General features: G+C 69.0%; 55 protein-coding genes. 43 read left to right on the forward strand and 12 right to left on the reverse strand.

What is annotated here, in order from left to right; genetic code table 11:
- The 3 genes from NAM01S_RS30825 to NAM01S_RS30835 all read left to right on the forward strand — a co-directional run.
- On the forward strand, positions 1-431 hold a 431-nt coding region (locus NAM01S_RS30825), incomplete at its 5' end, for a winged helix-turn-helix transcriptional regulator (protein ID WP_255284345.1).
- 148 nt (positions 432-579) lie between these two features.
- A complete protein-coding gene (locus NAM01S_RS30830; RefSeq protein ID WP_067792071.1) occupies positions 580-1,815 on the forward strand; it encodes a sensor histidine kinase in 1,236 nt (411 codons plus the stop codon).
- Complete coding sequence (locus NAM01S_RS30835) at positions 1,812-2,501, forward strand: winged helix-turn-helix domain-containing protein (RefSeq protein WP_067792074.1); 690 nt, start codon at positions 1,812-1,814, stop codon at positions 2,499-2,501. The genes NAM01S_RS30830 and NAM01S_RS30835 overlap by 4 nt, the downstream gene beginning before the upstream one ends.
- A 104-nt stretch (positions 2,502-2,605) precedes the next feature.
- Here NAM01S_RS30835 and NAM01S_RS30840 read toward each other — a convergent pair whose 3' ends face one another.
- The 4 genes from NAM01S_RS30840 to NAM01S_RS30855 all read right to left on the reverse strand — a co-directional run bounded on the left by NAM01S_RS30840 (position 2,606) and on the right by NAM01S_RS30855 (position 5,220).
- The gene (locus NAM01S_RS30840; RefSeq protein ID WP_067792076.1) at positions 2,606-2,938 is read right to left on the reverse strand and encodes a hypothetical protein; all 333 of its coding nucleotides are present in this window, start codon (positions 2,936-2,938) and stop codon (positions 2,606-2,608) included.
- A gap of 129 nt (positions 2,939-3,067) precedes the next feature.
- Positions 3,068-3,532 (reverse strand): hypothetical protein, encoded by a 465-nt coding sequence (locus NAM01S_RS30845; RefSeq protein ID WP_067792079.1) that lies wholly within the window; start codon positions 3,530-3,532, stop codon positions 3,068-3,070.
- Between the two features lie 145 nt (positions 3,533-3,677).
- Positions 3,678-4,169, reverse strand: coding sequence for a hypothetical protein (locus NAM01S_RS30850; RefSeq protein ID WP_067792082.1), 492 nt, complete (start codon positions 4,167-4,169; stop codon positions 3,678-3,680).
- Between the two features lie 172 nt (positions 4,170-4,341).
- On the reverse strand, positions 4,342-5,220 hold the full coding sequence (locus tag NAM01S_RS30855; protein WP_067792085.1) for a DUF3109 family protein: 879 nt from the start codon (positions 5,218-5,220) through the stop codon (positions 4,342-4,344).
- A gap of 65 nt (positions 5,221-5,285) precedes the next feature.
- Here NAM01S_RS30855 and NAM01S_RS30860 point away from each other — a divergent pair, with 65 nt between their 5' ends.
- The 9 genes from NAM01S_RS30860 (at position 5,286) to NAM01S_RS30895 (ending at position 14,002) form a co-directional block, all read left to right on the forward strand.
- Entirely contained in the window at positions 5,286-6,332 is a 1,047-nt protein-coding gene (locus tag NAM01S_RS30860) for a Ppx/GppA family phosphatase (RefSeq protein ID WP_067792087.1), read from the forward strand.
- Positions 6,329-7,939, forward strand: coding sequence for an Rv0497 family membrane protein (locus NAM01S_RS36005; protein WP_067792091.1), 1,611 nt, complete (start codon positions 6,329-6,331; stop codon positions 7,937-7,939). The genes NAM01S_RS30860 and NAM01S_RS36005 overlap by 4 nt, the downstream gene beginning before the upstream one ends.
- Before the next feature lie 139 nt (positions 7,940-8,078).
- Positions 8,079-8,954 (forward strand): sugar phosphate isomerase/epimerase family protein, encoded by an 876-nt coding sequence (locus NAM01S_RS30870; RefSeq protein ID WP_067792191.1) that lies wholly within the window; start codon positions 8,079-8,081, stop codon positions 8,952-8,954.
- 170 nt (positions 8,955-9,124) lie between these two features.
- Positions 9,125-10,012: a thioesterase family protein gene (locus NAM01S_RS30875; RefSeq protein ID WP_084483454.1), complete on the forward strand. Its 888-nt coding sequence runs from the start codon at positions 9,125-9,127 to the stop codon at positions 10,010-10,012.
- A gap of 23 nt (positions 10,013-10,035) precedes the next feature.
- Complete coding sequence (gene proC, locus NAM01S_RS30880) at positions 10,036-10,857, forward strand: pyrroline-5-carboxylate reductase (protein WP_067792095.1); 822 nt, start codon at positions 10,036-10,038, stop codon at positions 10,855-10,857.
- A 295-nt stretch (positions 10,858-11,152) separates the two neighbouring features.
- A complete protein-coding gene (locus NAM01S_RS30885) occupies positions 11,153-11,341 on the forward strand; it encodes a helix-turn-helix domain-containing protein (RefSeq protein ID WP_040696222.1) in 189 nt (62 codons plus the stop codon).
- Between the two features lie 244 nt (positions 11,342-11,585).
- The gene (locus NAM01S_RS34485) at positions 11,586-11,687 is read left to right on the forward strand and encodes a 30S ribosomal protein bS22 (RefSeq protein WP_003402602.1); all 102 of its coding nucleotides are present in this window, start codon (positions 11,586-11,588) and stop codon (positions 11,685-11,687) included.
- Positions 11,688-11,945: 258 nt separating this feature from the next.
- Positions 11,946-12,977, forward strand: coding sequence for an NAD-dependent epimerase/dehydratase family protein (locus NAM01S_RS30890; protein WP_174554887.1), 1,032 nt, complete (start codon positions 11,946-11,948; stop codon positions 12,975-12,977).
- A complete protein-coding gene (locus tag NAM01S_RS30895; RefSeq protein WP_067792100.1) occupies positions 12,974-14,002 on the forward strand; it encodes a lysophospholipid acyltransferase family protein in 1,029 nt (342 codons plus the stop codon). Before NAM01S_RS30890 ends, NAM01S_RS30895 begins: the two co-directional genes overlap by 4 nt.
- 375 nt (positions 14,003-14,377) lie before the next feature.
- On the opposite strand, the gene NAM01S_RS30900 is transcribed toward NAM01S_RS30895, so the two are convergent.
- Positions 14,378-15,403 (reverse strand): HAD family hydrolase, encoded by a 1,026-nt coding sequence (locus tag NAM01S_RS30900; protein WP_372511733.1) that lies wholly within the window; start codon positions 15,401-15,403, stop codon positions 14,378-14,380.
- 109 nt (positions 15,404-15,512) lie between these two features.
- Between NAM01S_RS30900 and NAM01S_RS30905 the strand changes: the two genes are divergently transcribed.
- The 5 genes from NAM01S_RS30905 (at position 15,513) to NAM01S_RS30925 (ending at position 20,922) form a co-directional block, all read left to right on the forward strand.
- Positions 15,513-15,797 carry a glutaredoxin family protein gene (locus NAM01S_RS30905; protein WP_067792103.1) on the forward strand — a complete coding sequence of 95 codons (285 nt, stop codon included), beginning with the start codon at positions 15,513-15,515 and terminating at the stop codon, positions 15,795-15,797.
- A gap of 235 nt (positions 15,798-16,032) precedes the next feature.
- A complete protein-coding gene (locus tag NAM01S_RS30910) occupies positions 16,033-16,863 on the forward strand; it encodes a redox-sensing transcriptional repressor Rex (protein WP_067792106.1) in 831 nt (276 codons plus the stop codon).
- Positions 16,860-18,272: a glutamyl-tRNA reductase gene (locus tag NAM01S_RS30915; protein ID WP_067792109.1), complete on the forward strand. Its 1,413-nt coding sequence runs from the start codon at positions 16,860-16,862 to the stop codon at positions 18,270-18,272. The genes NAM01S_RS30910 and NAM01S_RS30915 overlap by 4 nt, the downstream gene beginning before the upstream one ends.
- On the forward strand, positions 18,269-19,363 hold the full coding sequence (hemC, locus tag NAM01S_RS30920; RefSeq protein ID WP_084483448.1) for a hydroxymethylbilane synthase: 1,095 nt from the start codon (positions 18,269-18,271) through the stop codon (positions 19,361-19,363). The genes NAM01S_RS30915 and hemC overlap by 4 nt, the downstream gene beginning before the upstream one ends.
- Positions 19,360-20,922, forward strand: a complete 1,563-nt coding sequence (locus NAM01S_RS30925) for a bifunctional uroporphyrinogen-III C-methyltransferase/uroporphyrinogen-III synthase (protein WP_067792112.1) — start codon at positions 19,360-19,362, stop codon at positions 20,920-20,922. The genes hemC and NAM01S_RS30925 overlap by 4 nt, the downstream gene beginning before the upstream one ends.
- Positions 20,923-21,278: 356 nt before the next feature.
- Here NAM01S_RS30925 and NAM01S_RS30930 read toward each other — a convergent pair whose 3' ends face one another.
- The 3 genes from NAM01S_RS30930 to NAM01S_RS30940 all read right to left on the reverse strand — a co-directional run bounded on the left by NAM01S_RS30930 (position 21,279) and on the right by NAM01S_RS30940 (position 23,074).
- Positions 21,279-21,560 (reverse strand): hypothetical protein, encoded by a 282-nt coding sequence (locus tag NAM01S_RS30930; RefSeq protein ID WP_067792203.1) that lies wholly within the window; start codon positions 21,558-21,560, stop codon positions 21,279-21,281.
- Positions 21,561-21,668: 108 nt separating this feature from the next.
- Complete coding sequence (locus NAM01S_RS30935) at positions 21,669-22,052, reverse strand: DUF4189 domain-containing protein (RefSeq protein ID WP_067792115.1); 384 nt, start codon at positions 22,050-22,052, stop codon at positions 21,669-21,671.
- 221 nt (positions 22,053-22,273) lie between these two features.
- A complete protein-coding gene (locus tag NAM01S_RS30940; protein ID WP_084483449.1) occupies positions 22,274-23,074 on the reverse strand; it encodes a tetratricopeptide repeat protein in 801 nt (266 codons plus the stop codon).
- Positions 23,075-23,208: 134 nt separating this feature from the next.
- On the opposite strand from NAM01S_RS30940, the gene hemB reads away from it, so the two are divergent.
- The 6 genes from hemB (at position 23,209) to NAM01S_RS30970 (ending at position 26,634) form a co-directional block, all read left to right on the forward strand.
- Complete coding sequence (gene hemB / locus NAM01S_RS30945) at positions 23,209-24,186, forward strand: porphobilinogen synthase (protein WP_067792206.1); 978 nt, start codon at positions 23,209-23,211, stop codon at positions 24,184-24,186.
- Positions 24,183-24,713, forward strand: coding sequence for a hypothetical protein (locus tag NAM01S_RS30950; protein WP_067792122.1), 531 nt, complete (start codon positions 24,183-24,185; stop codon positions 24,711-24,713). Before hemB ends, NAM01S_RS30950 begins: the two co-directional genes overlap by 4 nt.
- Before the next feature lie 329 nt (positions 24,714-25,042).
- On the forward strand, positions 25,043-25,765 hold the full coding sequence (gene mce1N / locus NAM01S_RS37110) for a transport-regulating membrane protein Mce1N (protein ID WP_307188709.1): 723 nt from the start codon (positions 25,043-25,045) through the stop codon (positions 25,763-25,765).
- A complete protein-coding gene (locus tag NAM01S_RS30960) occupies positions 25,762-26,010 on the forward strand; it encodes a hypothetical protein (protein WP_143861424.1) in 249 nt (82 codons plus the stop codon). The genes mce1N and NAM01S_RS30960 overlap by 4 nt, the downstream gene beginning before the upstream one ends.
- A 71-nt stretch (positions 26,011-26,081) precedes the next feature.
- Complete coding sequence (locus NAM01S_RS30965) at positions 26,082-26,321, forward strand: hypothetical protein (RefSeq protein ID WP_067792128.1); 240 nt, start codon at positions 26,082-26,084, stop codon at positions 26,319-26,321.
- 94 nt (positions 26,322-26,415) lie between these two features.
- Positions 26,416-26,634 carry a hypothetical protein gene (locus NAM01S_RS30970; protein ID WP_143861423.1) on the forward strand — a complete coding sequence of 73 codons (219 nt, stop codon included), beginning with the start codon at positions 26,416-26,418 and terminating at the stop codon, positions 26,632-26,634.
- An 80-nt stretch (positions 26,635-26,714) separates the two neighbouring features.
- On the opposite strand, the gene NAM01S_RS30975 is transcribed toward NAM01S_RS30970, so the two are convergent.
- Positions 26,715-27,101: a hypothetical protein gene (locus tag NAM01S_RS30975; protein WP_067792133.1), complete on the reverse strand. Its 387-nt coding sequence runs from the start codon at positions 27,099-27,101 to the stop codon at positions 26,715-26,717.
- Between the two features lie 167 nt (positions 27,102-27,268).
- On the opposite strand from NAM01S_RS30975, the gene hemL reads away from it, so the two are divergent.
- The 13 genes from hemL to NAM01S_RS31040 all read left to right on the forward strand — a co-directional run bounded on the left by hemL (position 27,269) and on the right by NAM01S_RS31040 (position 39,765).
- Entirely contained in the window at positions 27,269-28,606 is a 1,338-nt protein-coding gene (hemL, locus tag NAM01S_RS30980; RefSeq protein WP_067792209.1) for a glutamate-1-semialdehyde 2,1-aminomutase, read from the forward strand.
- Positions 28,607-29,154: 548 nt separating this feature from the next.
- Positions 29,155-29,904: a histidine phosphatase family protein gene (locus tag NAM01S_RS30985; protein WP_084483456.1), complete on the forward strand. Its 750-nt coding sequence runs from the start codon at positions 29,155-29,157 to the stop codon at positions 29,902-29,904.
- The gene (locus NAM01S_RS30990) at positions 29,901-30,557 is read left to right on the forward strand and encodes a TlpA disulfide reductase family protein (protein ID WP_084483450.1); all 657 of its coding nucleotides are present in this window, start codon (positions 29,901-29,903) and stop codon (positions 30,555-30,557) included. The genes NAM01S_RS30985 and NAM01S_RS30990 overlap by 4 nt, the downstream gene beginning before the upstream one ends.
- A 19-nt stretch (positions 30,558-30,576) precedes the next feature.
- Complete coding sequence (locus NAM01S_RS30995) at positions 30,577-31,398, forward strand: cytochrome c biogenesis CcdA family protein (RefSeq protein WP_067792218.1); 822 nt, start codon at positions 30,577-30,579, stop codon at positions 31,396-31,398.
- Positions 31,395-33,065 carry a cytochrome c biogenesis protein ResB gene (gene resB, locus NAM01S_RS31000; RefSeq protein ID WP_067792136.1) on the forward strand — a complete coding sequence of 557 codons (1,671 nt, stop codon included), beginning with the start codon at positions 31,395-31,397 and terminating at the stop codon, positions 33,063-33,065. The genes NAM01S_RS30995 and resB overlap by 4 nt, the downstream gene beginning before the upstream one ends.
- A gap of 2 nt (positions 33,066-33,067) precedes the next feature.
- Positions 33,068-34,033 (forward strand): c-type cytochrome biogenesis protein CcsB, encoded by a 966-nt coding sequence (gene ccsB, locus NAM01S_RS31005; protein ID WP_067792139.1) that lies wholly within the window; start codon positions 33,068-33,070, stop codon positions 34,031-34,033.
- An 85-nt stretch (positions 34,034-34,118) separates the two neighbouring features.
- Positions 34,119-34,328 carry a hypothetical protein gene (locus NAM01S_RS31010; protein ID WP_067792141.1) on the forward strand — a complete coding sequence of 70 codons (210 nt, stop codon included), beginning with the start codon at positions 34,119-34,121 and terminating at the stop codon, positions 34,326-34,328.
- Positions 34,325-34,732 (forward strand): type II toxin-antitoxin system VapC family toxin, encoded by a 408-nt coding sequence (locus NAM01S_RS31015; protein WP_067792144.1) that lies wholly within the window; start codon positions 34,325-34,327, stop codon positions 34,730-34,732. The genes NAM01S_RS31010 and NAM01S_RS31015 overlap by 4 nt, the downstream gene beginning before the upstream one ends.
- A 488-nt stretch (positions 34,733-35,220) precedes the next feature.
- Positions 35,221-35,889, forward strand: a complete 669-nt coding sequence (locus NAM01S_RS31020) for a DUF8020 domain-containing protein (protein WP_157107989.1) — start codon at positions 35,221-35,223, stop codon at positions 35,887-35,889.
- A 166-nt stretch (positions 35,890-36,055) separates the two neighbouring features.
- Entirely contained in the window at positions 36,056-36,646 is a 591-nt protein-coding gene (locus NAM01S_RS31025; protein WP_067792150.1) for a Uma2 family endonuclease, read from the forward strand.
- A 72-nt stretch (positions 36,647-36,718) separates the two neighbouring features.
- Positions 36,719-38,128, forward strand: a complete 1,410-nt coding sequence (locus tag NAM01S_RS31030) for a hypothetical protein (RefSeq protein WP_157107990.1) — start codon at positions 36,719-36,721, stop codon at positions 38,126-38,128.
- 265 nt (positions 38,129-38,393) lie between these two features.
- The gene (gene purN, locus NAM01S_RS31035; protein ID WP_067792156.1) at positions 38,394-39,002 is read left to right on the forward strand and encodes a phosphoribosylglycinamide formyltransferase; all 609 of its coding nucleotides are present in this window, start codon (positions 38,394-38,396) and stop codon (positions 39,000-39,002) included.
- Positions 39,003-39,051: 49 nt separating this feature from the next.
- On the forward strand, positions 39,052-39,765 hold the full coding sequence (locus NAM01S_RS31040; RefSeq protein ID WP_067792159.1) for a hypothetical protein: 714 nt from the start codon (positions 39,052-39,054) through the stop codon (positions 39,763-39,765).
- A 168-nt stretch (positions 39,766-39,933) separates the two neighbouring features.
- Here NAM01S_RS31040 and NAM01S_RS31045 read toward each other — a convergent pair whose 3' ends face one another.
- Together NAM01S_RS31045 and NAM01S_RS31050 are read right to left on the reverse strand one after the other, a co-directional pair.
- A complete protein-coding gene (locus tag NAM01S_RS31045; protein ID WP_067792162.1) occupies positions 39,934-40,134 on the reverse strand; it encodes a hypothetical protein in 201 nt (66 codons plus the stop codon).
- 117 nt (positions 40,135-40,251) lie between these two features.
- The gene (locus NAM01S_RS31050) at positions 40,252-40,464 is read right to left on the reverse strand and encodes a BldC family transcriptional regulator (RefSeq protein WP_067792165.1); all 213 of its coding nucleotides are present in this window, start codon (positions 40,462-40,464) and stop codon (positions 40,252-40,254) included.
- Positions 40,465-40,648: 184 nt separating this feature from the next.
- Between NAM01S_RS31050 and NAM01S_RS31055 the strand changes: the two genes are divergently transcribed.
- From NAM01S_RS31055 to NAM01S_RS31085, 7 genes are all read left to right on the forward strand, one after another.
- Positions 40,649-40,996 carry a DUF4229 domain-containing protein gene (locus NAM01S_RS31055; protein ID WP_067792167.1) on the forward strand — a complete coding sequence of 116 codons (348 nt, stop codon included), beginning with the start codon at positions 40,649-40,651 and terminating at the stop codon, positions 40,994-40,996.
- Positions 40,993-42,078, forward strand: a complete 1,086-nt coding sequence (gene cds1, locus NAM01S_RS31060; RefSeq protein ID WP_067792170.1) for an L-cysteine desulfhydrase Cds1 — start codon at positions 40,993-40,995, stop codon at positions 42,076-42,078. Before NAM01S_RS31055 ends, cds1 begins: the two co-directional genes overlap by 4 nt.
- Positions 42,079-42,199: 121 nt before the next feature.
- Positions 42,200-42,418 (forward strand): hypothetical protein, encoded by a 219-nt coding sequence (locus tag NAM01S_RS31065; RefSeq protein WP_067792172.1) that lies wholly within the window; start codon positions 42,200-42,202, stop codon positions 42,416-42,418.
- Complete coding sequence (locus NAM01S_RS31070; RefSeq protein WP_067792174.1) at positions 42,418-42,996, forward strand: Clp protease N-terminal domain-containing protein; 579 nt, start codon at positions 42,418-42,420, stop codon at positions 42,994-42,996. Before NAM01S_RS31065 ends, NAM01S_RS31070 begins: the two co-directional genes overlap by 1 nt.
- A gap of 59 nt (positions 42,997-43,055) precedes the next feature.
- Positions 43,056-43,448 carry a phage holin family protein gene (locus NAM01S_RS31075; protein WP_067792177.1) on the forward strand — a complete coding sequence of 131 codons (393 nt, stop codon included), beginning with the start codon at positions 43,056-43,058 and terminating at the stop codon, positions 43,446-43,448.
- Positions 43,449-43,716: 268 nt separating this feature from the next.
- Positions 43,717-44,697 (forward strand): ATP-binding cassette domain-containing protein, encoded by a 981-nt coding sequence (locus NAM01S_RS31080; protein ID WP_067792179.1) that lies wholly within the window; start codon positions 43,717-43,719, stop codon positions 44,695-44,697.
- Positions 44,694-45,530, forward strand: a complete 837-nt coding sequence (locus tag NAM01S_RS31085; protein WP_067792182.1) for an ABC transporter permease — start codon at positions 44,694-44,696, stop codon at positions 45,528-45,530. The genes NAM01S_RS31080 and NAM01S_RS31085 overlap by 4 nt, the downstream gene beginning before the upstream one ends.
- A 68-nt stretch (positions 45,531-45,598) precedes the next feature.
- On the opposite strand, the gene NAM01S_RS31090 is transcribed toward NAM01S_RS31085, so the two are convergent.
- Positions 45,599-48,076, reverse strand: a complete 2,478-nt coding sequence (locus tag NAM01S_RS31090; RefSeq protein WP_067792185.1) for an ATP-binding protein — start codon at positions 48,074-48,076, stop codon at positions 45,599-45,601.
- Positions 48,077-48,899 lie beyond the last annotated feature (823 nt).

Genomic DNA, 48,899 nt, shown 5'->3' on the forward strand with positions numbered 1-48,899 from the left:
CCCAGCGCGACCCAGACGCGCCCGCGCCGACTCGCCGGCCTCACGAATCGGCGCGACAGAATCCCGATCTCGTCACCTACCCGCCCTACGGCGACTACGAGTCCGACTGCCCCGCGCGCATGGGCGTCGACCTGTTCGGAAACTCCTGGCTGCCGGTGATCGTGTACATGCTTCGGGACGGGCCGATGCGCCCGGGCGAGCTGCGGACCGCGATCGGTGGGATCAGTCAGAAGATGCTGACCCAAACGCTGCGCCGCATGGAGCAGCTCACCCTCGTGCACCGCCGCCGCTACGCCGAGGCGCCGCCGCGCGTCGAGTACGAGCTCACCGAGGCCGGTCACGATCTGCTCGGTCCGATCTATGCCTTGGGGGAGTGGGTCGACAAACACGGCCGGGCGGTGAACGCGGCGCTCGCGGGCGAGCAGGATTGACGATCTTCGTCGCGGCGACACCCGGCGGCACCGCCGAGTCCGAACAACGCGTAAACACACGGCTAACGGCCCTGGAAGGCCCCATGACCTGCGTGAAACTTCGTGTACCCGGCGTTGGTCAGTCGGTCGGCGACCGTACGATTCAAGTGTGAGTGTTCCGCAGGCCGTGTTGTTGGCAGTCCTCGCGGCTGTCGTCGGCCTGGCAGTCGGTGGCCTGCTCATTCCGTACGTGAACGCCCGCCAGGCCGCCCGAAGGCAGGCCGATTCCGGGCTGACCATGTCGCAGGTGCTCGACCTGATCGTGCTCGCTTCCGAAAGCGGCATCGCGGTGGTCGACCAGTACCGCGACGTGGTGCTGGTGAACCCGCGCGCCGAGGAACTGGGCCTGGTCCGCAACCGCCTGCTCGACGAACGCGCATGGGCCGCCGTGGAGAAGGTGCTCGGTACCGGCGAGTCCGCGGAATTCGATCTGACCGCGAAGAACCCCATCCCCGGCCGCAGCAGGATCGCGGTGCGCGGCGTCGCGCGTCCGCTCTCGCCGGAGGAAACCGGCTTCACTGTGCTGTTCGCCGACGACGATTCCGAGCAGGCCCGCATGGAGGCCACCCGCCGCGATTTCGTCGCCAACGTCAGCCACGAGCTCAAGACCCCCGTCGGCGCGATGAGCCTGCTCGCCGAGGCGCTGCTGGAATCCGCCGACGACCCCGAGGCGGTGCGCCACTTCGGCGAGCGCGTCCTCGGCGAATCCCGCCGCCTCGGCAAGATGGTGACCGAGTTGATCGCGCTCTCGCGCTTGCAGGGCGCGGAGAAGCTGCCCGAACTCGAGGTCGTCGACGTCGACACGGTCGTCATGCAGGCGGTGGACCGCTCCCGCACCGCGGCCGAGGCGGCGGGCATCACCGTCAGCACCGACCGGCCGAGCGGGCTCGAGGTCCTCGGCGACGAGACACTGCTCGTCACCGCACTGTCCAACCTGGTGGAGAACGCGATCGCCTACTCGCCGACCGGCTCGCACGTCTCGGTGAGCCGGTCGCTGCGCGGCGACCACGTCGCCATGGCGGTCACCGACCGCGGCATCGGAATCCCGAAAGAAGACCAGGAGCGGGTGTTCGAACGGTTCTTCCGCTCCGACAAGGCGCGTTCGCGCGCCACCGGTGGTACCGGGCTCGGGCTCGCTATCGTCAAGCACGTGGCGGCCAACCACAACGGTGAGATCACTTTGTGGAGCAAACTGGGCACCGGATCGACGTTCACCTTGCGAATACCCGCCCACCTCGAGACCGACGGCGACGAGGAAGTCGACAGTCCCGCGGTGAGCACGAAGGAAACCGGCCCGCGTCCCCAGGGACCGGGCAGACCCAATGGTGTGGAGGCACGCAGATGACGAGTGTTCTGATCGTCGAGGATGAGGAGTCGCTGGCCGATCCGCTCGCGTTCCTGCTGCGCAAGGAGGGCTTCGAGGTCACCGTGGTGGGCGACGGACCTTCCGCGCTCGCCGAATTCGACCGCTCCGGTGCCGACATCGTCCTGCTGGACCTGATGCTGCCCGGCATGAGCGGCACCGATGTGTGCAAGCAGCTGCGCACCCGCAGCGGCGTGCCGGTCATCATGGTGACCGCGCGGGACAGCGAGATCGACAAGGTGGTCGGCCTGGAGCTGGGCGCCGACGACTACGTCACCAAGCCGTACTCGTCACGCGAGCTCATCGCGCGCATCCGGGCGGTCCTGCGCCGCGGCGCGGGCGACGAGATCGAGGGTGGCAGCGAGAACGGTGTGCTGGAGGCCGGTCCGGTCCGGATGGACGTCGACCGCCACACCGTGATGGTGAACGGCAAGCCGGTGACGTTGCCGCTCAAGGAATTCGATCTGCTCGAGTACCTGCTGCGCAACTCCGGCCGGGTGCTTACCCGCGGCCAGCTGATCGACCGGGTATGGGGCGCCGACTACGTCGGCGACACCAAGACCCTCGACGTGCACGTCAAGCGGCTGCGCTCCAAGATCGAGGCCGATCCGGCCAAGCCCGAGCACCTGGTGACCGTGCGCGGTCTCGGGTACAAGCTCGAGGCATAGCCAACCGGACAGACAACGGGCCCCGGTTCCGCCTCCTCACCCCGAGGGCGGAACCCGGGCCCGTTTCGTCGTAGGTACGTGAGCGGCCCCCAGCGGACTCCCGGTTAGGGGAGGTAGACCCAGGTCGGGCCGATGGCGGGAACTTCGGTCTTGCGCAACGTGATCCAGCCGAGGTCGTCTTCCTGCATGCAGTCGTAGAGCGGCACGGTGGTGCCGTTGCCGCGGCAGGCGATGGTGCGGCTGACGCCGTAGGGGCTCATGATGACGTTCTTGCCCTCTTTGGCGGCGTTCATCGCGGCCGGATCGGTCGCGGGCACGAAAGTGGCGGTGAAGTCGGCGAACTTGGTCGGATCCGCGTCCGGCTCGGCGTGCGCGCCGCCTGCCACGGAGAGGGTCGCGCCGATGACGAGTGTTGCGAGGGTGAGCGCTTTCTTCATGACCCGACATCAAACCCGAATCGGGTGACGCCCGCATGGCGAGCAGATGACCTGCCGGGTGCGTTCGGCTCACCCGAGCCGACCGGCCGGTGTGCAGGCCGCCGAGTGGCAACCTGCACACCACGCGCGTCAGCTGCTGCCGAACAGTCCGCCGAGCAGCCCGCCGAGCAGGCGTCCCGCGCTGCCGGTCCCGCTGCCGGAGGCACTGCCCGAGCTTCCGGTGCCGCCGCTGCTCGCCTTGGACACCTCGACCACGATCGACTTCGTGCTGCCGCCCTGCTCGACGGTGAGGATGTGCTCGCCCGGCGTGCTCGGCTTCCATTCGATGGTCGCGGTGCCCGGCGGCCACGGCACCTTGGGCCCGCCGATGAATTCGCCGTTGTCGCTGAAGTAGACGAGCAGACCGCCGGACGCGCCGCCGACGTCGGCGGTGATCGTGTACGTGCTGCCCACCTTGTGGTTGCTGCCGTCGACCGAGACCGACTGCACGGCCGCGTACGCCGAGGGCGCGGTCAGCACGGCGACGGCGGTGGCGGCCGCGAATGCCGTGAGTCCTACGCCCGCCCCGCGCCGGATACTGCTGGGTGATGTCATGGTGCTCCTCCTGTGCCGACCATGCGATCGACTGGACCCTACGCTTTGAAGCGAGAATGTTTCAGATTTCGGCTCGAGTTGGCCCGAGCGGAAATCTCGGAACCCGTTCGGCGCGGCCGTCTTTCGGGCTGCGCCAGATGTGCGCCTATCCGTTGCCGAAGAGGCTGCCGAGCAACTTGCCCGCGCTGCCGGTTCCCGCGCTGCCCGTGCCGTCACCCGGATCGCCCGGATCGCCGGGGTCACCCGGATCGCCTGGGTCGCCCGGATCGTTCGGGTCCTTGACCTGGACGACGATCGTCTTGGTGCTGCCGCCCTGCGAGGCCGTGATGAGGTGCTGCCCGGGCGTCGTCGGCGTCCAGCTGACCGAGGATTCGCCGACCGGCCACGGCACCTTCGGGCCCGCGATGTCGTCGCCGTTGTCCGACCAGTACACGAGCAGTCCGATGCCCGCGCCGCTGAGCTTGGCGCGCAACGTGTAGGTGGTGTTGATGGTGTGATCGGTGCCCGACACGGTGATCGAGTCGACGGTGGCGTGCGCCTGCGGTGCGGCGAAGACGGCGACGGCGGTGGCCGCCGCGAAGCCCGCGAGTCCGGCGCCGATCCGGCGCCCGAGCAGGGCTGACGTGGTGTAACTCATGGTGTGCTCCTGTGCTGCCCACTGGATGTGGGCCTCCGCACAGTAAGTCACCGAATGTGTGAAATGGGGACGTTTCGCAAAACTGGACAAGCGTCCGTTAGGCGAGCGAGTCCGGCTGGGCCGACAGGCGGTGACCTTTGGTCGGGTTCGGTGTTCGGCTGGGGGCGAGGCGCTACTGCGCCGTGCCGTGCGCGGCCTGCTCCGCGTTGCGCTGCGCGTGCACCGTCGCGGGGTGCACCGCGATCAACCCCAGTCCTTCGCGGCGCTTGCAGTGCCTGGCCAGTTCCTCGTAGGCCGGTTCGCCGAGCAGTTCCTTCAGCTCGGGCGCGTAGGACTGCCAGACCGGTCGCGCGCCGACGTGCGCGTCCGGCGAACCCGAGCAGTACCAATCCAGATCGAGTCCGCCGGGACCCCACCCGCGCCGGTCGTACTCGGTGATCACCGTGCGCAGGATCTGCACGCCGTCGGGACGGTCCACCCACTCCTGGGTGCGCCGAATCGGCAACTGCCAGCAGACATCCGGCTTCACCGTGTGCGGCTCCATGCCGCGGCGCAGCGCCATCGTGTGCAACGCGCAGCCGACGCCGCCTTCGAAGCCTGGCCGGTTCAGGAAGATGCACGCGCCCTCGAAGCGCCGGGTGCGCAGGGCGGGCTCGTCCTCGAGTTCGTCGAGTTCCAGATAGCCCTTCTTGGTGATCTTGCCCTTGGCGTTTCGGGCCTCGCCCATGAGCTGCCAGTCGGCCGGTGTGAGCATTCTCACAGCGTTGCGCAGGCGCTCCTGGTCGTCCTCGTCGGAGAGGAAAGCGCCGTGTGAACAGCAGCCGTCGTCCGGGCGGTCGGCGATGATGCCTTGGCAGGCGGGTGTTCCGAAGACGCAGGTCCACCGGGACAGCAGCCAGGTGAGGTCGGCGACGATCAGGTGCTCGTCATTTGCTGGATCCACGAACTCGATCCATTCGCGCGGAAAGTCCAGATCGACCTCGGGTGCCGGGTCGATCTTCGCCGCTGGTCGGGGCCGGGTCCGGCTGCTCGCCGCTGCGCCTACCGTCACATCTGCAGACGCTAACAGTTCGATCGCCTGGCCTGAAGTGGTGGTCGACCCAGTACCGTGTTCATGTGCGGCTTGGGGTACTCGACGTCGGAAGCAATACCGTTCACCTGCTCGTGGTGGACGCGCACCGTGGTGCCCACCCGATGCCGATGAGCTCGACGAAGGCCACGCTCCGGCTCTCGGAGAACCTGGACGAAGAAGGGCGGATCACTGTCCGCGGCGCCGAGCGTCTCCTTGAGACCGTGGCCGAATTCGCCAGCATCGCCGAGACTTCCCGCTGCGTCGAGCTGATGCCGTTCGCCACCTCCGCGCTGCGCGAGGCGACCAACTCCGAACAGGTGCTGGCCAGGGTGCGCGCCGAGACGGGGGTCGATCTCCAAGTGCTCACCGGCGTCGACGAGGCCCGGCTGACTTTCCTCGCGGTGCGCCGCTGGTACGGCTGGAGCGCGGGTCGCATCCTCAATCTGGACATCGGCGGCGGATCGCTCGAGATGAGCAACGGCGGCGACGAGGAGCCCGATGTCGCGCTCTCCCTGCAACTCGGCGCGGGCAGGCTCACCAGGGACTGGCTGCGCGAGGACCCACCGGGCAAGCGCAGGGTCGCGGTGCTGCGCGACTGGCTCGACGCCGAACTCGTCGCCCCCGCCAAACAGCTGATCGAGGTGGGCAGGCCCGACCTCGCCGTCGGCACCTCGAAGACCTTTCGCTCGCTCGCGCGACTGACCGGAGCGGCGCCCTCGGCGGCGGGTCCTCGGGTGCGCCGTACACTCACCAGCTCGGGTCTGCGCCAACTGATTGCGTTCATCTCGCGAATGACCGCGTCGGACCGTGCAGAATTGGAAGGCGTAAGTTCCGATCGGTCACAGCAATTGGTGGCTGGCGCATTGGTCGCGGAGGCGAGTATGCGGGCACTATCGCTGGATACGCTCGAGATTTGTCCGTGGGCGCTGCGGGAAGGACTGATCCTGCGCAAACTGGATACCGATATGAACGGTGGACCCAGAGCGTCGTTGCTGACGGGACCGGCGGCCGAACCAGGCAAGCCGGCGTCCGATGGTGGGCCGGGGCTGTCGGGTCCGGTCGAAACGGTGTCGTCGAAGGCGCAGGCATGAGTGATGAGTCCAAGCAGCTATCGGTTGCCGAGCTGCTGGCCCGCAACGGGCAGCAGGGCGCGTCGTCCTCCGGCGGCGGTCGCCGCAGACGCGGTGGTCGCGGCATCTCCGTCGCCGAGCTGACGGGCGACCTGCCGGTCATCCGGGAAGGCGGCAGCCACTCCGCGCACGCCGCGCCCGACGACGAGGTCGCCGAAGCGCCGTCGTTCGAGCCCGCTTCCTACGCGCCGACATCGTTCGAACCCCCGTCGTTCGAGTCACCCTCGTACGAACCGGCCGCCTACGAGCCCGCCGCATTCGAACCGGTTGCGTCCGAGCCGGTTTCGTACACCGCCCCGGATCCCGTCGCGGAGCTGCCGAGCCACTCGCCGATGTCGGGCCCGATCACCCGCTACGACCCGCTGGCGCCGTACCGGGAAACGACGTCCTATCCCGAGCCGACGCCCTACCCGGCGACGTCGTACTCGGATCCGCCGCCCGGACGCTCCAACCTGGTGATGCCGGGACGCGACATGTCCTCCGGCTCCCGGCACAGCGCGCCGGACCCGCTGGAATCCGCGACCCCCTACGCCGATCCGCTGTCGGAGGCCCCGCGCAGCGGTCGCGGCGGCCGCAGGCGCAAGCCGGACCCCGACGAGGACGCCACCATCGTGGTCGGCCCGCCGCTGCGCGATCCGGTCGATTTCGACATCCCCCGCAACGGGCACCCGGACGAGCCGCGCGGCTCGGACCGGCAGGAACGCGGCGGCCGTGCCGCACGCCGAAGGGCGGCGGAGGCCGACGACACGGGTCCCTCGACCGCCGCGTGGGCGCCGCCGTCGAACGATTTCGCCGCCGATTCCGGTCCCCTGCCGCTCTCGCCGCTGCCCGATCACGCCAAGCTGTCCAGCCGCGCGCCGAGCAAGGAGGCGCGGCAGGAGCCGCGGAGATCTTCCCGTTCCGAGACGCTGCGGGCCCGTGCCGAAGGCGCCCTGCCCGCCTGGTCGGCGCGGACAAGGCACAAGCCGGAGCCGGAGAAGTCCGACTCCGAGCCGGAGTCGGGCGGGATACCGACCGCCGCGTGGTCGCTTGCCAGCCAGGATCAGCAGCTGGTCTCCGGTTCCACGGTGGCGGGCGACCTGCTGCGCGACGGTGTCGAGCGCGCCGAACGCGCGGGCGGCGGTCGCGGACGGTCGCGCGGCGGCCGGGCCCAAGTCGAGCTCGACGAGGGCCTGACCGATGTGCACGACCCGTTCCTGCTCGACGACGAGGAGGACGAGGACGACGCACCGGCGCCGCAGAAGAAGCCCGCCGCGCGGTCGGCGCAGCGCCGCTCCCGCGCCGCGCGCAAGGCCGAGTACGACGCCAACCGCAAGCAGTGGATGATCCTCGGCGGCCAGAGCGCTGGCGCGGCCGTCGCCGGAATGTTGCTGTTCAAGGGTTTCGAGCGGATGTGGGAGATGCTCCCCTGGGTGGCGCTGGCGCTGGCGATGATCGTGATCCTCGGCCTGGTGGCCCTGGTGCGGATTCTGCGCCGGACCGACGACATCCTCAGCACGGTGATTGCCGTCGTAGTGGGCATCTTCGTCACGCTGGGACCGCTAGCCTTTCTTCTCAGTACGAACTGAGTAGGGAGCGGCTGTGGGGAACATCGGGCAGGCGGACGACACCCGGATCGGTAGCGCGGTCGGGGGACCCGCGCCCGATCAGAGCGCACAACCGGACGGGGGGACGCCGGGCGGGGCGGCGAGTCCGTCGGGGCGCGACATTCTGGTCGGGCTGTCCAGCGCGTCGGTCTACCCGCAGAACACCGAGGCGGCCTTTCGGTACGCGGCCGATCTCGGTTACGACGGCGTCGAACTGATGGTCTGGGCCGAGCCGGCCAGCCAGAGCATCGCCACCGTGCAGAACTACACCCGCAAGTACGGCGTGCCGGTCCTCGCTGTCCACGCGCCGTGCCTGTTGATCTCCCAGCGTGTGTGGGGCGCGGACCCGGTGGCCAAGCTGGAGCGCAGCGTGCGCACCGCCGAGGCGCTCGGAGCGGACACGGTGGTCGTCCATCCGCCGTTCCGCTGGCAGCGCCGCTACGCGGAGGGCTTCGCCGAGCAGGTCGCCGAGCTCGAGGAGCACAGCCCGGTCGTCGTCGCGGTGGAGAACATGTTCCCGATGCGCGCCGACACGCTGTTCGGCCGCGGCGCGAACGCGGCGAAGCGGCTGGAGCGGCGTGGCGGTCCCGGCTGGGGTCTGACGGCGTTCAGTCCGTCCTACGACCCCACCGACACCGGCTTCCGGCACTACACCCTCGACCTCTCGCACACCGCGACCGCGGGCGCCGATCCGCTCGCGCTCGCCGCCAGGATGGGGCATGGCCTCGCTCACCTGCACCTGGCCGACGGGCGCGGCGCGGCGCACGACGAGCACCTCGTGCCCGGCGACGGCACGCAGCCCTGCGTCGAACTCTGCGCGCAGCTGGTGCGCAACGGCTTCACCGGGCACGCCGTCGCCGAGATCAACACCCAGAACGCCCGCACCACCGCCCATCGCGCGGCGATGCTGCACCGCACGCTGGCCTTCGCCCGCCTGCATCTCAACGGCGTCGCGCCCACTCCGGCGTCGGCGGCCGCGCAGGCGAACCGGACGTGACACAAGCACTTTCCGCGTTACCGGGGCGTGCGGTCCACGCCCGCTCCATGTGACATCGATCCGGCCCCCGGCTGGGAATGCCGCCGCCGCGACCCAGGGTTGTACGCTGTACGAACGACGCGCGGAGCCGAGCTTGGCGCCCCGCGCGGTGCAGCAGGACAGGAGTGACGATGACGCTGGAGTTGACCACCGACGCGGCCGAGCCGACCGCGGCCGACGCCCCGTTCGGCGAGGTGTGCGCGCTGACCGAGCTGCTGTCCGCCGACGCCGAGCTCGGCAGGTACGCGGGCGTCATCGACGAGATCTGGACCATCGGCGAGAAGGTGCACGGCGGAACCATGGTCGCCGCGAGCGCCGCGGCCGCCACCCGTTGGCTGCGCGCCGCCGATCCCGCGCTCGCCGAGATGGCCCCGATCGCCGCCAGCTCGGACTTCCTCGGCGCTCCCGAGCCAGGCGCGGTCGAATACGAGGTGCGCATCCGCAAGATCGGCCGCCAGATCTGCCTGGCCGACGCCACCCTCACGCAGAACGGCCGCGCCATGGTGCGCACCGCGTTCACCTTCGGCCACCTCGACGACATCGAGCCGCTCTACGCGCCCGAGCACGGCGACATGCCCGCCGAACCGGCGCCGGACGCGATGGGTTACGAGGGTTCGCCGATGGGCAAGATCGTGCACGTGGCCAAGGGTGCCGATCTCTACCTGGACCGGTCGTGGGCGCCGTTCCTCGAGGGCGCGAAGGGCGAGCCGCGGCTGCGGCTGTGGATGCGCCCGTTCGACGGCGATCAGCGCGACCCCGACGTGTCGATGTACTTCGCGATGATGGCCGCCGACATGAGCCCGCCGGTGCCGATGAACCTCGGCCACTTCGGCTGGGCCCCCACCGTGCAGATGACCACCTACTTGCGGCGCAGGCCGGCGCCGGGTTGGCTGCGCGTCATCGCCACCTCGCACGAAGTGGGCGGCCGCATGTTCGACGAGGACCAGCTCATCCTGGACAGCACCGGCGCGGTGGTCGCCCAGAGCCGCCAACTCGCACTGATTCCCCAGCGCCGCTGACGCGCGCACTAACCTTTACCACCATGACGAGAATTGCGGTGATCGGTGGAGGCCGGATCGGGGAGGCGTTGATCGCCGGTTTGCTGGAATCGGGCAGGGCGAGCAAGGATCTGGTCGTCGTCGAGACGCACGCCGACCGGGCCGAGCTGATCGCGAGCCGGTTCGGCGTGCGCGTCACGGGCGAGGCGGCCGACGCGGCCGTCGGCGCCGATCTGCTGGTGATCGCGGTCAAGCCGGGTGACGTCGACACGGTGCTGACCGAACTGGGTAAGGCCGAGCTGAACGCGGGCGACCGCGACCAGGTGCTCGTATCGCTGGCCGCCGGCGTGCCGACCGCGCGGCTGGAGGCCAAGCTGCCCGCGGGCTTCCCCGTGGTGCGGGTGATGCCGAATACCCCGATGCTGGTCGGCCAGGGAATGAGCGTGCTCGCGCCGGGGCGCTACGCAAAGCCCGAGCAGCTGGAGCTGGTCACCGACGTGCTCGCTTCGGTCGGCAAGGTCGCCACGGTCGCCGAGTCGCAGATGGACGCGGTCACCGCGGTGTCCGGCTCCGGTCCCGCCTACTTCCTGCTCGTCGTCGAGGCCATGATCGACGCCGGCGTCGGGCTCGGCCTGACCAGGGACGTCGCGACGCAGCTCGTGGTGCAGACGATGGTCGGTTCGGCCGCGCTGCTCGACGAGTCCGGCCAGAGCGCGGTGGACCTGCGCGCGGCCGTCACCTCGCCGGCGGGCACCACCGCGGCGGCGTTGCGCGAACTCGAGCGCGGTGGCGTTCGGTCGGCGTTTCTCGAGGCCTTGCACGCGGCCAAACAGCGTTCCGCCGAACAGGGCGCGTCGGCGGAATAACGCGCACGACGCGTACATCCAGCGTTCGCATTGGGGCAAACCGGGCGTCAGAAGCTGATTTCTCACACACGTCGCAGTAATCCCACTAGCCCCGCTAAGCTTCAAGGAGCACGTGCGTGTCTGTTCCGCCGGTGGGGAAGCCGGCGGCGCGGACGTGCCGGAGGTCAATGGTGCAATGATGTCTTCCAACAAGATGTCTGCAAATAGCTCGGGGACGTCACCAGGTTCGTCAGGACCGTCAGGTGGCCGTAGCGGTGGCCGAGCGCAAGGCAGTTCGGGATCGTCGGGCCAATCGATGCTCGGCGGTGGTACGCAATTCCTCACCGTCGCCGAAGTGGCGAATCTGATGCGGGTGTCCAAGATGACGGTCTATCGGTTGGTGCATTCGGGCGAGCTGCCCGCGGTGCGCGTCGGCCGGTCGTTCCGCGTGCACGCGAAGGCCGTGCACGACTACCTGGAGACGTCCTACTTCGACGCTGGGTGAGGCGGTTTCGCCCCTGACAGGGACCCGCTCGACGCGCGGGAGCCCGCGAACGACGGCGTGCGTGCCCGCGAGGGCCGTTGCTCGTGCCGCCATCGGATACCGGTAGGATGAACCCTCGGTTCGTGTTCGCCTGCCTGCGGCGCCAGTTCGTGGTGTCCGGTGGCCGCTGGCGGCGCGGATGCCGAAATCAGCTAGGCGTACGCGACGGCGTGCGCGCCGAGTAGAGAGAACGCGAGGACACCCTATGGGTTCTGTGATCAAGAAGCGCCGCAAGCGCATGTCGAAGAAGAAGCACCGCAAGCTGCTTCGCCGCACGCGTGTTCAGCGGCGCAAACTCGGCAAGTGAGCGCGCGCGCCCTTGGCGCGAGATGAGGCCCGTCACCGGATCGGTGGCGGGCCTCTGTTTTTGAAACAGTTCAGTTTGAAATATTTTCATGTAACCGGTGACTGAAGTCATCGTTAGAACCTGATTAATACTCTCGGCGACCCAGACGGTAGCGGCTACTCTGGAACCGCCGAATAAACGTAAATGGGGGCCTGGTAGGTGGGATCGGGTGCTGCGGTGGGATCTGACATAAGAGACGGGCACACGCCCAAGGTCGTGATGGTGACCGGCGCCAGCCGCTTCTTCGGCAGCGCCGTCGTAGCCAAGCTCGCTCAGGATCCGGCCGTCGAGCGTATTCTCGCCGTCGACACCATGACCCCGAGCCGAGAGCTGCGGCGCCGCATGGGCCGCGCCGAGTTCGTCCGAGGCGACATTCGAAATCCCCTGATCCGCAAGGTGATCGGCAACCACGAGGTCGACACCGTCGTGCACACCGCCATCCTGGCCAAGCCGCCCGCGGGCGGCGGCCGCGCGGTGATGAAAGACCTCAACGTGCTCGGCGCCATGCAACTGTTCGCCGTCTGCCAGAAGTCGCCTTCGGTGCGGCGCGTGGTAGTCCGCTCGACCTCGGCGATCTACGGGTGCAGCGCCAAGGATCCGGCGAAATTCACCGAGGAAATGAGTGCGCGCAGGCCGCCGCGCGGATGGTTCGCCCGCGACATGATCGAAATCGAGGGTTTCGTGCGCGGGCTCGCTCGCCGCCGCCCCGATATCGCGGCATCGATTCTGCGTTTCGCGCCCATTGTGGGCCCACGGCTGGCCGGGCGCGGCGTACAGTATCTCCGTTCACCGGTAACCCCGACCGTCTTCGGCCGGGACCCTCGAATGCAGCTGTTGCACGAAGAAGATGCGGTGGCCGCGCTCGCACATGCGGCGCAAGCGGCCCCCGGCGGTACCTACAACGTCGCGGGCGATGGTGCGTTGGCGCTGTCGCAGGCGGTGCGTCGGGCGGGGCGCATCGAACTGCCGGTGCCGTTCACGGTGTTCCGCACCGCTGGTCGCGCGTTGATGGGGCCGGTGATGCGGGAATTCACCGGCGAACAACTGGATTACTTCCATTTCGGCTGTGGCCTGGACACCACGCGGATGCGAACCGAACTCGGTTTCGAGCCGCGCTGGACAACCGTTCAGGCGTTCGACGACTTCATCGGGGGCGCAGCGTTGCGGCCCGTCTTCGATCCAGCGTGGATCGATGCCGCAGAAAAGAAACTGCTCGGCCTCATCGGGGCCGGTACGGGAGCACACCAATGAACGACGTGGCGAAAGTCATCCAACTTCATGATCTGAATATCGAAACAAGGCAGCGCACCAGCACCCGCCGCTGGCCGGAAATGCCGAAGGGCGAGACGAAGCCGAGCCGGGTCACGTCGTTGACCGATCGGCTCGCCTCGGCCGTGCCGCAGCGGCCGCAGTCGCTGACCGATTTGATCCGCAAAGAGGTCGGCAAGCAGATCGGTCGCACCGCCGACTTCGCGCGCCGCCGCGTGACCGGCGACTACCAGGTCGACGAGTTCGGCTTCGACGAGCATCTGCTCGAGTCGGTCATCCTGCCCGCGCTGCGCCCGCTGTCGGACCTGTGGTTCCGCGTCGAGGTCAGCGGCATGGAGAACATCCCCGAGGTGGGCGGCGCGCTGGTGGTGGCCAATCACGCGGGCACCGTTCCCGTCGACGGCCTGATGCTCCAGCTGGCCATCCACGACCACCACGCCAAGCAGCGCGCGCTGCGCCTGCTCGCGGCCGACCTCATCTTCGAGCTGCCGTTCCTCGGCGTGCTTGCCCGCAAGGCCGGGCACACGCTGGCCTGCCGCGAGGACGCCGAACGCCTGCTGCGTTCCGGCGAACTGACGGGCGTCTTCCCCGAGGGGTTCAAGGGCGTCGGCAAGCAGTACTCCGACCGCTACAAGCTGCAGCGCTTCGGGCGCGGCGGTTTCGTCGCCGCCGCGGTGCGCACCGGCGTGCCGATCATCCCGTGCTCGATCGTCGGCTCCGAGGAGATCTACCCGAAGCTGGCCGACATCAAGCCGCTCGCCCGCCTGCTCGGGCTGCCGTACTTCCCGGTGACGCCGATGTTCCCGCACCTCGGCCCGCTCGGCGCGGTGCCGCTGCCCTCGAAGTGGTACATCGAATTCGGCAAGCCCATCGCCACCACGGCCTACGAGCCGGAGGCCGCCGACGACCCGATGACCATGTTCGAGGTCACCGACCAGGTCCGCGAGACCATCCAGCAGACGCTCTACAAGCTGCTCACCAAGCGCCGCAACCCGTTCACGGGCTGACTGGCGCTGTGTTTTTGGCGCGCTGGTGCGCGCGTGTTCGCGGCCTTCATGTCTCGCTGCCCAGCGGTCGAGACTCGCGACTTCGTCGCATGCGCTTCGACCGCTGGGCAGCGAGACGGCCGCGAACGGTCGCTCGTCGGGCTCGCTCCGGGGGTGGTCGGCAGGGTGTGGATGGTGCGTTGGCGGTCGTGGTGCGGCGGGTCGGGAAGCCACCGGGGTCGAGACTCGCGACTTCGTCGCATGCGCTTCGACCGCTGGGCAGCGAGACGGCCGCGAACGGTCGCTCGTCGGGCTCGCTCCGTGCGGGGCGAGGGGGTGGTGATGGTGCGTTGGCCCGCAGGTCGAACCCGACCCGATTGGTTTGGCGGGCCGCCGTCAGTGGTCGCGCCGACGGGTGACCGCCGCGGCCACCGCCCCGCCTGCCGCGCCCAGCGCCAGCGCGGTGGGCACGCCGATCTTGGCCGCCTTGCGTCCGGTGCGGAAGTCGCGGATCTCCCAGCCTCGGTTCTTGGCGACCTCGCGTAGGTCCGAGTCGGGGTTGATCGCGACCGCCGTGCCGACAAGCGAGAGCATCGGCACGTCGTTGTGGCTGTCGGAGTAGGCGGTACAGCGCTTGAGGTTCAGGCCCTCGCGGATGGCCAGGGTGCGCACCGCATGCGCCTTGCCGAGTCCGTGCAGGATGTCGCCGACCAGGCGCCCGGTGAACTTCCCGTCGACGCTCTCCGCCACGGTGCCGAGCGCGCCGGTCAGGCCGAGCCGCTTGGCGATCACCTGCGCCAGCTCCACCGGCGTCGCGGTGACCAGCCAGACCTGCTGGCCCGCGTCCAGGTGCATCTGCGCCAGCGCCCTCGTCCCCGGCCAGATCTTGTCGGCGATGATCTCGTCGTAAATCTCTTCGCCGAGCGCGGCCAGCTCGGAGGTCGGGCGGCCCGCGATGAACGAGAGCGCCTTCTCCTTGCCGGAGGCCATGTCGGTGCTGCTCTCCTTGCCGGTGACGCGGAACTTCACCTGCTTCCACGCCACGTCGACCAGATCGGAGGTCTTGAAGTACTTGCGCGCCGCGAGACCGCGCGCGAAATGCACGATCGAGGCGCCCTGCACCATCGTGTTGTCCACGTCGAAGAACGCCGCGGCGGTCAGATCGCGCGGCACCTCCGGCCCCGTCGGCTCGGCGGTCGCGAGCTCCGACTCGTGCAGCGAGAGCGCCGCGTCGGCGCTGGCCTCACCGGCCAGATTCGCCCGGACCTCCTCCTCGGTGGGTCCGAACGGGCTGCGGGAGATGCGGGCGAGCTGATCCTGCAGGCCCTGGCCGAGCGGGCCCAAATGCCACCGCACCGGGAACTCGCCGAACCGGCCCGCGATGAACCCGGCCCTCTCCACCTTCGATCGTTCCGGCACCAGTACCTCCGCCCGTTCGCGCGAACCACGTCCACAGTAACTGTCTTCGGCGACAGTCACCCGGAGACCACGCGCACCGCGACTGCGGTGGCGAGGGGTTTTAATATCCGGCATGACCAATCCCACAGATGGCTCCGCCGCGCCGTCCGGGCACGAAGTGATTTTGCTGACCCGGGCGGGCTGCGGGTTGTGTGCTACGGCACTCGAGCAGTTGCGCGCGATTTGCGCGGATTTCGGCGTCGAACCGGGCACCGTCGATGTCGATATCGCCGCGGAAACCGACCCTGGCCTGCGCGCGGAGTACGGCGACCGGCTTCCCGTCGTCCTGCTGGACGGCCGCGAGCACAGCTACTTCGACGTCGACGAGACGCGTTTGCGGGCGGATCTGGGTCGCTGATCGGTGTGATCCGTGTCCGATTTGGCCGCTGCGCTGGTCGCGGCGGAAAATGAGGCCAATTTCACCGACTTTGTGCAGGGCTTCACAAGCGGTTACGGTGGTGGCACGCGACCCGCATGCCGAGGCTGCGGAGCCGCCCTGAAATCCGATACTTCGACCATGGCACCGGACCGCCGCCGGGCTCGAGGTCGAACGACGAACCGGACCTGTGCAGGCCGGAACGAGGAGCCGACACGTGACAGAGCAGCATGAGGCGCCGGGCGGCGTCTCCGGCAGGGCTCTGCAGAAGGACATCCCGCAGGCCACGGTAGCGCGACTGGCCACCTATCTCCGGGTCCTCGCCATGTTGGCCGATGACGGTGTGCTCATCGTATCGAGTGAGGAACTCGCTGTCGCGGCGGGTGTCAATTCAGCCAAGTTACGCAAGGACTTATCCTTCCTCGGCCCCAACGGCGTCCGGGGTGTCGGCTATGACGTGGCGAAGTTGCGGACCAGGATCGAAGATGTGCTCGGTCTGTCCGGTGGGCATCGCGTGGTACTCGTCGGCGTCGGAAATCTGGGCCGGGCTCTGGTCGGCTACGGCGGCTTCCGGCGGCGCGGATTCAGCGTGGTCGGTCTCTTCGACGCCGATCCCGACGTGATCGGCCGGTCGGTCGCCGGACTCACCGTGCGCGATGTCGCGGGCTTGGCCGCAGGCGTCGCCGAACTGGAACCAACCATCGCGGTCATCGCGGTGCCCGACGACGCGGCCCAGGACGTGTGCGACCAGCTGGTCGCCGCCGGGTTGCAGTCGATTCTGAGCTTCTCCGCGTGCGGGCTGATCGCGCCGCCCGCGGTGGAAGTCCGCCGGGTGGACCTGGCGGTCGAAATGCAGATGTTGTCGTTCGAACGGACTCGCAACGCCGAGCCGGAACCGCTGCCCGAGGTGGCGCACGCGGTGTCCGGCCGGATCGCGCGCCGCGTGCCGACTCCGCACTCCCCGGCCGGGCACCCGGCCCTCACGCACTCGACAACCTCGCATTCGGCAACGGAGCCAAGCAGCAAGGGATCGGTGGTCACGCCATGAGTGTTCTGCTCGTCGGGATTTCGCACAGGAGCGCTCCCGTCGCAGTGCTGGAGAAGGTCGCCATCACCGATGCCGACCGTCCCAAGCTGATCGATCGAATGCTCGCCTCCAGCCACATCTCCGAGGCCATGATCGTGTCGACCTGCAACCGCGTCGAGGTGTACGCGGTGGTCGATGCCTTCCACGGCGGTCTTGCCGAGGTCGGCGACCTGCTCACCAAGCATTCCGGGCTGCCGCTGCCGGATCTGACCAAGCACGCCTACGTGCGCTACAGCGAGGCGGCCGCCGAGCACCTGTTCGCGGTGGCCAGCGGGCTGGACTCGATGGTCGTCGGCGAGCAGCAGGTGCTCAGCCAGATCCGCGGCGCCTACGCTTCCGCCGACGCCCAGCAGGCCGTCGGTCGCACTCTGCACGAGCTGGCCCAGCACGCGCTGCGGGTCGGCAAGCGGGTCCACTCCGAGACCGGCATCGACCGCGCGGGCGCGTCGGTGGTGTCGGTCGCGCTGGACCGCGCCAAGCAGGTGCTCGGCGAGCTGGCGGGCCGCACGGCCGTTGTCGTCGGCGCGGGTGCGATGGGCGGGCTGGCCGTCGCGCATCTGTCGCGCGCGGGCATCGGCCGCATCCTGGTGGTGAACCGGACCATCGAGCGGGCACGCAGACTCGCCGAGACCGCGAGCTCCTACGGCGTCGAGTCCACCGCGCTCGAACTCTCCCGGCTCACCGAGGCGATGGCCGCCGCCGACGTGGTGGTCACCTGTACCGGTGCGGTCGGCGCCGTCGTGACGCTGGCCGACACGCACCGCGCGCTTGCCGATCGCGATCGCGCCGAATTCCCGGCGACCGAGCGTCCGCTGGTGTTCTGCGACCTCGGCCTGCCGCGCGACGTCGAGCACGCGGTGGCCGGTCTGCCGGGCGTCGCGGTGATCGACATCGAGACCCTGCAGCGCGATCCGGCCGCGGGCGCCGCGGCCGACGACACCGCCGCCGCACGGTCGATCGTCGCCGACGAACTCGCCAAGTACCTGGCGGGGCAGCGCATGGCCGAGGTGACCCCGACGGTCGCCGCCCTGCGCCAGCGCGCCGCCGAAGTGGTGGAAGCCGAACTGCTGCGGCTGGATTCGCGGCTGCCGAGCCTGGCCGATCCGGAGCGGGACGAGGTGGCGCGCACCGTGCGCCGGGTCGTCGACAAGCTGCTGCACGCGCCGACCGTGCGGGTGAAGCAACTCGCGTCGACGCCGGGCGGCGACAGCTACGCCGAGGCGCTACGCGAACTGTTCGAACTCAAACCCGGTGCGGCGCAAGCGGTTGCCGCTCCGATGGAAATCAGCACGCTCACCGGTGACCTCGGCCTCGGACTCGCCGACGACTTCACCGCGGGACATCTCGGCGAGGAGGGCAAGTCGGCATGACCGTCGTTCAGGAAGAGGACAACATGACCGCCGACGGCACCCGCGCGCCGTGGCGCATCGGCACCCGCGGCAGCCTGCTCGCGCTGACCCAGGCGGGTACCGTGCGCGACGCGCTGATCGCCGCCGGGCATCCGGCCGAGCTCGTCGTGGTGAAGACGCCAGGCGATCTCTCCTCCGATCCGGTGCAGAAGATCGGCGTCGGCGTGTTCACCTCGGCGCTGCGCGACGAGCTGGCCGCGGGCACGATCGACATCGCGGTGCACTCCTACAAGGACCTGCCGACCGCGCCGGACGCCCGCTTCACCATCGCGGCCATCCCGCCGCGCGAGGACCCGCGCGACGCCCTGGTGGCCCGCGACGGACTGGTGCTCGGCGAACTGCCCGCCGGTTCCCGCATCGGCACCTCCGCGCCGCGCCGCGCGGCTCAGCTTGCCGCGCTCGGGCTCGGCCTGGAGATCGTGCCGCTGCGCGGCAACCTGGACACCCGCCTGCGCAAGGTCACCGACGGTGAACTCGACGCGGTGGTGGTGGCCAGAGCCGGTCTGTCCAGGATCGGCAGGCTCGACGCCGTGACCGAGGCGCTGGAGCCGGTGCAGATGCTGCCCGCTCCCGCGCAGGGCGCGCTCGCTGTCGAGTGTCGCAGCGACGACGCCGAGACCATCGAGGCGCTGACCCGGCTCGACGACGCGGCCACCAGGGCCGCCGTCATCGCCGAACGGTCGCTGCTCGCCGAGCTGGAGGCCGGGTGCACCGCGCCGATCGGCGCGCTCGCCGAGGTCGTCGAGTCGCTCGACGACGACGGCCGCATCGTCGACGAGCTCTCGCTGCGCGCCTGCGCCGCCGCCGCCGACGGATCCGAGGTGCTGCGCGCTTCGGTGGTCGGCGCACCCGCCGAGGCCGACCGGCTCGGCCGCACGCTCGCGCAAGAGCTCTTGGAGCTGGGGGCGCGCGAGCTGCTCGGTACCCCCGGACCAGACGGCACGGATGCGAGATCCGAGCATCCAGGTGACGTCCCGAACACGGAGCGGTCGCGACCGGGCGCGGCCGAAGGTCGTATCAGCAATCCCAGCCCAATGGAGAACAACCAATGAGCCGAGCCACCAAGAAGCACCCCGGTCGGATCTTGTTCGTCGGGTCGGGTCCCGGCGACCCGGCGCTGCTGACAGTGCGTGCGCGCGAGGTGCTCGGGCGGGCGACACTGGCTTTCACCGATCCCGATGTCGACAAGGGTGTGCTCGCGCTGATCGGCACCGCCGTCGAGGAGAACGAGGACGGCACCCGGCCGGTCGACGTGCGACCCGCGCTCGGTGAGCCCGCGGAGGTCGCGAAGACGCTGATCGCCGAGGCGCGCAACGGCCACGACGTGGTCCGCGTCGTCGCGGGTGATCCGCTGACGGCCGATTCGGTGATCACCGAGGTCACCGCGGTGACCCGCTCGCACATGGTCTTCGAGGTGCTGCCCGGCCTGCCGAACGGCTCCGCGGTACCCAGCTACGCCGGCATCGCGCTCGGCTCCGGTCACACCGAGGCCGACGTGCGCGGCGAGGTCGACTGGGCGGCGCTGGCCGCCGCGCCCGGCCCGCTCGTCCTGCACGCCACCTCCGGCCACCTGGCCGAGACCGCGAGCGCGCTGGTCGAGCACGGCATGGCGCCGCAGACCCCGGTCGCGGTGACCGTGCGCGGCACCACCCGCCAGCAGCGCACCATCGAAGCGACACTGGCCACGCTGAACAGCGCCGCCTCCGAGCTGGTCGGCCCGCTGGTGGTGACCATCGGCAAGGCGGTCGCCACCCGAGCGAAGATGTCGTGGTGGGAGTCGCGCGCGCTGTACGGCTGGACCGTGCTCGTGCCGCGCACCAAGGATCAGGCCGCCGAGATGAGCGAGCGGCTGGTGACGCACGGCGCCATCCCGATGGAGGTGCCGACCATCGCGGTCGAGCCGCCGCGCAGCCCGGCGCAGATGGAGCGCGCGGTCAAGGGCTTGGTCGACGGCCGCTACCAGTGGGTGGTGTTCACCTCCACCAACGCGGTGCGCGCGGTGTGGGAGAAGTTCGCCGAATTCGGTTTGGACGCGCGGGCGTTCAGCGGCGTGAAGATCGCCTGCGTCGGCGAGGCGACCGCGGACAAGGTGCGCTCGTTCGGCATCAACCCGGAGCTGGTGCCTTCGGGTGAGCAGTCCTCCGAGGGTCTGCTCGCCGACTTCCCGCCCTACGACGACGTTTTCGATCCGGTGAACCGGGTGCTGCTGCCGCGCGCCGACATCGCCACCGAGACGCTGGCCGAGGGTCTGCGCGACCGCGGCTGGGAGATCGACGACGTGACCGCCTACCGCACGGTGCGCGCCTCGCCGCCGCCCGCGGAGACCCGCGAGATGATCAAGACCGGTGGTTTCGACGCGGTGCTGTTCACCTCGTCCTCCACGGTGCGCAACCTGGTCGGCATCGCGGGCAAGCCGCACGCGCGCACCATCGTTGCCTGCATCGGCCCGAAGACCGCCGAGACGGCCATCGAGTTCGGCCTGCGCGTGGACGTGCAGCCCGAGACCGCGCAGGTCGGCCCGCTGGTAGAGGCGCTCGCCGAGCACGCGGCCCGGCTGCGCGCCGAGGGTCTGCTTCCGCCGCCGCGGAAGAAGAGCCGGCGTAGCCGGTAAGTTCCGTCCGCCGCGAAACGCCCACCGAGTGTGGGCGTTTCGCGTTTCGGACGTAGGCATCGTTGTGCGCCGGGTGGGTCGGCGCGGCGAACGCCCACTTTGCGTGGGCGTTGCGCGTTTGGGGTCGACGCTGTTCGCGCCGTTCTTCGGCCGCATCCGTTTTCGGCACCGCCCACAGCGCTGACCGTGCGGCGAACATCCATCCTGAGAGGGTGTTTTGCATCCCCGCGGTCGAGGCTGTGTGCACCGTTCGCCGACCTGAACGGTTTCGGCCGGTCCGCGGAGCTTCCGCGCGGCGAAACGCCCACGGCGTTGTGGACGTTTCGCTTTCGCGCCCGGCCTCGGGCCGGACGCAGTCAGCGGCTGTAGCGCAGCAGGGTGCGCACCAGGCGGCACGTGGTGTCCGATGGCGGGCGGATGCCGACGAGTTCGGCGGTGGCGCGGATCTTTTCGTTGCTCGCCTGGGTCGGCAGGTAGATCCCCGAGTCGAGCAGGGCGATGCTCAGTCGCATCGCCTTGAGCCTGCGGTTGTGCGTGACGTACCACTTGCGCGGACGCCCCGCCGGCAGCGGGCGCTTCTCCAGCGGCCGGTAGGGCGTGATGATCGTGGACTTTCGGGCGGCTGCGGTCGCGGGCACTTGCGTCCTCCCCTCGCGATCGGGAACCCGGCGGATCCCCTCGAACACAGCTTCGATTCTACCCGCCCCCACCGACAAAAACCGCTGGCCGCAACCCTTTTCGCGCACTCAGTCGGTGCACACCGATTGCTTGATCTGCGGGTTGCGTCCGGTCGCCGCGCCGATCGCGTTCGCTGTCGCGTCGGCCCTGGTCGGGCCACGTCCCCATGACCAGCTGTTGTCGGAGGCTCGCGCGACGGCGCCGCATTTGTTGACGAAGTTCAGCATCACCCGGCAGTCGGACTTGTCGCAGGTGTCGACCGCAACGCGTTCGGCCCTCGCCTTGGTGCTGTAGTTGCGCGCGCCGCCCGTCGCGCCGGTCGACGGCGAGTACGCGATCGCGCCCCACTTGTCCTGGTCCGCCGCGGCGGGGCCCGCGGAGACGCCGAGCAGTGTTCCGGCGATGGCCGCGGTGAGCGTCACGCGCAACACCGTGGTGGTCAGCTTCTTCATCGGGATCCCCCAAAAGATTTGTCCGGCAGCTCGTTTGCCGCGTCGTCTCCAACCTATCGAGCTCGCTTACCGTCTTCCGAACGATCGCTTAACGCCGCGATGTGCCTGCGGTTCGCCGCCCGGCGACTTGGGTTGCGGGGAGGCGGATGCTGGTCTTGGCGCGCCGCAGGGGGAGAGGTGGGGAGTCCGACACCGAGCAGGGTCAAGGCCAGGGCGCGGCATCAGGGTTCGAGGGTGCCGGGTTCGAGGAGGAGCCGAAGGGCCTGGGGATGGCCGAGATCGGCTGCCTTGCGGAGCCAGTGGGTCGCTTCCTCGCCGTTCGGCGTGCCGGTGGTCGGTCGGCCTCGCAAAGCCACCGCCAGGTGGAACATGGAGTCGGGATCACCGGCCGCCGCGCCTCGGCGGAGCCAGTGCTCGCCACGTTCGGTGTCGCCGACGTCGAGGTACAGGGCGCCGAGCACGGCCATCGCGTCGCGGCGGCCGAGGCGCACGGCCTCGGTGAGCAAGCCGACCGCGCGCTCGACGTCGCCCGCGCGGGCCAGGTGCACGCCGAGACTGCGCATGGCCGTTGGGTTTCCGCGTTTGGCCGCGCGCTCGTACCAGCGGACGGCGGCCTCGTCGTCACCGCGCCGGTACGCGATCACGCCCATATTGGCCATCGCCTCGGGGTCTCCGTTCGCGGCCGAAGTCCGCAACCAGGACTCCGCCGCATCCAGTTCCCCGCGCTCGAGATACAGCGCACCGAGTTGCAGATCCGCGCCCGCGCAACCGGCGGCGACGGCCTGCTCCCACCACCCGATGGCCTCCGCGACGCGCCCGTCCGCCTCGGCGAGCTCGCCGAGCGGGCCGAGCGCGGAAACGCTCCCGAGCTCCGCGGCCCGCCGCAGCCAATGCTCCGCACCGTCCGCGTCCTTGACTTCGCGCAGCGCCTCGGCCAGCCGCTCCATCGCCCACACGTCCCCGCCCTCGGCGTAGCGCCGCAGCGCCGCCACTCGCGGCCCGTACCGGTCGTAACCCGTCATCGCCTGCCTCCGAGATCCGGCTCGCCGAGGTGCCCTTCTTCAGGATGGCGCAAATCGCGTCACGCGGTGGGCCGGATCACCACCGCCCCAATGCGCTCGCGACACCTCCGCCGAGCAGGCGTATCGTGCGGTTCATGACCGGAATGGACCGCCCGCGGCGGTTGCGCCGTACTCCCGCTCTGCGCCGTCTCGTGGCCGAAACCACGTTGGAACCACGGCAATTGGTGCTGCCGATGTTCGTGGCCGACGGCCTGGACGAGCCGCGCGAGATCGGCTCGATGCCGGGGGTCCACCAGCATTCGATGGACTCGCTGCGCAAGGCGGCCGTGGAAGCCGTCACGGCGGGCGTCGGTGGGCTCATGCTGTTCGGCGTGCCCAAGCCGGAGGACAAGGACGCCACCGGCAGTCAGGCCAGCGATCCGAAGGGCATCCTGAACCGCGGTCTGCGCGCGCTGTCCGAGGAGGTCGGCGACTCGACGGTGATCATGGCCGACACCTGTCTCGACGAGTTCACCGATCACGGCCACTGCGGCGTGCTCGCGACCAACGGCGCGGTGGACAACGACGCGACCCTGCACCGCTACGTCGACATGGCGATCTCCCAGGCCGAAGCGGGCGCCGATCTGCTCGGCACCAGCGGCATGATGGACGGTCAGGTCGGCGCGATCCGGCGCGGCCTCGACGCGGTCGGACGCACCGACACCGGCATCCTCGCCTACGCGGCGAAATACGCCTCGGCCTTCTACGGCCCGTTCCGCGAGGCCGTCGGCTCCTCGCTCGAGGGCGACCGCCGCACCTACCAGCAGGACCCCGCCAACCGCAGGGAATCGCTGCGCGAGCTGGAGCTGGACCTCGCCGAGGGCGCCGACATCGTGATGGTCAAGCCGGCCATGTCGTACCTGGACATCCTGCGCGACGTCGCCGACCGGTCGACGGTGCCGGTAGCGGCCTACCAGATCTCCGGCGAGTACGCGATGATCACCGCCGCCGCGCAGCGCGGCTGGATCGACCGCCGCGGCGCGGTGCTGGAATCGCTGGTCGGCATCCGCCGGGCGGGCGCGGACATCGTGCTCACCTACTGGGCGACCGAAGCCGCACACTGGTTGTCGTGACGAACTACCCGAGACCGATGGGCGTCGCGCCGTTCCCGCAGCGGCCGCCGATGCCCGAAGACATCCGTACGGCCCGCCAAGTGTGGTGGGGGATCATCGGATTCGGCGTGGTGCAGCTGGTCGGCACGGTGCTCACCTCGTTGCAGCAGCGCGACGAGCTCGACAAGCGGATGTTCGATCAGGGCAAGGCGGGCGACCCGAATTTCGCCATGGCCACCGCCGAACTGCTGGTCTCCCTGATGCTCGTCGGCATGGTGCTCGCCGGGCTCGCGCTGGCCGCGGGCGCGTTCGCGATCGTGCACCAGTTCGGCCGCGGCAAACTCTGGGCGCGCACGATCTTGACCGTCGTCGCGATCTGGCTGGTGCTCGGCGCGTTCGCGGCGCTGTTCGCGCTGGACGCGGTCACCGGCGTTGCCTCGCTCGTCGCGGGCGGCGCGGCGATCGTGCAGGGCGTGTTGGCCGGTGGCGCGCTGTATCTGAGCTACCGTCCCGAGTCGATCACCTACTTCCAGCCGAACCGCCGCTGAACGGATGACCGGGGCGTCACCGAATTTGTCGCCGTAGTACAGACATGTATGGTGAGGGTTGTCACAGTAGACATGGGAACCGGTAGTTATTGGTCATGCGTTGTCTTGCGTTGCGTGAGGGCGTCATCCAGTGGACTCCGGGAGATCGGAGGCATAGATGCGAGTGGTGATCCAACAGCCGCAGAGCATTCGGCGAGATTTGCTCGTCCTCAGCCTGCTGATCCTGTTCGGCGTGGTCACCGTCGCGGTCCTGCTGCTGCCGGGGCTGGTCGGCTGAATTCACCGGTGATGCGAGCCGGAGCCCCCCGCGATCCGATGGGTAGTGCGGCGTGAGCGACGGCGACGCGGTCTTCTTCGCGGAGCCGGGTGCGCGGTGGCGCGCGGTGCTCTACGGCCCCCTGCTCTGTCTCCTCGTCCTCGTGCTGGAGATGGTCACCTCCAGTCCGGTGCACTGGTTCGCGCTGATCTTCTGCGGGGCGCTGATCGCGGCTTTCGTTGCGCTGCAAGTGGTCGCGGGCCGCCGCCATGTCAGCGTCGAGTTGACCGGATCGACCCTGCGCCAAGGCGCCGAGACCCTGCCGCTGACCGGCATCGCGGGCGTGCTGCCGGAGCGCGACGAGCACTCGTGGAACGACGAGGACTGGGAGTCCGCGCGAGCGCTCGGCGAGCTGAGCGGCGTGCCGCGCAGGCGCAAGGGAATCGGCCTGCGGCTGCGCGACGGCGGACTCGTGCAGGCGTGGGCGCGCGATCACCGCGGCTTGCGCACCGCGCTCACCGCCGCGCTGTCCTCAGAGGGCGGCGAAGCCCTGCGATCCAAGACCGCCGAGGCGCAGGAATCGAAGAGCCCCGAGGCGCAGGAATCCAAGAGAGCCGGGGCGCAGGAATCCAAGAGCGCCGAGGTGCTGTCGTCCGAGGATGCCGCGGCGCTGCGATCCGAGCGTGCTGAGATGCCGGGGTCCGAGGGTGCCGCGGCGCTGTCCTCCGAACGTGGCGAAGCGCGGAAACCCGAGGGCACCGAGGAACGGCACGGCGAGAGCGGAGCGGACCGGTGAGACATGAGATGACTGTGGCGCTCGGCGAGGTCGGTGCGGCCGTCGCCGCGCTGGTGCTCGCGGTGCTGAGCTGGAACCGGGGGATCGTCACCACGGCGTTCGCGCCGCTCGGCGAGGTGCCCGGCTTCGAGGCGACCCGCTACAACGCGCCGTGGCTGGTGCTCGCGGCATTTCTGGTCGCCGTGGCGGGCCTGCTCGGTATCGACGCGGTGACCCGCGCGCTGCGGTCCGCCGCGAAGAAGTGAGGTAGTCGACCGAACCCGGTCACCACGCCGCGCCGCTGTTTCACCAGGGCCGTGGCGGGAACAACCACCTCATGAAGCCGACAATCCACGCGAAGAAGATCGCCATGGGGGTTGTGGCCGGTGGCCTGATCGGTGCGGCCGGTGCGGTACCGGCAGCCGCGGCGCCCGTCGAATACACCCCACCGCCGCCGGTGCCGGTGACGCCCGCGTTCACCGCGACCACACCACCGGGGCTGATGAAGCTGCTGCCCCCGCCGCTGGGCTGCCTCGTCGCCACGGGACTCGCGTTGTTCTGCGTGGGCATCACCTGAGCCGAGTATCTGAAACGAACCCGCTTCGAGAGCCGATACGCCTTGTGGCACACCGGCATTCGCCGGTGCGCTGGTCGAATGGAAGGTGTTGCTCGTGAAGGTTCTCGGTGCAAGGTTCGGTGCGGCCCTCGTCGCGTTCGCGGCGATCGGTTTGGCGGCCGCGCCCGCCATGGCCACCGACGCAGGGTTGCCCTTGGAGCCGACGGCTCCCGTCGCCGGTCTGGTGCCGGAGACCGGGTCGGCGGGCGCGCTGAACGGACTCATGTGCGCGTTGCAGTCGATGTCCGCCGCGGCTCCGTGCATCAACACGTAGTGCGCTGGGTCCCGAAACCGCTGTAGCCGAATGATTTACGCTCGCCCGCGGACTCCGGTTCCGCGGGCGAGTATTTTCGTTCAGTTCGTCCAGTTCTGATAGACGTCGAGAATTCGGCCGTTGCGGGTGCCGGGGGCGTTCACGTACATGGTCACCGTGCCATCGGGATGGCGTGCGGTCTCGGCGATCACCTGGCGCAGCGAGGCGTGCACCCCGCCGTTCTGGTCGCGCTGGATTTCGGTGTCCTTGTGCAGTCCCGCCCCGATCCGGTCCAGCGGCACGAACATCGTGACCACCGCGGGCACCGGACCGCCCGCTAGCGCGACCGTCTCCTCGTGGCTGAGCCGGACGCCGACGCGCCCCTGATCGGCGACCGGTACGGCCGCTGCGGCGGTTCCCGCGCCGAATACCGCTGTCGCGGTGGTGAATACGGCCAATGCTGCCGTGCTGACGAGCGTGAACCGCATGAAGAGCCTCCCGAGGGTAGCTGCTGCGACGACCAATCGAGATTACGGACGAGTCGCTCGATATCGCCGCAAACGCCCGCCCGGCGTGTTGTGTGGGATTGCGGCGCGCGTCACTCTCCTACACCCTGTCGTCGACCGGGTTCGCCGGGGCTGCGACACTGGAGGCCGTGAGTTCTTCTCCGCGCGTGACCAGGGCATCGGTGCCGGTTTCCGCTCAGCTCTTCGATCGGGCGAGTGCGGTGATCCCCGGCGGGGTCAACTCGCCGGTGCGGGCGTTCAAGTCGGTCGGCGGCACGCCGCGGTTCATCGCGTCCGCGAACGGATACACGCTCACCGACGCCGACGGCAACGACTACGTCGACCTGGTGTGCTCCTGGGGCCCGATGATTCTCGGGCACGCCCATCCCGCGGTCGTCGAGGCCGTGCAGCGTGCCGCGGTCGGCGGCTTGTCCTTCGGCGCGCCGACGGCAGCGGAGATCGAGCTCGCCGAGTTGATCGTCGAGCGCGTCGCGCCGGTCGAGCGGGTGCGGTTGGTGAACTCCGGCACCGAGGCCACCATGAGCGCGGTGCGTCTGGCGCGCGGCTATACGGGCCGCACCAAGATCATCAAGTTCAGCGGCTGCTACCACGGGCACGTCGACGCGCTGCTCGCCGACGCGGGCTCCGGTGTCGCGACGCTCGGGCTGCCCACCTCGCCAGGCGTCACGGGCGCGCAGGCGAGCGACACCATCGTGCTTCCGTACAACGACCTCGCGGCCGTGGCCGCTGCCTTCGCGGCGCATCCCGGCCAGATCGCCTGCGTGATCACCGAGGCCGCCGCGGGCAACATGGGCGCGGTCGCGCCGCAGCCCGGTTTCAACGAAGGATTGCGCGCGCTGACCGCCGAGCACGGCGCGCTGCTGATCATGGACGAGGTGATGACCGGGTTCCGGGTCAGTCGCTCCGGCTGGTTCGGCCGCGACGGCGTCGCCGGTGATCTCTACACCTTCGGCAAGGTGATGAGCGGCGGTCTACCCGCCGCCGCGTTCGGCGGACGCGCCGAAGTGATGAACCAGCTCGCCCCGCTCGGCCCCGTCTACCAGGCGGGCACGCTCTCGGGTAACCCCGTCGCCGTCGCCGCGGGCCTCGCCACGCTGCGCGCCGCCGACGACGCGGTCTACGCCGCGCTGGATCGCAACGCCGAACGGCTCGGCGGACTGCTCGCCGAGGCGCTCGGTGCGGCAGGGGTCGAGCATCAGGTCCAGTTCGCGGGCAATATGGTGAGCGTGTTCTTCTCCGACCGTCCGGTCACCGACTACGCCACCGCCAAGGCCAGCCAGACCTGGCGTTTCCCGGCCTTCTTCCACGCGCTGCTCGACGGCGGCGTGTACGCGCCGCCGAGCGCGTTCGAGGCGTGGTTCGTCTCCGCGGCGCTCGACGAGGACGCATTCGACCGAATCGCCGCAGCTCTGCCCGCCGCCGCGAACGCGGCCGCGGCCGCCACCCCCGAAGGATCCCGCGCGTGAGTTCCGACCACGACCAGCCCGGCGCCGCCCGCCGCGAACTACCGAACAACCCAGACGACACCACCGACGTTCCGCCGAACGTCGACTCGCCGTTCAGCGAGGCCGAGGCCGTCGGCGCGCTCACCGAGGCCGACATCGCCGAGGAAGCCGCCGCCCGCGCCTCGGCATCGGCGGCCGCCGCTGCCGAACCCGTCTCGCCGGTCGACGAGGTCGTCGCGGATGCGCCCGCTTCGACCCAAGTCGAGACCGCCGAGCTCGACGCCGCCGAGACTGTGACCGAGACCGACGAGCTCGCTGCCGCCGACGCCGCCGCCGAGGCCGAGAGTGCTGCCGCCGACGTGAACAACGCCGCCGAGGCCGAGAGTGCTGCCGCCGACGCCGCCGCCGAGAGCTCCGCCGCCGACGCGAACACCGCTGGCGAAGTTCAGAACACCGTCGTCGATGCGGCCGCCGTGCCTGCGATCGAAAACGATTCGGCCGCAGCCGAGAATGCCGCCGTCGGCGCGGATTCCGCATCCGAGCCGCCCGCGACCGAGATCGCCGCCGAGATGACCGCGACCCAAGCGGTCGCCGACGAGCCGCCCGCCGTCGCGGCCAAGGACGCCGAAACGACCGCGCGCGTCACCACCAAGCCCCGCTCCGCGGAACCCGAGCTCGAGGCGAGCCCCGACGTCGAGACCATCGTGCACGTCCTGCGGCACGGCGAGGTGCACAACCCGAAGGGCATCCTCTACGGCCGCCTGCCCGGTTTCAGCCTGTCCGTCGCCGGTCGGGCGCAGGCGGGCGCGGTCGCGCGGGCGCTGTCCGATCACGACATCGCCGTGGTCATCGCCTCCCCGTTGCAGCGCGCGCAGGAGACCGCGGCGCCGATCGCCGAGCAGCACGGCGTGCTCGTGCGCACCGACGAGAACCTCATCGAGGCGGGCAACACCTTCGAGGGCCTGCGCGTGTCCGTCGGCGACGGCGCGCTGCGCAAGCCGCGGCACTGGTGGAAGCTGCGCGATCCGTTCACCCCGTCCTGGGGCGAGCCGTACCTGCAGATCGCCCACCGGATGCTGGCTGCGGTGAACAAGGCTCGGGTCGAGGCGGCCGGGCGCGAGGCGGTGCTCGTCTCGCACCAGCTGCCGGTCTGGACGCTGCGCCGGTTCCTACAGGGCCAGCGGCTCTGGCACGACCCGCGCACAAGGCAGTGCTCGCTCGCCTCGCTGACCTCGCTGGTCTACCAGGGCGACACGCTGGTCGACATCGTCTACTCCGAGCCCGCGGGCGGTTCGGATCCCACGGTGCACGGCGCATGATTCGCTCCACCGCGTCACTCGCGACAACCCGGCCCGCCTCCGCACGGAAGGCGGCCGGGCGGGTCGTGCCGGTGCTCCTCGCGTGCGTGGCCCTTGTCGCCGCGCTCGCCGGCTGCTCGACCGGATCTGACGCGGTGGCCACCGGCGGCACCTTCGAGTTCGTCTCGCCCGGCGGCAAGACCGACATCTACTACAACCCGCCCGCCGCCCGCGGCACCATCGGCGAGTTGTCGGGGCCGGATCTGATGACCGAGGGCAAGACCATCTCGGTCGCCGACTTCCCCGGCCAGGTGGTCGTGATCAACCTGTGGGGCCAGTGGTGCGGGCCGTGCCGGGCCGAGGCGCCCGCGCTGGAGCAGGTCTACGAGGCCACCAAGGACAAGGGCGTCGCCTTCCTCGGCATCAATGTCCGCGACCCGCAGCGGGACAAGGCGCAGGACTTCGTCACCGACAACAAGGTCGGCTACCCGTCCATCTACGACCCGTCCATGCGAACCCTGCTCGCGCTCGGCGGCAACTTCCCGACCAGCGTCATCCCGACCACCCTCGTGCTGGACCGGCAGCACCGCGTCGCGGCCGTCTACCTGCGGTCGCTGATCGCGGACGACTTGCGGCCGATCGTCGAAACGCTCGCAGGGGAGGCTCAGCAGTGACGCGGCGGTGCGTGCGGTGATGGTGCTCGCGAGCGTGGGAGATTCGTTCCAGCAGACAGCGGCGACCGGGCCGCTGCTGCTGGCGCTCGGCGCGTGCCTGCTCGCCGGGCTGGTGTCGTTCGCGTCGCCGTGCGTTGTTCCGCTGGTGCCCGGCTACCTGTCTTATCTGGCCGGTCTGGTCGGTGCGGAGGCTCCGCCCGCGACCGCGGAGTCCGCGAAGAGCCGGTCGGCGGTCGCGCTCGCGCAGCGCGGCGCGAAGTTGCGCGTCGCCGGAGCGGCCGGACTGTTCGTCGCCGGGTTCACCGTGGTCTTCGTGCTCGCGACGGCCACCGTGTTCGGCGTCATCCAGACCCTCAACGTGAATCGCGAACTGCTGCAACGAGTCGGCGGCGTGGTCACGATTCTGATGGGTCTGGTGTTCGTCGGTCTTGTGCCCGCGCTGCAGCGCGATACCAGGATGGAACCGCGCCGCCTGACCAGCATCGTCGGCGCGCCGCTGCTCGGCGGCGTCTTCGCGCTCGGCTGGACGCCGTGTCTCGGACCGACCCTTTCCGGCGTGATGGCGGTGGCCGCGGGCACCGAGGGCACCACCGCGGTACGCGGCGTCGCGCTCATCGTCGCGTACTGCCTCGGGCTCGGTCTGCCGTTCGTGATCCTTGCCTTCGGCTCGGCAGGCGCGCTGCGCGGCGTCGGCTGGCTGCGCCGCAATTCGCGAAACATCCAGATCGTCGGGGGCATCCTGCTCGTGGCCGTCGGCGTCGCGCTGGTCACCGGGGCGTGGGATCAGTTCGTGGCCTGGGTGCGCGACGCGTTCGTCTCCGAGGTGACCCTGCCGATATGACCGTGGCCGACCATCCCGTGACCGAATCCGCATCGCCCCGCCCGCCCCGCCAGTCGCTGCCGGGACGCGCATGGGCGCTGGTGCGCAACACCTGGCGCGGCCTGACCAGCATGCGCACCGCGCTGGTTCTGCTGTTCCTGCTCGCCTTGGCCGCGATCCCCGGCGCGCTGCTGCCGCAGCGGAACCTGAACGAGCAGAAGGTCAGAGAGTACATCGCCGACCGTCCGACGCTCGGGCCGTGGATGGACCGGTTCGAGCTGTTCGACGTGTTCTCCAGCTTCTGGTTCACGGCCGTCTACGTGCTGCTGTTCGTCTCGCTGGTCGGCTGCATCCTGCCGCGCACCTTCGATCACTACAAGGCGCTGCGCACCCCGCCGGTCCGCGCGCCGCGCAACCTGGCCCGGTTGCCGCACCACTATTCGGGGGAATCGACGAGCAGCCCCGAGGCGCTGATCGAGCACGCGCGCGGTCAGCTGCGCGGCTGGCGCACCGAGGTGCGGCCGGGTAACCGCGAGGGCGAGCTCACCCTCTCCGGTGAGAAGGGCTACACCCGCGAATTCGGCAACCTGGTGTTCCACCTGGCGCTGGTCTGCCTGCTGGTGGCCATCGCCGTCGGCAAGCTCTTCGGTTACGAGGGCTCCGTCATCGTGATCGCCAACAACGGTCCGGGTTTCTGCACCACCTCGCCCGCGGTGTTCGACTCCTTCCGCGCCGGCAACGTCAACGACGGCACCGGCATGACGCCGATCTGCGTGCGCGTCAAGGACTTCGAGGCCGACTACCTGCGCACCGGTCAGGCCGAGATGTTCACCTCGAACATCAGCTACCAGGCCGGATCGGATCTGACGACCGACACCTGGCGCGAGGCCACCCTCCGGGTCAACCACCCGCTTCGCGTCGAAGGCGACCGTCTCTACCTGCAAGGCCACGGCTACGCGCCGACCTTCACGGTCACCTTCCCGAACGGCCAGACCAGGACCGAGACCATCCAGTGGCGGCCCGACGACGCGCAGACCTTCCTGTCCAGCGGCGTGCTGCGCATCGACCCGCCCGGCGGCATGTACGCCACCGACGAGGAGCGCCGCAAGAACCAGATCGCCATCGAGGGCCTGTTCGCGCCGACCGCCATGTTCCACGGCAGCCTGCTGACCTCGGTGTTCCCGAGCATGGACGACCCGGCCGTCGCGGTGGACATCTACCGTGGCGACACCGGCTTGGACACCGGACGCTCGCAGGACCTGTTCTCGCTGGACCAGGAGATGGTGAAGCAGGGACGGCTGACCAAGGAGGCGCGGGTCAACCTGCGCCCCGGCGAATCGACGACGCTGCCCAACGGCACCAAGGTGACCTTCGACGGCGCCCACGAATTCGTGAACCTGCAGGTCTCGCACGACCCGGCGCAGCAGTGGGTGCTGGTGAGCGCGCTTGCCATGATGGCGGGCTTGCTGGTGTCGCTGCTGGTGAAGCGGCGGCGGATCTGGGTGCGGGTCTACCCGGCCGAGGACGCTGCCGGTACCGTTGAGAAACGACGCACTGTAGTAGAGATGGGCGGGCTCGCCAGAACCGATCAGGCAGGCTGGGGCGGCGAATTCGACCGGCTCCGCGCGCGCCTGCTGGAGGCTGCGGGCGACGACGTGAAGACCGACCGCGCACGCACGGGAGAGTGAACATGCCGATCGACGAGACCCTCGCCGGGTACAGCAACCTCGCCTTCAAATCGGCGTTCGTCATCTACGTGCTCGCGCTCGGCCTGCTGATCGCGCAGTACGCGTCGGTGCAGACGCGCAAGGCCGAGGCGCGCGAACTCGTCACCGTCGGCGGCGGCGCCGGACCGGGCGTACCGGGCAAACTGGCGCCTCCGCCGCGCCGCTCGCGCGCCGAACAGTTCGGCAACATGGCCTTCGCCGTGCTGCTCGTCGGCATCTTCTCGCACCTGGCCTCGATCGTGTTGCGCGGCTTCGCGACCCACCGCTTCCCGCTCGGCAACATGTACGAGTTCATCACCATGGCGTGCGCCGCGGCGCTGATCGTCGGGCTCGGGTTCCTGTACGAGCAGAAGTTCCGCGCCATGTGGGTGTTCCTGCTCGCGCCGGTGCTCGTCCTGATGTTCCTTGCCGGGCAGGTCCTCTACGCCGACGCCGCTCCGGTGGTGCCCGCGCTGAAGTCGTTCTGGCTGCCCATTCACGTCACCGTGGTGAGCGTCGGCAGCGGCATCTTCCTGCTCTCCGGCGTCGCCAGCCTGCTCTTCCTGTACCGGATCCGCCAGCCCGAGGGCCAGGAGTCCGACAACCTGCTCGGCAAGATCGCCCGCCGTCTGCCCGACGCCCGCGCCCTCGACCGCCTCGCCTACAAGACCACCATCATCGGCTTCCCGCTCTTCGGCGCAGGCGTCATCCTCGGCGCCGTCTGGGCCGAAGCCGCCTGGGGCCGCTTCTGGGGCTGGGACCCCAAGGAAACCTGCTCCTTCATCGCGTGGGTCCTCTACGCCGCCTACCTGCACGCCCGCGCCACCTCCGGTTGGCGCGACACCAAAGCGGCCTGGATCAACATCGCCGGCTTCGTCGCGATGCTCTTCAACCTCTTCATCATCAACATCGTCATCTCGGGTCTGCACTCGTACGCCGGGCTGAACTGATAGGGCGTGACCAGCGCATGGGCGATCACGAGCTCGGCCGACGCGGCGGCCTGCTGTGGGGCCTGTCGGAACTACACTGATCACTATGCGCGCCACTCATGAGGAACTCGTCCGGCTGGCTGAAGCCGTGCCCGATGATCAGGTGCAGGCCGCGACGGCGTTCCTTCGTCAGCTCGTGCGGCCGACGACTCGTCGTCAGTTCAGTTGCACAGGAACGCTCAGCGGAGAGCCTGACCTGGCGGAACGGGCGAAAGAGATCGTTCGGGAAGAACTCGACCGGGGCACGGCTGAGTGATCGTTGTCGACACGGGGCCGATCGTGGCCCTGATGAACAGCCGTGACAATCTGCATGTGGTTTGCCGGGATCTGCTCGAGAACGCTCCCGGCCCGCTGCTCGTGCCCGCACCCGTATTCACCGAGGTGTGCATCCTGTTGGAGAGCCGTCGCGGCACCGCGACCGAGCTCAAGTTCGTTCGGGATGTGGCCAACGGGCTGTTCACGGTCGTTGAGATGACGTCCGCGGACCTCGAGCGGATTTGTGAACTCCTGGGCAAGTACGCCGATCTGCCGCTCGGCACGGTGGACGCCTCCGTTGTGGCTGTGGCCGAACGATTCCCGGTCACCGCCGTCGCCACGCTGGACCGCAAGCACTTCTCCATCGTCCAGTCGAAGGCCGGTCAGCTGCTGCTCGTGCCGTGACTTCGCGGCACGTAGGTCATTCATCCGCCGGCCTGAACTGACCGGCGTCGCATAGCGCCTTCCAGAAGATGGGCGCTATCGCCATGCTCTCGGACCGATCGAAATGCTGGAATCGGCGTGATCTCGGTGGTGGTGAGTCCGGTTCGTCCGGGCTTGCTGGACGGCGTCGAGATGTGTGGGTGGCGGCGAACGCAGGGGGCGTTCGTGGCCTGCTCGTCCGTTGGGTAATCCTCCTGGACCAGGGGAAATTCAGGGCCCCGCGGCGGTCTTCGCATTTCGCGGCAGCGGCAGTGACGGAATGTGCTAGGAAATTGCCGGGCAACGACGTCGAATCCAAAAACCTTGTCCCCCAATCGGTTCCCGATTGTTCACTATCTCACAAGAGTTGCTTTGCCGATCTTGCAGCGGCTACCAATAGGGCGTTCACATCGCACGACACGACGTTCGATTCGTCCACGTGGGGGGTGGTCGGGGGTCGGGAGGGAGAAATGATTTCAATGTTGCATCGCGCTGCCATGCGGGTCGGTCGGAAGGCGCTCATCGGGGCGCTGCCGCTGGTCGTGGCGACTACGTTCGCGGGGGCCGGGGCCGCGTCGGCCGATAGCCACGCCGATCAGCAGGCACGGTTGGCCTCGGCGATCTCGACGTCGGAGTCGGCCGGCGAGCTCGGGTTCCGCACCACGGTCGCGCCGGACCTGAGCACCGTCTCGGCGACGCTGGACGCCGGAACGTTCCAGCTGGGGGACACCTCGATCAAGGTCGTGGACAAGGCGGGCGCGGCGGTTTCCGAGCTGCCGCTCGAGCTGGCCATGCCGTCCGGCGCCAAGATCGCCTTGGACGCCGAGGTGTCCGACGACGGTCGCGCACTGTCGGTGAAGACTCCCGAAGTCTCGGCCGCGACGGGCGCCGAGCTGAAGGACATCGCGACCAACCCGCACGCGCAGTACCCGGATCCGGTCATGAACGGTGCGGCCGCGGGCGCGGGCGCCGGTGCTGTCCTCGCCCTGATCACCTGCATCCCGACCGTGGCGGCCTTCGTTGTCGGTTACATCGCGTGTGCCGCGGTCTGGGGGGTGTCCACCGCCGTCATCGGCGCCGTCATCGGCGCCCTCGTCGGCACGGCCATGCCCGACGTCATCCCGCAGGTCCTGCCCTGACACCCAGCGGCTGACCGAATCCAAGAAGGGCCTTGCGGCGGACACGATCCGCCGCAGGGCTCTTCTTCTTGCTCGATCCTTCTTGATCATTCGCCTGCTCGACCGCGCTTTCGCCGGAAGGTCTAATCTGTAGAGAAGTCAGGCCCGTGCTGGAAGGAAGGACAACGTGAGTGTCGCCCACGAACACACCTTCGGTCCATACACGGTCTATGACCTCGATGCCCTGCCCGACGAGGGCAAGGGATACGAGCTCGCCGACGGTTGGTTGATCCCGTTGTCGCCGAGCCCGCGGCACGACATGGCCGCCGATATTCTGCGTGACCTGCTCCGCTCGGCCGCTCGAGCCGCGGGTGCACACGTCTATGTTCAGGCGCCGATGGATATCTCGACGCCCGCCGGAATTCGCAAGCCCGACGTCGGCGTGCTCGACCGTGACGCCGCTCGCGCCGCTCACGAGCAGAACGCTCGAACCTTCTACGGGCGCGATGTGCTGCTCGCCGCCGAGATCGTTTCCCGCCGCAGCGGTAGCGAGCAGGTCGACCGGGTCGACAAGGTCATCGACTATGCCCACACGGGTATCGAGCACTACTGGATCATCGATCTCGAGCCGCGCCCCCGGGTCGAGCTCTACCGACTCCGTGAATCCGCTTACGAGTGTGTGGGCACCGTCTACGCGGGACATCGGCTCGATGTCGAAAAGCCGTTCCCCATCGCGTTCGATCCCGCCGAACTCCTGGACGTCGACCAAGACTGGTAGCGGACCGCGACCGCGCACTGCTGTCACTTGCGATTGCGGCTGGATCAAGGTTGTTCTGGCTAGTCTGCATTGGTGGTCGCAATCATCCGGCTCGATGCCGCCGAGGCCCGCAAGTGGGCGTGGGGCCTACTAGGCCAGAACCGTCGTCGACGGCTCACAATCGAACTGCTGGCTCATGACAACGCGGACCTGACCGATTTCCTTCCGGTCACCGCAGTCTTTGTCGCACAACGGGATAGCCTGTACGAAACCCCGTACAGGCAGTGGGTTCTTCGCGGCGTAGACGCGTCGGATGCGGTCGTGATTGCTGTCGGTCGGCTGAAGGCAGGAAGGAAGCAAACACCCGTCGACTGGATTCATTCCGTCGATCCGATCGGCCCGCTCAGAAGTCCCTTCGCGCTGAAAGAACTTGTGACGGGATCGGGATCTGCGCATCCACTGCGCCCGATCATTGCTTCTGAACGACGCGTCGTTCGGTTGCGGGACTGGGACAGCGCGGGGTTCTTGCAGGCGCTACTCAGCAGATGCAACGAGGTGGATCGTGCCGATGTCAAACGGGTGATACAGGCGTCGAGCCCAAGGTTGCACTCTAGTCAGGTATCCGATGTACTTGCGCAAGAGCGCGATGCGACGATCACCGCGATGAAAGTATCGGGAGTAGTCGACAACCTCGAGGAGTTGCGCAGCGTCCCTGACGACGATAGCGATCCCGCCCCTTTTCTTGGGCGGGTGCTGGCCGCCCGGCGCGAAAATTCGGGCGGGTACGTGGACGCGTCCGCAATTCATCAGCTTGAAGACTCGATCATCGCGGCAGACGCACGGCAGATTTTCGATTGGGTTGGCCAACAAACGGACCATGCAGCGGCGATGGTGTTCACTAACGCAAACGGGCGTCAGCTCACGGTGATCAACGCCAACCGCCTTGGGATCGAGGCAGCGCTAGGTGCTGATTTGGTCTACTACAACAAACACTGCCGCGCGTACGTTCTGGTGCAGTACAAGATGTTGTCGGCGGAAGGCAGCCGGGTCGAGATGTCGAACTGGCGCTACCGGCCGGATGCAAGGTTCCGGGCTCAACTCGAACGGATGATGCGCGTTGAGAATCACCAACGGCAGCAAGACAATTCGGCGCTAGGACACCTTGCGTATCGCCTTGGTCCGCCTCTGACGTACTTCAAGTTTTGTCGACACGATGCTGGACTGGACAGTGGAACCAGACTCATGACTGGCTCGTACGTGCCGACGGACTATGTGAAGATGCTGATCGAAGCGATGAGTGGTCCGAAAGGCGGCGCTGTCCTCGATGCTGGCGGGATACGGGAACGAGCGCTGGACAACAATGCCTTCATTTCACTTGTGCGCACGTCCTTGATCGGGTCCAGCGGCGCTACCACCGACGAATTGTGTCGGGTACTCGCGGAGTCGTTGCAGGGAGATCGCAGTGTGGTGTTCGCTATGCCCGCCGCAGGACCTGACATGTGAACCACAGGCACTAGATCGAGCTTTCCGGAGCCCATACCTGACTGAACTACTGATTGCTTGCGCGACGGCATACCTAGCTGAGCTGCTGCCACAGCATGGCCCTGGGCGCCTCTAACCGGGGCGAACAGCCGCCGCGCCAGTCGCCCGCCCACGCGCAAATATGCAGAAGGAGGCCCGCGGCTCGGTCCGTACTGTCTAGCGGGTGCAGCGTCGGGCGATGCTGGCCGTCTCCGGGCGACGGCGTTAGCTGTGCGAGACTGCCGATATGTCGAGGCTTCGGGTTGCGGTGTTGGCGTCGGGTAGGGGATCGAATTTGCGTGCGCTGCACAAGGCTTCGCTGGAGGGGGAGGCGCGGTTCGGGGTGAGCCTGGTGATCGGGAACAACAGTGCCGCGGGGGCAATGGAGTATGCGCGGGAGGTGGGGATCCCCGCGGTGCATCTGTCCGGGCGGACGCATCCGGATCCCGACGAGCTGGATGAGGCGATGCGGGCGGCGCTCGTCGCGCACGGTACGGGTCTGGTCGTGACGGCCGGATACATGAAGAAGCTCGGGCCGCGAACGCGCCGGGAGTTCGACTCGCGCATCATCAACGTCCACCCGGCGCTGCTGCCGCGACACGGCGGGAAAGGCATGTACGGCAACGCTGTTCACGAGGCGGTGCTCGCCGCTGGCGATCAGGTGTCCGGCGCGACAGTGCACTTCGTGACCGAGGAATACGACGCGGGCGCGATCATCGCGCAGAGCGAGGTGCCGGTACTGGCCGACGACACCCCCGAGTCGCTGGCCGAGCGAGTCCTGGCCGCCGAACACCTGCTGCTTCCGACGGTCGTCCAAATCATCGCGACCCGCGACGCCGCACCGGTCGAACTCTGAGAGTCCAGTCGGACATCGACCCCGCCTCCACTGTGGCAGGATCGGCCGGGTGAGTGGGGAGAACGCCTCGGGGGCGGAGCAGTCTTGGCCCGATCGGTGGCGATGGGACGAGAAGCGGGCGCGAGACTACGAACGCCGCGGCTGGGCGGGCGTGTGGGTCGAGGAGACCGAGCACGACGGCCTGCGAGAATCCGGGCTATTTCTGGCGATGAGCAAGCCGCACAAGGTGTTCGGCGTGCTGGCGGCGATTGTCGGCATGGTTCTGCTCGCGGTCGCCGGAGGGAACGCGGTCGCCGCGGTCGTCGAGCGCACCTGGTTCGGCCTGGGGGCTTTGGTGGTCGTCGGCCCGCTCGGCGTGGTGGCGTTGCTGTTCGCGTACCTGATTCTGCGCGGACGTCGTGGTGTCGTACCCGGACTTCTCGTCACGCCGACTCGGATCCTCTTTCGCGACAACGCGGGCGAGGTCTTCGCGATCCCGTGGCGGGACGTCTCGCGAATCGAGGCGCGCATCCTGAAACAAGGCGCGGGCACCTACTTCAACCTCATCGCGATCGAAGCGGATCCGACCGCTGAGGTTTGGGAGTCCGTCAACCCCACTCTCCGGCGACTGGCGCGCAAACGCGACGATCGCGCCCTGGTGAAGGTGCAGGACAAAGGCCTGCTGATGAACCCGCTGATCGCGTACCACCTGCTGCGGCACTACTTGGCGAATCCCGAGCAGCGTCGCGACATCTGCCGGGCGGCACCGGTCGATCAGCGCTGACACCGCGCCGGTCGGACACTGAAGCCGCGCACTGTCGGTACGCGCCGAGGAGCCGCACGTTCGGAAGGATGGCGGGCTCGACGGCCGCGATCCACCGACCGGCGCGTGTCTCGGGGGATGAACAGGTCAGCCGGACGCGACGCTACCGCCCCCGTAGCACCGGCCCGTTCAGCGCTCGGTGGTCCCGTCCCCGTCGGGATGCTCCTGCCGCGAGATCCGCCACAGGAACTCGGGGTCGTCGTCGGGTCCGAGAATCCGCTTGCGCTGGGGTGAACGTGGAGTCCATCCACCCTCCCGCACGGGGCCGAACGCCTTCCAGCACAACACCGCGACAGCCACAATGGCGATGAGTGCCAACAGGTACGTCACGTTCGCTCACCTCCTGCTATCGAGGGTAGCCGTGCGCGACGTCGGAGCACACCGCGGAGACGAAATAGCTCGACATGACCGGGCGCGGGCATCGAAGCCCGCGCCTCGGCCGGTCGTTCAGCGGGTGGGGGTTGCTTCCGTGGTCAGCGACTTCAGCAACTGGAGCACCTCGGATTCCCGGAATCGGCGATGCCCGCCCGGCGTGCGCAGCGAGCCGAGGCGCCCGGCGTGGGCCCAACGAGTGACGGTCTTCGGGTCGACGTGGAACAGGGCAGCCACTTGGCCGGGTGTCAGCAGAGTGTCCTGGCCGCCGACGGTGATCGCAGTCATAGCAAACCTCTCCGTTCTCGACAGTTCCCTCATCAGATGAGCGCCATCGTTGCACCCCGACCCCTAGGTACGCGAACCACCTACAGTTGGTAAAGGCGAAGTAATGGACAAAAAGGATCGGCGTCCGACCTCGGGAACGGGAGTGGGCCGAGGGCGAGCAACAGCTTCGCATACCCTGGTTCTCGTGAGCGACTCCACTCGTCCGGACGGTGCATCGTCCCAGCCCACCGCGCGTCCCGGCCGCAGGCTGGCCGTGAACCTGGCGCTGTACACCCTGGCCAGGCTCGCGCTCGTCGCGGCGATCACCGCGCTGATCTGGCTGGCCGCGCGCCTGATCTCGGTGGAGATCCCGATCATCGTTGCCGCGCTGTTCGCGCTGATCATCGCGATGCCGCTGTCGCTGACGCTGTTCAAGAAGCTGCGCGCCAAGGTCAACGAGGACATCGCGGTGGTCGACGAGAAGCGCCGCAGGGACAAGGCGCAATTGCGCGCGCGCCTACGGGGTGAGGACGGGCCCGAGGCGGGCAAGTGAAGTACTGCGATCGCAGCGCCCCGCGCGACTGGGTCGACAACGCGGTGCGGCTGATCGACGCCGACGCCCAGCGCTCCGCCGACACGCATCTGCTGCGCTATCCGCTGCCGGTCGAGTGGAACATCCAGCTCTACCTCAAGGACGAGTCCACCCACATCACCGGCAGCCTCAAGCATCGCCTGGCCCGTTCGCTGTTCCTCTACGCGATCTGCAACGGCTGGGTTACCGAGGGCACCACGGTGGTGGAGGCGTCCTCCGGCTCGACCGCGGTGAGCGAGGCCTATTTCGCCAAGCTGCTCGGTCTGGAGTTCGTGGCGGTGATGCCGGCGAGCACGTCGCCGCAGAAGGTCGCGCTGATCGAAGCGCAGGGTGGCCGTTGCCATTTCGTGCAGCGTCCGCCGGACATGTACACCGAGGCGGCGCGCCTGGCCGCCGAATGCGGCGGCCACTACATGGACCAGTTCACCCACGCCGAGCGGGCCACCGACTGGCGCGGCAACAACAACATCGCCGAGTCCATCTTCGAGCAGATGACGCTGGAGACGCACCCCGTGCCGGAGTGGATCGTGGCCGGAGCGGGCACCGGCGGCACCAGCGCCACCATCGGTCGCTACATCCGCTACCGCAGGCACGCGACCAAGCTGGCCGTCGTCGATCCGGAGAACTCCGCTTTCTACGGCGGCTACGAGACCGGCGACGCCGGCTATCAGACGGGCATGCCCTCGCGGATCGAAGGAATCGGCCGCCCTCGGGTGGAGCCCTCGTTCGTCGGGCAGGTGGTGGACCGGATGATCGAGGTCCCCGACGTCGCCTCCATCGCCGCCATGCGGCACGCCAGCCGGCTGCTCGGCCGCCGCGTCGGCGGGTCGACCGGCACCAATCTGTGGGGCGTGTTCCACCTGATCTCGAAAATGCTCGCCGCTGGACGCAGCGGCAGCGTGGTCACCCTGCTTTGCGACGGCGGAGATCGTTACGCGGGAACGTATTTCGATGACGAGTGGGTCACCGCGCAGGGCATGAGCCTTGCCGAGCCGACGGCCGTCCTCGACGAATTCCACGCCACCGGTATCTGGAACGGTTAGGCAGCCCCCCGGCCGTCGCGCATCCCGCCGCGTTCCTCCCATAGCGAAAAGCCGGTGCCGCATGTCTGTTGTCGTCAATTTTTGTTGACACGGGTCCGTTGCGTCAATCAAAATTGACGACATGACTGAGGCAACCACCCTGGCGGCCGCCGCGGGCAGTCCCGACCCCAAAGTCGGGCTGCGCGCCGTGCTCGCACTGCGTCGGCTGCTCGAACGGCTGGAGGCGATCCAGGTGACCAACGCCCGCGCGCAGGGCTGGTCCTGGCAGGCGATCGCCGACGCGCTCGAGGTCAGCAAACAGGCGGTCCACCAGAAGTACAACCGGAAAGGCAGGGGCTGATGTTCGAACGGTTCAGCAGGGCGGCGCGGACGGCCGTGGTGATCGCGCAGGAAGACGCTCGCGAGCTGCGGTCGCCGACCATCGAGGTCGAGCACGTGCTGCTCGGTCTGCTCGCGCAGGGCGAACCCGAGCTGAAGGCGCTACTCGCCGAAGCCGGTCTCACCCATGAAAGTGCGCGCAGCGCGTTGAGCGCCAAGGGGCGCGGCGAGCCGCTCGGTCCCGAGGACGCGGAGGCGCTGCGCTCAATCGGCATCGACCTGGACGCGGTCCGCGAATCACTGGAGGCGGGCTTCGGCGCGGACGCGCTGGACCGGCCGGTGCCGGAGGAGCGGCGCGGGTTCTTCGGACGTTCCCGGTGGAGCGGCAACCACATCCCGTTCACCAAGGACGCGAAGAAGGTGCTCGAGCTCTCGCTGCGAGAAGCCCTCGCGCGCAAAGACAAGAGCATCGAGTCGGGACACGTGCTTCTCGGCATCCTGCGCGCGCCGAATCAGACCACCGTCGGGCTGTTCGGCGGTTCCGGCCCGATCCAGGACCTGCGACCGAAGGTGCACGCGTTGCTCGACCGCGCCGCCTAACGCGTCACGAAAAATGTTTCTCCCCAGCGGCGGCCGGTGCGCGCACTTAGCATGTGCGCATGCAGCTAGTGCTTCGCTTGATCATCAACGCGGTCGCCATCTGGTTGGCCGCCGCCTGGGTGAGTGGTATCGACATCCTCAGCCCAGAGGAGAACGGCACCGCGGGAAAGGTTGTCGTCGCGCTCATCATCGCGGCCATCTTCACCGTGGTCAACGCGCTGGTGAAGCCGCTCGTGAAGCTGCTGTCGCTGCCACTGATCATGCTGACCCTCGGCCTGTTCCTGCTCCTGATCAACGCCTTGATGCTCTGGCTCACCGCGGAGATCACCGAACTCGCCGAAACCACCGACTTCGGCCTGGTGGTGGACGGTTTCTGGGCCGCGGTCCTCGGCGGCATCATCATCTCGCTGGTGAACTGGGTGCTCGGAGTCCTCGTCCCCGACAACGACTGACCCGAGAGCTTCGGCCGCTGGCATCGACCGGCTCGGCCAAATGGCTCAGAACACCAGTGTCATTCCGCCCGCCCGGTGCAGATGGGCGCGGAACCGACGGCTGGCCGCCGGGTAAACCGCAGTGCGCGTCCGGGTCCCACAAAAGCATTGCACGCGACACAAAGCCGGTGCCTATGTGAGGCGTATGAAAGCTGTGTGGGCCTGACGCAAGAGGGCGTGCAATCGCGGTGCAAGGGCCGTGCAAGTGGGGCCCGAGAGAGTTCGGGGTATGAATTCTTTCGCACCACATGTGGCGCTCGCAGTCGAGGCGGACGCGCTGGTCAAGGTGTTCGGGGAGCAGCGGGCCGTGGACGGGGTGAGTCTCGCGGTGCCGCAGGGCTCGGTGTACGGGGTGCTCGGGCCGAACGGCGCGGGCAAGACCACCACCATCCGGATGCTCTCGACGCTGCTGCGCCCCGACGGCGGGCGGGCCAGGATCTTCGGCCACGACGTGGTCGCCGAACCGACCGCGGTCCGGTCGCTGCTCGGGCTCACCGGCCAGTACGCCTCGGTCGACGAGGATCTGACCGCCACCGAGAACCTGATCGTCTTCTCCCGCCTGCTCGGCATGAGCCGGGCCGAATCGCGGCGTAAGGCAAGCGAACTGCTCGAGGAGTTCGACCTCGTCGAGGCGGCGAACAAGCCGCTGAAGAACTTCTCCGGCGGTATGCGCCGCCGCCTCGACCTCGCGGCCAGCCTGATCGCCACCCCGCCGCTGCTGTTCCTCGACGAACCGACCACCGGTCTCGATCCGCGCACCCGCGCGCAGATGTGGGACACCATCCGCCGTCTGGTCCGCGAGGGCGCGACGGTGCTGCTCACCACCCAGTACCTGGACGAGGCCGATCAGCTGGCCGACCGGATCGCCGTGATCGACCACGGCAAGGTGATCGCCGACGGTACCGCCGACGAACTCAAGGCCTCGGTCGGCGGCTCCTCGCTGCACCTGACCCTGATCGATCGGGACCAGCTCGCCGAAGCCCGCCGCATCGTCGGCGATTTCCTCGGCGTCGACGCCCAGATCACCCCGGAGGCAGGCCGACTCACCGCGCCGCTTCCGGACGCGAGCGTCACCACCGACCTGCTGATCCGGCTGCGCGAATGGGACGTCGCGATCGACGAGATCACCGTGAGCAAGCCGAGCCTGGACGAGGTCTTCCTGACCATCACCGGCCACCCGGCCGACGACGACGAACGGAGCGCGGCATGACGACACTGACCGCACCATCGACCGGCCGCACCGCGAAGCCGACCCGAATCCCCGAGGCGCACAACCGCATCGGCGTCCGCCAGACGGTATCCACCTCGCTGACGATGGCCTACCGCGGCATCCTCAAGATCAAGCACAAGCCCGAGCAGCTGTTCGACGTGACGATCCAGCCGATCCTGTTCACGGCGCTGTTCACCTACATCTTCGGCGGCGCCATCGCGGGCAATGTGCACGACTACCTGCCCATCCTCATCCCGGGCATCCTGGTGCAGACCGTGGTGCTCACCTCCGTGGTCACCGGCACCCAGCTGCGCGAGGACATGGACAAAGGCGTCTTCGATCGCTTCAAATCCCTTCCGATCGCGCGCATCTCGGCGCTCGCCGGTGCGCTGATCGCCGACATGGTGCGCTACGGCATCGCCACCCTGCTCACCGTGATCGTCGGTCTGTGCCTCGGCTACCGTCCTGGCGGCGGTGTGCTCGGCGTGCTGGCCGCCGCGGTGGTCATCGTGCTGTGTTCCTTTGCGATCAGCTGGATCTGGGCGCTGGTCGGCGTCACCGGCAAGAGCGCGGCCTCGGTGCAGGGCATTTCGATGATGGTGATGTTCCCGCTGACCTTCATGTCCGGCGCGTTCGCCCCGGTGAGCACGATGCCGGGCTGGATGCAGGCCATCGACCACGCGAACCCGGTGTACTACATGGTCAACACGTGCCGAGAGTTGATGAACGGCAACGTGTACGGCAGCAACTTGGCGTGGTCGCTGCTCGGCTCGGCGGCGGTGATCGCGATCTTCGCGCCGCTGACGGTGGTGGCGTACATGCGCAGGGCCTGATCGAGCGCCGCGGCCGGAACCCGAAGAGGTTCCGGCCTTCGGCGTTCCCGCGGTAGACGGACTGGGCTCTAGTCGCCCTGCGCTCCACTGAACTCACGCAGCAGCGCGATGATTCGTGCGGCTCCGGTCCTGCGGCGAAGCGCGGCGGCCGAGCGCAGGGCGGCGCTCATTCGCTCCGCGCCCACCCGCGGCCGGTGCAACTCCAGGTGTCGTTCCACCATCATCGACGGATAGTCCTGTCGGGCAACGACCTTCGCGGCGAGCGCGAGCAGTTCTATGCCGAGGTCGGAGCCCGGATCGACCGCCAGCAGATACGAGCCGACACCGCAGGCCACCGCGCCGATCTGCGGCAAGTCGTAGTACTGGGCAAGGCGGCCCGCCGCGCCCGCGGCCAATTCGGCGGCCAGTTCCGTCGCGGCATCGACACGTCCGTAGAGGACGTGCGCGCCGACCATGGCACCGGCCAACATCAGCCCGCCGGGCCCCGGCGTCAGCTCGTCCTCTGGCCAGCCGAGCAGGTTCAGCGACCGCCGGTAGTACCGCATGCCCGCATCGATATCCCCTTCGGCGAGCGCGAGTTCCGCGACGCCTGCCGCCACCGTGGCCAGTCGGTGGTTGCGCCGGATGTTGGGATCGTCGATCGGCGGGACATGAGCCGGATCGTCGGAAGAGTCGAGCGCGAAGGACAATTCCGCGCGCGCCTGATCCACCCGGCCGATGCCGATCAGCGCGACCGCGAGGTAGCTGCGAATCTCCACGATCTCCTCGTGAGCCCGCAGGATGCGCAGCGCTTCGACGGCGCGGCGGTAATAGTCCACCGACTCGGCGTAGCGCGCCGTCTGACCGCCGAGCTGGCCGAGGTGCTGGCAGACCATCGCCGTTCCCCACAGATCGGCGGGCTCGACGAGCCGGAGCGCGCCGAGCGAGTCGCGCGCCGAGCCGTGCACGTCGCCCTGGTTCTCCCTGAGATTCGCCCGCGCGATGAGGGCGGCGGCACGCACGTCCGGATCGGGCGAGCGCGCGCCCTCGGCGAGCTTGCGCGCCACGCCCTTTCCGGAGGCGTCCGCGATGAGCAGGTCGCCCAGGAGACGCAGCCCGGGGTTCATATCCACCGCGGTGCGCAGCAGTGTGCGGGCCCGCGAACGCACCGCCGCCATCGGACGCAGGTCGGAGTTCAGGTAGATCATGTGCAGGCCGATCACCACGCTCGCCAGCATTCGCAGATCCGCGACGACGCCGCGCGCGGGGCCTGGTTCGGGCGTGAGGCGCAGCACGCGCGGCGCCCACGACGTCAACTCCAGGTGCGCACCGCGCATCATCCACAGCATCGCGGCGACCGGGAACACGCGATAGACCGTCGCCGAATCGCCCCGATCCAGCGCGTGGCGCAGCACGGCGACGAGGTTGTCCAGTTCGGCGCCGACGGACAGCACCGTGCTCACCTGATCGTCGGTGCGGTAGCGCCGGGCGGCCGCGACCGTGTATTCGGACGCCCAGCGCGACATGCGCCGCATCACCAGCTCGCCCTCGTCAGCGGCGGTCAGCTGTTCCTCACCGAATTCGCGGACGGTTTCCAGCATCCGGTAGCGCGTGCCGCCCTCGTCCTCGAGCACGGTGAGCAGCGACTGGCCGACAAGGCCGTCCACCGCGGCCGTCACGTCGTCGACGTCCGCGCCGCCCGCCACCGACTCCGCGGCGGGCAGCGTGAAACCGGCTGGGAATCGGCACATTCGGCGCAGCGTCGCCTGCTGCGGCGGATCCAGCAGGTTCCAGCTCCACGCGATCACCGCGTGCAGCGTGCGATGACGTTCCGGCGAGGAGCGGTCGCCGCCGCGCAACAGCGCGAACCGGTGCTCGAGCCGGGACTCGATCTCCTCCACGCTCATGGTTCTGACGCGGGCCGCGGCCAATTCGATGGCCAGCGGCAGGCCGTCGAGCATCGCGCACAGCCGCGCGACGGCGTCCGGATCCAAGCGAACCGTCGGACGTACCGCGCGTGCTCGCGCGTTGAACAGGTCGGTGGCGGGCGAGCCCGCGGCGTCGATGGACAAGGGCGCCAAGGGATAGACGCTCTCCGCGCTGATGGCCAGCGGGGCGCGGCTGGTGGTCAGCACCGTCAGCTGCTCGCAGCTGCCGATCAGGTCGGCGACGACCTCGGCGACCGCATCGATGAGATGTTCGCAGTTGTCCAGGATCAGCAGCATCGGCCGGGCCGAGAGCGCGTCCCGCAGCCGCCGCCCGGTGTCGATTCGCCCTTGGCGCAACAGACCCGGCTCGCGCACCACCTCGCCGATGCCGAGCGTCGTGCTGATCGCGGACTCGATGTCGGCGCGCGCGTCCGCGACGGAAGTCGAGCGCACCGAGGCGAGTTCGACGAGCACCACGGATTCGCGCCGCGCCACCCTCGCACCGACTTCGTTGGCGACCCGAGTCTTCCCGGTGCCGCCAGGCCCGAGCACGGTGACCACCCGGGCGGCGCGCAGCAGCTCGACCAGTTCGTCGAGGTCGCCGTCCCTGCCCAGCAGTGCGTTCGGCGCGGCGCGCAAGCCGATGGCGTCGCGTGGCGTCGGGAGCCCTGCCCCACCAGACTCGTGCAGCGGAGCAGTCGAGTCGACCGACGCGAAGGCTCCCGTCCCGGTCGACGCGCGGTGATCCCGCACATTTGCGACAGCGCCGCCCGGCCAACTCGCGGCGGCACCAGCCGGTCCGTTCCCAGCCGGACCGGCCAACCCACTTGCGGCGGCATCGTGCGGTCCTGTCGTGGCCGCATTGCCCGGCCCGCTCGCGGCGCCACCGGCTGGCACGTTCCCAGCCGGACCGGCCAACCCACCTGCGGCGGCATCGCCCGGTCCTGTCGCGGCGGCATTGCCCGCGCTCGCGGCGCCACTGGCTGGCACGTTCCCGGCCGGACCGGCCAACCCAGCTGCGGCGGCATCGCCCGGTCCTGTCGCGGCGGCACCGCCTGTGCTCGCGGCAGCACCGGCTTGCACGTTCGCGGCTGGGCCGGCCGACCCACCTGCGGCGGCATCGCGCGGTTCTGTCGTGGCGGCATTGCTCGGCCCGCTCGCGGCGGCACTGGCTGGTACGTTCCCGGCCGGACTGGCCAACCCACTTGCGGCGGCATCGTGCGGTCCTGTCGTGGCGGCATTGCCCGGCCCACTCGCGGCGCCACTGGCTGGCGCGTTCCCAGCCGGACTGGCCAACCCACCTGCGGCGGCACCGCGCGGTCCTGTCGCGGCGGCACCGCCTGCGCTCGCGGCAGCACCGGCTGGCTCGTTCGCGGGCGAACTGGCGAACCCACTTGCGGTGGCACCGTCTGCGCTGGCGCCGGCACCGGCTGGTCCGTTCCCAGCCGGACCGGCGAACCCG

The sequence above is a fragment of the Nocardia amikacinitolerans NBRC 108937 genome, assembly GCF_001612615.1.
Taxonomy (GTDB): domain Bacteria; phylum Actinomycetota; class Actinomycetes; order Mycobacteriales; family Mycobacteriaceae; genus Nocardia; species Nocardia amikacinitolerans.

What these genes read in the sequence shown, in the direction of transcription:
- NAM01S_RS30905 (WP_067792103.1), top strand. Translation starts at nt 15,513, where the DNA reads ATGACCAATCCCACAGATGGCTCCGCCGCGCCGTCCGGGCACGAAGTG.
- NAM01S_RS30885 (WP_040696222.1), top strand. Translation starts at nt 11,153, where the DNA reads ATGCTCGGCGGTGGTACGCAATTCCTCACCGTCGCCGAAGTGGCGAAT.
- NAM01S_RS31020 (WP_157107989.1), top strand. Translation starts at nt 35,221, where the DNA reads ATGATTTCAATGTTGCATCGCGCTGCCATGCGGGTCGGTCGGAAGGCG.
- NAM01S_RS30985 (WP_084483456.1), top strand. Translation starts at nt 29,155, where the DNA reads ATGACCGCGACCCAAGCGGTCGCCGACGAGCCGCCCGCCGTCGCGGCC.
- NAM01S_RS30845 (WP_067792079.1), bottom strand. Translation starts at nt 3,532, where the DNA reads ATGACATCACCCAGCAGTATCCGGCGCGGGGCGGGCGTAGGACTCACG.
- NAM01S_RS30965 (WP_067792128.1), top strand. Translation starts at nt 26,082, where the DNA reads ATGAAGCCGACAATCCACGCGAAGAAGATCGCCATGGGGGTTGTGGCC.
- NAM01S_RS31070 (WP_067792174.1), top strand. Translation starts at nt 42,418, where the DNA reads ATGTTCGAACGGTTCAGCAGGGCGGCGCGGACGGCCGTGGTGATCGCG.
- NAM01S_RS34485 (WP_003402602.1), top strand. Translation starts at nt 11,586, where the DNA reads ATGGGTTCTGTGATCAAGAAGCGCCGCAAGCGCATGTCGAAGAAGAAG.
- NAM01S_RS31080 (WP_067792179.1), top strand. Translation starts at nt 43,717, where the DNA reads ATGAATTCTTTCGCACCACATGTGGCGCTCGCAGTCGAGGCGGACGCG.
- NAM01S_RS31085 (WP_067792182.1), top strand. Translation starts at nt 44,694, where the DNA reads ATGACGACACTGACCGCACCATCGACCGGCCGCACCGCGAAGCCGACC.
- NAM01S_RS30925 (WP_067792112.1), top strand. Translation starts at nt 19,360, where the DNA reads ATGAGCCGAGCCACCAAGAAGCACCCCGGTCGGATCTTGTTCGTCGGG.
- proC (WP_067792095.1), top strand. Translation starts at nt 10,036, where the DNA reads ATGACGAGAATTGCGGTGATCGGTGGAGGCCGGATCGGGGAGGCGTTG.
- NAM01S_RS30995 (WP_067792218.1), top strand. Translation starts at nt 30,577, where the DNA reads ATGGTGCTCGCGAGCGTGGGAGATTCGTTCCAGCAGACAGCGGCGACC.
- NAM01S_RS30835 (WP_067792074.1), top strand. Translation starts at nt 1,812, where the DNA reads ATGACGAGTGTTCTGATCGTCGAGGATGAGGAGTCGCTGGCCGATCCG.
- NAM01S_RS31010 (WP_067792141.1), top strand. Translation starts at nt 34,119, where the DNA reads ATGCGCGCCACTCATGAGGAACTCGTCCGGCTGGCTGAAGCCGTGCCC.
- NAM01S_RS30975 (WP_067792133.1), bottom strand. Translation starts at nt 27,101, where the DNA reads ATGCGGTTCACGCTCGTCAGCACGGCAGCATTGGCCGTATTCACCACC.
- NAM01S_RS30940 (WP_084483449.1), bottom strand. Translation starts at nt 23,074, where the DNA reads ATGACGGGTTACGACCGGTACGGGCCGCGAGTGGCGGCGCTGCGGCGC.
- NAM01S_RS31065 (WP_067792172.1), top strand. Translation starts at nt 42,200, where the DNA reads ATGACTGAGGCAACCACCCTGGCGGCCGCCGCGGGCAGTCCCGACCCC.
- hemC (WP_084483448.1), top strand. Translation starts at nt 18,269, where the DNA reads ATGACCGTCGTTCAGGAAGAGGACAACATGACCGCCGACGGCACCCGC.
- NAM01S_RS30935 (WP_067792115.1), bottom strand. Translation starts at nt 22,052, where the DNA reads ATGAAGAAGCTGACCACCACGGTGTTGCGCGTGACGCTCACCGCGGCC.
- purN (WP_067792156.1), top strand. Translation starts at nt 38,394, where the DNA reads ATGTCGAGGCTTCGGGTTGCGGTGTTGGCGTCGGGTAGGGGATCGAAT.
- NAM01S_RS31075 (WP_067792177.1), top strand. Translation starts at nt 43,056, where the DNA reads ATGCAGCTAGTGCTTCGCTTGATCATCAACGCGGTCGCCATCTGGTTG.
- ccsB (WP_067792139.1), top strand. Translation starts at nt 33,068, where the DNA reads ATGCCGATCGACGAGACCCTCGCCGGGTACAGCAACCTCGCCTTCAAA.
- NAM01S_RS30850 (WP_067792082.1), bottom strand. Translation starts at nt 4,169, where the DNA reads ATGAGTTACACCACGTCAGCCCTGCTCGGGCGCCGGATCGGCGCCGGA.
- NAM01S_RS30990 (WP_084483450.1), top strand. Translation starts at nt 29,901, where the DNA reads ATGATTCGCTCCACCGCGTCACTCGCGACAACCCGGCCCGCCTCCGCA.
- NAM01S_RS30895 (WP_067792100.1), top strand. Translation starts at nt 12,974, where the DNA reads ATGAACGACGTGGCGAAAGTCATCCAACTTCATGATCTGAATATCGAA.
- NAM01S_RS36005 (WP_067792091.1), top strand. Translation starts at nt 6,329, where the DNA reads ATGAGTGATGAGTCCAAGCAGCTATCGGTTGCCGAGCTGCTGGCCCGC.
- NAM01S_RS30915 (WP_067792109.1), top strand. Translation starts at nt 16,860, where the DNA reads ATGAGTGTTCTGCTCGTCGGGATTTCGCACAGGAGCGCTCCCGTCGCA.
- NAM01S_RS31050 (WP_067792165.1), bottom strand. Translation starts at nt 40,464, where the DNA reads ATGACTGCGATCACCGTCGGCGGCCAGGACACTCTGCTGACACCCGGC.
- NAM01S_RS30840 (WP_067792076.1), bottom strand. Translation starts at nt 2,938, where the DNA reads ATGAAGAAAGCGCTCACCCTCGCAACACTCGTCATCGGCGCGACCCTC.
- resB (WP_067792136.1), top strand. Translation starts at nt 31,395, where the DNA reads ATGACCGTGGCCGACCATCCCGTGACCGAATCCGCATCGCCCCGCCCG.
- NAM01S_RS30890 (WP_174554887.1), top strand. Translation starts at nt 11,946, where the DNA reads ATGGTGACCGGCGCCAGCCGCTTCTTCGGCAGCGCCGTCGTAGCCAAG.
- NAM01S_RS30875 (WP_084483454.1), top strand. Translation starts at nt 9,125, where the DNA reads ATGACGCTGGAGTTGACCACCGACGCGGCCGAGCCGACCGCGGCCGAC.
- hemB (WP_067792206.1), top strand. Translation starts at nt 23,209, where the DNA reads ATGACCGGAATGGACCGCCCGCGGCGGTTGCGCCGTACTCCCGCTCTG.